A 57,671-nucleotide genomic window follows, 5' to 3' on the forward strand; every position below is an offset into this window, starting at 1 on the left:
CCCAGCACCCATTCCCGCGGGGTGGAGCAGCCCGGTAGCTCGTCAGGCTCATAACCTGAAGGCCGCAGGTTCAAATCCTGCCCCCGCAACCAAATACGAAACCCCCGCCCGCATTGCGCAGGCGGGGGTTTTGCTTTTTGGGCCCCGGGAGATTGGCCAGGAGGACCCCGGTTCGGTCCTTTGGCATGGCCAAGGCTGGCGGAACCCGACCGCCTTCCCTATGTTCTTCACGCCCACATCGCCAACCGGAGGGTCGTGCATGCACTTGAATTTGCTCGCAGTGGATATCCCCGCGCTGGATACCGTGGACCAGAAGACCCAGGCGTTCCTGGTCAGCCTCAACGCCCTCATTCCCTGGGTCGTGACCAACGGCGTCAACCTTCTGGCGGCCATCCTGATCCTGCTGATCGGCCTGTGGCTGTCGGGCAAGGTCAGCCGCATCGTCACGGCCGTCCTGGGCCGCACCCCGCAGTTCGACGCCATGCTGCGCGGTTTCTTCGCCAGCTTGGCGCGCTACGCTGTGCTGACGCTGACCGTGCTGGCGGTGCTGGCCCAATTCGGCATCCAGACGGCCAGTCTGGTCGCCGTCATTGGTGCCGCCGGCCTGGCCATCGGCCTGGCGCTGCAGGGTACCCTGTCCAGCTTGGCGGCCGGCGTCATGCTGCTGATCTTCCGGCCCTTCAAGATCGGCGACAAGGTGCAGGTCGGTGGTGCCACCGGGACCGTGCGCGACCTTTCGCTGTTCTGGACCGAACTGATCTCCGACGACCAGATCCAGATCATCATCCCCAACAACAGCGTGTGGGGCCAGGCGTTGCGCAACATGAGCGTCCACCCCACCCCGGCCCACGCTGGCGAGCTGCGCTTTCGCATTCCGGAAACCAGCGACCTGGATAGCGTGGCCGAGGCAGTGCGCCGTATCGTGGCCGCCGACCCGCGCATCCAGCCCAATCCCACCGTCCTATTCGACCGCACCGGTGACAGCCGTGCGCTGGATGTGGTGGTGGGCTTCTCCACCGCCGACGACATCGTGGCCGCCGTGAAGAGCGACCTTATCCGCGCCATCCACGCGACGGCGCTGTCCACGGAGCCGCCGGCCGTTCCGCTGTCTTCACCGCCGGCCACCTGACGCCGCCGCCCCTTCCCATGATGACAGCCGCCCGGTGGCGCCGCCGGGCGGCTGTCGCGTTATGGGCCAACGCGCCCTGGCATGGTCTTCGTGACTCGCATGGCGGCCGAGCGACTGACACCGTTGTCTATTATCTCGCAGGTGCCATATTTTAGTTCGCAGTTGCAGCATGCGCTGCCATCCGTCGTCATCCGAGGTCCGCCATGTCCCGCTCCATCGCCGCCCACTCCATCCTGTTTTCCGCCGTCGTCGCCGGGGCCGTGGGCCTGGCGACCATGGCCCGCTCCGAGACGCTGTCCGCCGACACGGCCCTGAAGGCCAAGTTCGACGCCGTCGACGTCAACCTTTACTACCATCCGACCCAGGCCGGGTATCAGGTGGTGGTGACCGCCGGAACTCAGGACCCGGCCAGCACCGTCCGTTTCGTGTCCACCCTCGCCCCGGACCAGGAGACCGTCGTGTCCGTGCCGCGCGGCGCCGGTCAGCAGGCCCTGGAACTGCGCCTGCGCCGGGTCGGCGACCAGCTGGAGCTGGTGCGTCCGGTGTCGTGATCCGGCCGGCGTGGGCCCATTCGCATCCATCAAAAGCCCGTGGCTCCGGCCACGGGCTTTTTTGTCGTGGGGGCGAGGGCCTATGCCCTCAGCATCTCGCGGACCTTGGTGCCCAGGGCTTCCAGCGTGAAGGGCTTGGCCAGGATGTCCATGCCGGGCTGCAGGAAGCCGGCGCGGGCCGTGGCGTTCTCGGCATAGCCGGTGATGAACAGCACCTTTAGCCGGGGGCGGAACTGTCGGGCGATTTCCGCCAACTGGCGGCCGTTCATGTTGGGCAGGCCCACATCGGTCACCAACAGGTCGATGGCGCGCCGGGATTCCAGGTGGGGGATGGCGCCCCGCGCGTCGGGCGCCTCGATATGGCGGTATCCCAGGTCCTCCAGCACGTCGATGACCAGCATGCGCACCGTACTGTCATCTTCCACCACCAGCACCGTCTCCCCCAGCCCGGGCGGGGCGGCGGGCTCGGGCGGCGCCGCCTGCGCCTCTTCCGGCGGGGCCCGGCGCAGGGTCAGGGTGACGGTGGTGCCCTGACCGACCTCGCTGTCGATATGGACATGACCACCGGACTGGCGGGCATAGCCGTAGATCATCGACAGACCCAGGCCCGTGCCCTGGCCGATGGGTTTGGTGGTGAAGAAGGGGTCGAAGGCCTTTTCCCGCACCGAGGGCACCATGCCCGTGCCCGTGTCCGACACCTGGACCACGACATAATCGCCGGCGGTGCGCTTCTCTGCCCCGTCGCTGCTCTCGCCCAGGGTCTGGTTGGCGGTGGTGATGGTCAGATGGCCCCCGCCCGGCATGGCGTCACGGGCATTCAGCGCTAAATTCAGCAGCGCGCTCTCGAACTGGTTGGCGTCGGTCAGGGCCGGCCACAGGCTGGGGGCCAACCGCGTTTCCAGGGTGATGTCCGCCCCCAATGTGCGACGCAACACGTCGGCGAAATTGACGACCAGGGCGTTCACGTCCTGGGGCCGGGTATCCAGCGACTGCCGCCGGGCGAAGGCCAGCAGGCGATGGGTCAGGGCTGCGGCCCGCTGCACCGCCGTTGACGCCGCGTCCAGATAGCGATCCAGTCCTTCAGAGCGCCCTGCGTGTACCCGCCGGCGAATCAGCTCTACGGCACCCGAGATGCCCATGAGCATGTTGTTGAAGTCATGGGCGATGCCCCCCGTCAGCTGACCCAGCGCCTCCATCTTCTGCGCTTGGCGCAGCTGTTCCTCGGCGGCATGACGGGCGGTCACATCCATGGCCTCCGGTACGATGGCAATGACTTTCCCCGCCCCGTCGAGCACCGGCCGCAATGAGAAGTCGAAGATGTGCCGGCCAGCGGGCAGGTTGATGATGACCTCCCGCCGCACAGTGCGTCCCGCCCGCACCAGGGGCAGGGCGGTGCGCACCAGGTCGGGCATGCCCGGCGTGGCGGTGAACCACGGCGTCTCCCAGAAGGGCTTGCCCACCACGTCCTCTCGCCGCGCCCGGATGCCGGCCAGCGAGGTGGGGTTGGCGTCGAGCACGATGCCCTCGGGCGACAGCAGGCCCTGATGCTGGTAGCTGGTGTTGAAGACGGAGCGTAGCCGCGCCTCTGACCGCTCCAGGGCTTGGGCCTGTTCCCGCTCTCGCGTCACATCGCGGCCGGCGGCGTAGATCAGCCCGCCCTCCGGTGCCGCCACCCAGCCGATCCAACGATAGCTGCCATCGCGATGGCGGCAGCGGGCCTCGACGTTGTTCAGCGCCTCCCTTGAGGCGTGGGCCAGGGCCCTGGCCTTCAATTCGCAGTCGTCGGGATGCGTCAGGTCCAGATAGTGCTTGCCGATCAGCTCCTCGGGCTCCCAGCCCAGGATGGTGCGCCAGGCGGGGTTGGCGGCGCGGAATATCCCCTCGGGACTGATGACCAGCAGCAGGTCCTGGGCATTGTTCCAGGCGCTGTCCCGCTCCCGCGTGCGCTCCGCCACCTGGCGTTCCAGGGTTTCGTTCATATGGGCCAGTGCCTCGGCGGCGGCCTTCTGGTCCTCGATATCGGTGGTGGTGCCCAGCCAGCGCAGGATGGCGCCACTATCGTCACGGATGGGGACGGCGCGCGCCAGATGCCAGCGATAGATGCCGTCGGCCCGGCGCAGGCGGAACTCCGCCGTGTAGGTCCCGCCCGCCTTTACGGCGGCGGCCCAGCCTCCGGCGGCCCCGGCCAGGTCATCCGGATGGGTCACCCATGTCCACGCCTGGCCGTCCAGGGCGCCGGTGGGAGCGCCGGTATAGGCATAGGCATGCGGGTTGAACCAGTCGAGGTTTCCCTCCGGTGTGGCGGTCCACACCAGCGCGGGCATGGCTTCCGCCAGGGTGCGGAACTGGGCCTCGCTGTCGCGCAGGCGCTGCAGGGCCATCACGCGGTCCGTCGTCTCATCCACGATGCAGACCACGCCCTCCACCTCCCCCGCCTCGTTGCGCGCGGGGGAGTAGGAGATGTCGAAATAGACGGTCTCGATATAGCCCTTGCGCTCAATGCGGAAGGGGCGGTCCTTGGCCACCACCGTTTCGCCATTGCGCGCCTGTCGCAGCAGCGGCTCCAGATCGTCCCACAACTCCGTCCAATACTCACGGGCGGGGCGACCCAGGGCGTGGGGGTGCTTGTTGCCAATGGTGGGGGCGTAGGCGGCGTTGTAGAGGGCCACGAACTCCGGCCCCCAGAACATGACGATCTGGGCCTGGGCCGGCAGGATCAGGCTGACGGCGCCCTTCAGGGTGATCGACCAGCCCGCCACCGGACCCAGCGGCGAGGTGGACCAGTCCATGGTGCGCATCCGCGCGCTGATGGCGCAGTCGCCGTCCGGGAACGGTATGCCGCTCCGGCCATCCACCTCGTCCCGCACCGCCGTTCCCTTCCTCGCCATCCAACCTCACCCGCAAATCCGGCCCGCCCGGACTTTGCTCAGGCAGCAATTGCTCAGGCAGCAAACTAGGCTGAACAGCCTTGTCTTACAGGGTGGCTCCGTCAATCGCGCCGCTGGTGGCGGGCGAGCCCGTCTTTCGTCCTACGACGACGGCGGCGGGCCTAGCCCTTCGGCTGGGCAGGCATCTGCCGGCTTGAGCGACGGGGGAATAAATGTGATTAATGGAACGTTACCGCTAACATTGCTTCTTCCGAGTCCTGGAAATCGTTTTCACCCGGAAGATTGACCATAAAAATGAACGATAGGGAGTGAATCCATGAAACGAGCGTTCCAGGCTGCCGCCTGCGCCGCCTTGCTCAGCCTGCCGCTGACCGCCCTGCTGGCGCCGCCCACGGCGGCGGCCAAGGCGGCCCCATCGACCTACCAGAACTTCCGGGTAGCGATCTACATTGCTGTCACCAGCACCCGTCAACTGGCGGACAAGGCCACTTTCGACCGCGAGTTCGAGCGGGCGATGCGCCAGACCCATTTCAACAAGGTCTACCTTGAGGTCTACCGCAACCACGTCTTCGCCACCGACGAGGAGGTGACCCGCGTCAAGAAGTGGTTCGAGGAAAAAGGCGTGCAGGTGTCCGGCGGCATCACCCTGGCCGCGGGCGGCGAGGGCGGGCAGTTTGGCACCTTCGACTATGAGAAGCCCGCCGACCGCGAGGAATGCGCCAAGGCGGCGGCGCTGGCCGCCAAGCACTTTGATGACGTGATCCTGGACGATTTCTTCTTCTATGCCAGCAAGAGCGACGCCGACATCGCCGCCAAGGGCAACCGCAGCTGGACCCAGTACCGGCTGGAAACCATGCGGCAGGTGGCGCGCGACCTGGTGCTGAAGCCGGCAAAGGCGGCCAACCCCAAGGTCCGCATGATCATCAAGTATCCCAACTGGTATGAGCACTTCCAGGGGGCGGGATACGACCTGGAGCAGGAGTCCCAGGACTTCGACGCCATCTACACCGGCACCGAGACGCGCGACCCGGTGATCACCGACCAGCTGCTGCAGCAGTACGAGAGCTATGAGATCTACCGGTACTACAGCAACATCCGGCCCACCGACGCGAAAGGAGGGGTGGGCAACGGCGGCGGCTGGGTTGACACCTATTCCACCCTCTACGTCGACCGCTATGCCGAGCAGCTGTGGGACACGCTGTTCGCCAAGGCGCCGGAGATCACCCTGTTCAACTGGCGCCCCATGTCGGAGGCGGAGGCGGTGCAGCCGGGTGACCGCCAGGCCTGGGCCGGCCTGCCCACCAGCTTCCGCTGGCAGGAGATGATCTCAGGTTATAAGCCCGGTCCCCAGGCCAACGACCCCGGCCCCGGTTGGGGCCGCGCCGCCGGTTATGCGCTGGAGACGGTGGACAAGGATCTGGGCAAGCTGGGCAAGCCCATCGGCATTGCCAGCTACAAGCCCTACCAATCCTCCGGCGAGGATTTCCTGCACAATTACCTGGGCACCATCGGTATCCCGATCGAACTGTCGCCCAAGTTCCCCATCAATGCCGACGTGGCCCTGCTGACCCAGGCGGCGGCGCAGGACCCCAAGATCGTGGATGAGATCAAGGGTAACCTGGTGGCGGGCAAGACGGTGGTCATCACCTCCGGCCTGCTGTCCGCGCTCCAGGGGAAAGGCATCGAGGACATCGCGGAGGTGTGGGACACGGGCCGCAAGGTGGCCATCCACGACTTCATCAACGGCTACGGCGCCGGCAACGGCGACAGCCTGAACGACCCGGCGCATGACAACCCTCCCGTGCTGTTCCCCGAGGTGCACTACTACACCAACGACAGCTGGCCCATCATCCGCGGCGTGGCCAACGCCAAGGGCTTCCCCATCCTGCTGATGAACCGGTATTCCAAGGGCGTCCTCTATGTCCTGACCATGCCCGACAACCCGGGCGACCTCTACAACCTGCCCCAGGGCCTGGTGACCGAGATCAAGAAGTACCTGCAGCAGGACTTCCCCGTGCGCCTGGACAGCCCGGACCATGTCAGCCTGTTCGCCTATGACAACGACACCTTCGTGGTGGAGTCCTTCCGCGACCAGCCGGTGTCGGTGACCCTGTCGCTGCTGGGCCAAGGCGTGCACCTGCGCAACCTGTCCACCAACGCCGATATCGCCGCCGCGCCGGCGGTGGCGCCCAAGGACGGCAAGTTCCGGCGGGACAACGTGGCGGCCCGCACCGATTTCGGCGTGACGGTGCAGCCGCATTCCTACCAGGTATTCAAGATCGAGAAGTGAAGCGGCATACGCTGATGTTCCGCATGTGCTCGTGAGGCCGGCGACCGCCGGCCTCAGGAGCGAGTACCGGAGGGCGCAGCGAGGATAGCCCAGGCCGCGGATGCGGCCGCCCGGCGCGTGAGGGAACAAATCAACTGTGATCTGTTCCCTTTCCGTTCATAGGTGATCTGCTAGGATGCCGGGGCCATGACCAGCCCCGGTATCCGCAAGATCATCCACGTCGACATGGACGCGTTCTATGCGTCGGTGGAACAGCGCGACAACCCGCATCTGCGCGGGCGGCCGGTGGCCGTGGGCTACGGCGCCAAGCGCGGCGTGGTGGCGGCGGCCAGCTATGAGGCGCGGGAATATGGCGTGCGCAGCGCCATGCCCTCCACCACCGCCTTGCGCAAATGCCCGCCGCTGATCTTCGTGCCGCCCCGGTTCGAGGTCTACCGCGCCATTTCCCGCCAGATCCGGGAAATCTTCGCCGATTACACCGACCTGATCGAACCCCTGTCTCTGGACGAGGCTTATCTGGACGTGACGGAAAACCGCCGGGGCCTGCCCACGGCGACAGCCACCGCCACGGAAATCCGCGCCCGCATCAAGGCGGAGACGGGGCTGAACGCCTCGGCCGGCATCTCCTACAACAAGTTCCTGGCCAAGCTGGCCTCCGACCACCGCAAGCCCAACGGCCAGTTCGTCGTGCCGCCCGGCCATGGCGAGGCCTTCGTGGAAAACCTGCCGGTGGCCAAGTTCCACGGCGTGGGCCCGGTGACGGCGGAGAAGATGAACAGCCTGGGCATCCATACCGGCGCCGACCTGCGCCGCCAGACCGTCAGCTTCCTGCAGACCCATTTCGGCAAGTCCGGCCCCTGGTACCACGCCATCGCCCATGGCGAGGACCACCGGCCCGTGGTTTCCGACCGGCCGCGCAAATCCTCCGGCTCCGAAACCACCTTCCTGGAGGATTTGACGGAGCCGGCGGCGGTGGAGCAGGGCGTGCTGTCCATGGCGGACGAGGTCTGGGCCTGGTGTGAGAAGGCCCAGGCCTTCGGCCGCACCGTGACTGTGAAGATCAAGTACGGCGATTTCCGCCAGGCCACCCGCAGCCGTACCCTGGCGGCGCCCGTGGTGTCGCAAGAGTCATTGCGCGCCGTCAGTGTGGAACTGGTGCGCACCGTCTATCCCCTGCCCACGGGCGTGCGCCTGCTGGGGGTGACCGTTTCCAGTTTCGAGGCGTCCGGCCCGCCGGCGCAGCTGGAATTCGGGTTCTGACACCCGGCCCCGCCGCCCCCAGGCCCACCCCGGTCCCACGCGACGGCCGCCGGGGTCATCCGGCCAGGCTTCCCACCGCCTCCATGATGACCTGGGCCACGGCCTCCGGCATCGACAGCAGGGACAGATGGCTGGCCTTCAGTTCGGTGGTGCGGGCGTTCATCTGGCCGGCCAGCTTGCGCTGCAACTCGACGCTGACGATCCGGTCGTCGCCGGAAACGATGTACCAGCTGGGGCGGCTGGACCAGGCGGCCTCAGTGATCGTGTCGGTGAAGGTGCGGGCCGCCAGGGGCGGCTGCAGCACCGCCAGCAGCCTGGCCTCATCCTCCGGCAGGTCTTGGCCCACGTCCTGCACCCAGCCCTCGGCGCTGAGGGTTAGGAATCCGGCGCCGTCGTCGATGATCTTGGCCAGCGCCGGCGGCGGGGCATGCGCACCGACCAGGTCGCCGGTGCTTTGGCCCACGCCCGGCGCAAAGGCCGCCACATAGACCAGCGCCTTCACCTTCGGATCGTTTCCGGCCTCGGTGATGACCGTGCCGCCCCAACTGTGCCCCACCAGCACGACCGGCCCGGGGATGGTGTTCAGCGCCCGTCGGGTCGCCGCCACGTCGTCGGCGAGGGAGGTGGTGGGGTTCTGGACGGCGACGACGCGCAAGCCCTTCTTCATCAGCAGGGGAATGACCTGGCGCCAGCTGGAGCCATCGGCCCAGGCGCCATGGACAAGCACGACGGTCGGGCTGGGGGAGGGCGGGGTGGATTCCATGGGCTTCAGCTCCTGAGTGAGACGGACCCGTCGGGGGACGGTGGTCACATCTTCAGGGGCGGGGGTTGGTGCCGTATTGGAGAATGCGCGAGGCTTTGGAGGTTTGGCGGCCATATTTCGCCCCCCGGAAGGCCATCCCCATTATTACCCCACGTGTAATAATGAAGTGCCGAGATCGATAATTCTCAGCAGGGGGCGATTGGGCGACCCTGCGTTCGCGGATCGGGAATGACCCCGGTCCTGAACATCGGGAACCGGATCATGAAGCTCTATCACCATCCCTTGTCGGGCCACTCCCACCGGGCGCGCCTGTTTCTCTCGCTGCTGGCCGTGCCGCACGACTTGGTCGAGGTCGACCTGGCGGCCGGCGCCCACAAGAAGCCGGAGTTCCTGGCCCTGAACCCCTTCGGCCAGGTACCGGTGCTGGACGACGACGGCGTCGTCGTGTCGGACTCCAACGCCATCCTGGTCTACCTCGCCCGCAAGCTGGGACGCGCCGACTGGCTGCCCGAGGACGCGCAGGGCACCGCCGCCGTGCAGCGCTGGCTGTCGGTGGCGGCGGGTGAGGTGGCGTACGGCCCGGCGGCGGCCCGCCTGGTCACGGTCTTCGGGTCCAAGCACAACCCGCAAGAGGTAATCGCCCGGGCGCACGGCCTGCTGAAGAACCTGGAGTCCCATCTGGTGGGCCGGGACTGGCTGGTGGGCGGGGCGCCGACCATCGCCGACGTGGCGCTCTACAGCTACGTGGCCCGCGCCCCGGAAGGAAACGTCGACCTGTCGGGCTATCCCGGCGTCATCGCCTTCCTGCGCCGGATCGAGGCGCTGCCGGGCTTCGTGCCCTTCGTCGAGACGCCGGTGGGCCTGTCCGCTACCGCTGCGTGATCCCGTGGCACGGGCGCGCCACCAGGTGCGCCCGCCGGCCCAGACCGAAAGAGGTGGGCCAGACCGAAGGAGGTGGAAATGAGCGACACCGCATTGGCCAAGCTGGCGGTCTGGCATGCCGGCGAGAAGACCATCCAGGAGAAGGTCGGTGTGGCCGAGCGGATGGCAAGCGTGGGGCAGCGGGTGATCCGCGACTACATGCCCGACCAGCACCGCGACTTCTACGCCCAGATCCCCTTCATCGTGGCGGGCAGTGTCGATCCCGCCGGCGATGCCTGGGCCACGCTGCTGGCGGGACGGCCGGGTTTCATCACCTCCCCCACGCCCCGGTCGCTGGCGATCGACGCGCGGCCCGACCCCACCGATCCGGCGGCACAGGGCATTGGGGAAGGTCAGGCCATCGGCTTGCTGGGCATCGAGCTGCACACCCGCCGGCGCAACCGGGTGAACGGTATCCTGCGGTCCGGCGCCGGTCCCTTCCTTTTCCAGGTCGATCAGAGCTTCGGCAACTGCCCGCAGTATATCCAGCTGCGCGATTACCGTCTGGCGCGCGACCCCGCCGAGGTGTTCACCGGCCCGGTGCTGGAAGGCACCGAACTGGATGCCGAGGCGCGACGCATGATCGCGGCGGCGGACACCTTCTTCGTGGCGTCATACGCCGACCGGGACGACCGCCGCCAGGTGGACGTGTCGCACCGCGGTGGCAAGGCCGGCTTCGTCCGGGTGGCCGCGGACGGCACGCTGACCATCCCCGACTTCGCCGGCAACCTGTTCTTCGCCACGCTGGGCAACATCCTGGTGAACGGCAAGGCAGGGCTGGTGTTCATCGATTTCGAGACCGGCGACATGCTGCAGCTGACGGGCGACGCCCAGGTCATCCTGGACAGCCCAGAGGTTGCCGCCTTCCAGGGGGCGGAGCGGCTGTGGACCTTCCGCGCCCGGCGGGTGGTGCGGCGCCCGGGCGCCTTCGCCCTGCGCTGGGATTTCCAGGAGGACGGATGGTCCCCCAATTCCCTGATGACGGGCGACTGGGCGCAAGCCGCCGATCGTCTGCGCGCGGCGGACCTGGCCACGCGCTGGCGGCCGTTCAAGGTGACACGGATCGTGGATGAAAGCGCCGCTATCCGTTCCTTCCACCTGATGCCGGACGACGGCGCCGGCCTGATCCCGCATGAGGCGGGGCAGCACCTGCCCATCCGCCTGGCCCTTCCCGGCACGGACAAGCCGGCCATCCGCACCTACACCCTGTCGGTGGCGCCGTCCGACGCCGTCTATCGTATCAGCGTCAAGCGCGACGGCCTGGTCTCCAGCCATCTGCACGACCATGTCCGCGTGGGTGACGTCATCGAGGCGCGGGCGCCGGCCGGGGGCTTCACCATCGACGCCCGGCAGAAGCGGCCGGCCGTGCTGCTGGGCGCCGGCGTGGGCATCACGCCCATGCTGGCCATGCTGCGCCACGTGGTTTACGAGGGCCTGCGGACCCGCGGCATCCGCCCCACCACCCTGTTCCATGCCGCCCGGACCAAGACGGACCGGCCCTTCGAGGCCGAGGTGGCGGAACTGGTGGCGGCGGCCAAGGGTGCCGTGCGGGTCGTGCGGGTGCTGAGCGACGCCACCGGCGCGGCGGAGGGGGCCGATTACGAGGCCGCCGGGCGCATCGACATGGCGCTGCTGGGCCGCTTCCTGGCATTCAACGACTATGACTTCTACCTGTGCGGTCCGGGGCCCTTCATGCAGGCGATCTACGATGGCTTGCGCGGCCTGAACGTCGCCGATGAGCGCATCCATGCCGAGGCTTTCGGCCCCTCTTCCCTGGTGCGGACAGCCGACAAGGCCGCCGTCGCGCCGCCGGTGCGTCAGCCGCCCGCCACCGGCCCCGTGCCGGTGGTGTTCACCACCGCGCTGAAGGAGGCGCGCTGGACGCCTGGGTCCGGCACGCTGCTGGAACTGGCGGAGGCCCGGGGCCTGAGTCCTGAGTTCAGCTGCCGCTCGGGCACCTGCGGCAGTTGCCGGACCAAGGTCCTGGCCGGGGCCGTGACTTACGTGAAGGAGCCAACCGCCCCGGTGGCCGAGGGCGAGGCGCTGATCTGCTGCGCCGTCCCGGCCGAGCAGCCCGAGGGCGCGGGCCCGCTGCAACTGGCCCTCTGATCCCGAACCGGAGATGACATCATGTTTTACCTGCTGATGCCGGAGGCCATGGACATGGCCGCCGAAGCCGCCCGGCTGACCCTCTGGCTATTGCACCGGCGGCTCGCCCGCCTCCGCTTCCTGCTTCGCGGCCCCGCCGCCGTCGGCGTCGACCTGCGGGGGACCCTGGCCAAGGGCGAGTTGCCGGCCACCTTGCGCGAGCGTATCGCGCTGGCCATCGCCGAAGGCCACGGCTGCGACTTTTGAAAGGGCATGGACCCATGACCGCCGACACGCTGGATGGGCGCGCGCGCCTGTCGATCGAACTGGCCCTGACCGCCGGCACCCCCGATCCCCGGCAGGACGCGGCTGCCCGCGCGCTGGGCATGTCGGGCGCGGAAATCGACGCCGCCCGCCAGGGCCGGAGCTTCGACGTGCGCACGTCCCTCGCCCTGGCGCTGGCGCTGGCGACGGAGGACCTGCGCCAGGACCGCCGCGCCAGGGCGCTCAAGGCCGGCATTCCCGAAGCGGCCTGTCGCGAAATCGAGGCCCTGGCGCGCCAGGCCGGTACCGGAGGAGGGCCTCGCCATGTGTGACGCCGACCAAGTGGATGACGGGGAAGAGAAGCCTCCGGCCCGTTGGGACGGGGCGCCGCCGCCGCCTGACTATTTTCGCGACATGATCATCCAGGATCCATGTACTTATGCGGAATTTCTGGCCCGGCTGATGTGAAGGCCGGGCGCGGGGGGAGGGTTTCATGGATCGCTGGCAGGCCATGCGCATCTTCGTGAAGGTGGCAGAGACGGAGAGCTTCGCCGAAGCGGCGCGCCATCTGCACCTGAGCGCGCCGGCGGTTACCCGCGCCATCGCGGCGCTGGAGGAAACCATCGGCGCCCGCCTGTTCGTGCGCACCACACGCTCGGTCAAGCTGACCGAGGCCGGCGGGCGCTATTTCGACGATTGCCGGCGCATCCTGGCCGACATCACAGAGGCGGAGGCCGCCGCCGCCGGGTCTTACGCCACGCCCTCGGGAATGCTGACCGTCACCGCGTCCTTGCTGTTCGGGCAGATGTACGTGCTGCCCATCGTGACGGACTATTTGGACGCCTATCCGGCCATGACGGCGCGCACCTTCTTCGTCGACCGCCCGGTAAACATTGTCGAGGAAGGGGTGGACGTGGCCGTCCGCATCGGTCGCCTGCCGGATTCAGGCTTCACGGCCATCAAGGTGGGAACGGTCCGCCGGGTAGTTTGTGGCGCGCCGGCCTATTTTGAGAAGCATGGCGTGCCCACCGCCCCGGCGGAGCTGAAGGATCACCGCATCGCCGTTTCCACCAGCGCCTGGGCCTCACCCGAATGGCGCTTCGCCGGCGATCAGCGGGTCGTCATCCATCCCACCCTGCACTGCAACACCAACGAGGCGGCGATCGCCACCGCCCAGGCCGGCTGGGGGCTGACGCGGGTGCTGCACTACCAGATCGGCCCGGCCTTGCTGGAGGGGCGCTTGCAGGTGGTGCTTAGCGAGTATGAGGAGCCGCCGCTGCCCATCCACGTGCTGTACGCCGAGGGGAGGCAGGCGCCGGCCAAGATCAGGGCCTTCGTCGATAGGGCGGTGGCCGCGTTGCGGGGCAATCGTTTACTGAACTGACGCCTCAAACGCCCGCGCGCCGGCGCAACTCGTCGCGCTTGGCCGCTACCTCGGCGCGGGCGCGCTGCACGGCCTCCATCTCCGTCGCCTCCAGCAGGCCTTCGATGACGCGGCCCAGATGGTCGCGCATGGCGGCGCGGGCGGCCTGAGGGTCGCGGGCGGCCAGGCTCTGCACGATGCGCTGATGTTCCTCCACCCGGGGGAGGTCGCCCGCGGTGCGGGCGCGTTCCAGCATGGCCATGCACAGCGGCGACTTGTAGCGCATGTCCCACAGCTGCTCGACCACGCCGACCAGGGCGGTGTTGCGACTGGCCCGTGCGATGGTCAGGTGGAAGCGGCGGTCGGCCTGTTCTCCCACCGCGTTGCGCTCGTTCTCCTCCCCGATCTCGCGCAGCAGGGCGGCCAAAACCGCCAGCTCCTCATCGGTGATCGTGGTGGCGGCCAGGGCGGCCACCTCGCCCTCCACCAGGCGGCGCGCCTCGGTCAGCTCAAAGGCGCCGATGTCCAGTTCCGCCGCCGCCTCGCCGGCGGGCAACTGCTCCGTCACATAGATGCCGGAGCCATGGCGCGCCTCCACCAGCCCCAGGATTTCCAGGGTGATCATGGCCTCGCGTACCGTGGGGCGGCTGACATCGAACGTTTCCGCCAGATCGCGTTCCGAGGGCAGGCGCTGGCCGGTGGCGTAGACGCCCCGGCGGATGTCGGCGGCGATGGCATCGGCCACCTGGCGGTACAGGCGCTGGCCATTGGCGGGAAGGGGCAGCATGCGAGTGCTCTGACCAGATGTGGGGCGGAGGATGTCCAGAATAGGGCAGGGGACGCCCTGTCCGCCACCCCAATATCGACTTCTTGACAGGCCTCTGAGCCTATGAAAGACATAAGTGGTAAGACCAATTTACGGGCATTCCCAGGCCGTCCCGCCGGGGCCGTCCGATCCAGAGTAAAGGTTCGACCGATGTTGAAGATCAAGGACGCCCGGGTGGTGGTAACCTGCCCCGGCCGCAATTTCGTGACGTTGCGCATCGAGACGGCGGACGGCCTGTACGGGCTGGGCGATGCCACCTTGAACGGCCGCGAACTGGCGGTGGTCAGCTATCTCGCCGACCACGTCATCCCCTGCCTGATCGGCCGGGACGCCCACCAGATCGAGGACATCTGGCAATACCTTTACAGGGGGGCCTATTGGCGCCGTGGGCCTGTCACCATGTCGGCCATCGCCGCCGTTGACATGGCCCTATGGGACATCAAGGCCAAGGCGGCCAACATGCCCCTCTATCAGTTGCTGGGTGGCGCTTGCCGCACTGGCGTCATGGTCTACGGTCATGCCAACGGCCAGACCATCGAGGAGACGGTGGACGAGGCGTTGAAGTACCAGGCCTTAGGCTATAAGGCCATCCGCCTGCAGTCCGGCGTGCCGGGCCTGCCCTCCACCTACGGCGTTTCCGGCGACAAGATGTTCTACGAGCCGGCGGACGGCGCCCTGCCGACGGAGAACGTGTGGTCCACGGCCAAGTACATGCGCACGGTGCCCAAGCTGTTCGAGGCGGCCCGCCTGGCGCTGGGCGACGATGTCCACCTGCTGCACGACGTGCATCATCGCCTGACCCCCATCGAGGCCGGGCGCCTGGGCAAGAGCCTGGAGCCCTACCGACCCTTCTGGCTGGAGGATGCCACACCGGCGGAGAATCAGGAGGCCTTCCGCCTGATCCGCCAGCACACCACGACGCCCCTGGCGGTGGGTGAGGTGTTCAACACCATCTGGGACTGCAAGGACCTGATCCAGAACCAGTTGATCGACTATATCCGCGCCACGGTGGTGCACGCCGGTGGCATCACCCACCTGCGCCGCATCGCCAACCTCGCGGACCTGTACCAGGTCCGCACCGGCTGCCACGGCGCCACCGACTTGTCGCCCGTGACCATGGCGGCGGCCCTGCATTTCGACCTGTCCATCCCCAACTTCGGCGTCCAGGAATACATGCGCCACACGGCGGAGACGGACGCCGTCTTCCCCCACGCCTACAGCTTCAAGGACGGCTACCTGCACCCCGGCGACGCCCCAGGCCTGGGTGTGGACCTGGATGAGGGCTTGGCCGCCAAATACCCCTACAGCCGCGCCTTCCTGCCGGTGAACCGCCTGGAAGACGGCACTATGTACAACTGGTAAGGGCGGGTTTGGCTGACCGCCTTAATTTAATCCTGGAGGCCATGGTCTGACCACGGCGCGGTCATCCGGTTGACAGGCGTCATGTGGTATGACCACTATCCCGCTCCCTCCTGTCCCACCCATCCGGCCACGCGGTTCCGCCAAGGTGCCGGACGGGTGGCTTCTTTCATTTGTCCCGTGTTCAGGTCACACCTTTCCACAGATCATGCGGCGGAAAGCCGGTAGCCTTGACCACGCTGGCCGGTCGTGAGAGCCCCGGGGTGGCAGTCCCCGTGTCCGGCTTATGCCTAAGAAACAATGCCTTGAAGGAAGGAACCCCATGCCGACCCATGCCGCGCGCCGTCCGAGCCGCAAGCGCTCCCACGCCACCCTGGCGGTGGCAGCCGTCGCCCTGATGGCCGCCCCGATGGCCCGTGGGGGGCATGCCGCCGAACGGCGCGACCTGCCGCTCAGCGCGGGCTGGCAGTTCCATCAGGGCGACGTGCCATCGGGAAAGCAGGGGGGCGCCGACGCCGCCGGCTTCAACGACAAGGGCTGGACCACCGTTTCCCTGCCCCACACCTGGAATCACCTGGGCGGCACGGCGGAGCGCGGGCCCGACTATAACGCCACGCGCGGCGCCGGCTGGTACCGCCTGCGCTTCACCCCGCCGGCCGACTACGCCGGGCGGAAGGTGTGGCTGCAGTTCGACGGCGCCAGCATCAATACCGAGGTCTGGCTGAACGGCGTGAAGCTGGGCGTGCACAAGGGGGCCTTCGGCCGCTTCCGCTTCGATGCCACCGCCGCCCTGAAGCAGGGCAAGGTCAACGTGCTGGCGGTTCGCACCGACAATTCCAGCCCGGCCGTGGCGGGATCGCCCACGGCGGAGGTCATCCCCATGTCGGGCGACTTCTTCCTGTTCGGCGGCCTCTACCGCCAGGTGTCGCTGATCGCCACCGACCCGGTGCACATCGACATGCTGGATTGGGGCGGGCCCGGCGTCTATGCCCATACCGCTGGCCTGGACGGTGCCGCGTCCATCGAGGTCAACAGCCGGGTGAAGAACGACGGCACCAAGGCCCAGCCGGTGGTGGTGAAGACCACCATCATCGACGCGACCGGCGCCACGGTGGCCAGCGACAGCCATCCCCTGACCGTTGCGCCCGGCGCGCTGGAGGAACCGGCGCAGACCTTGAGCGTACCGAACCCCCACCTGTGGGACGGCAAGGCCGACCCCTACCTCTATCACGTGGTGACGCGCATCGAGACGACCGACGGCCAGCTGCTGGACCAGGTGACCCAGCCGCTGGGCATCCGCACCTTCCGCTTCGATCCGGACCAGGGCTTCTTCCTGAACGGCAAGCATATCGCCCTGCACGGCGTGTCCCGCCATCAGGACCGGCCGGGCAAGGGCTGGGCCATCAGCCCCGCCGACCAGGCCCAGGACATGGACATCATGCTGGACCTGGGCATCAACACCCTGCGCCTGGCCCATTACCAGCACGACCAGGCCATCTACGACCTGGCGGATCGGGACGGCGTGGTCGTCTGGGCGGAAATCCCCCTGGTGAACCGCACCGCGCCGGAGACGCCGGACGGGGACAATGGCATCACCACCCCCGCCTTCGCCGCCAACGCCGACAGCCAGCTGCATGAACTGATCAAGCAGAACTATAACCACCCCAGCGTCGTCACCTGGTCCATCGGCAATGAGGTGAACCTGATGGCGGCCAGCGGCCACGGCGTCAGCAACGCCCGGCCGTTGCTGACCCAACTGAACAAGGCGGCGTATGAGCTGGACCACACCCGCCCCACCACCATGGCCGACTGCTGCGAGCCCTGGCCCGACGCGCCCAAGCCCGGCGTGGACGTGGTGGCGGAGATCACCGACCTGCTGGGCTACAACCGCTACCAGGGCTGGTACTACGACAAGCCGGAGGACCTGGGCCCTGTGCTGGACCGGCTGCACAAGCTGCATCCGCGCCTGCCGCTGTCGGTCAGCGAGTATGGCGGCGGCGGCGGCCTTACCCAGCATACCGATGAGGTGCAGACCGGCGTGGTCTACCCCAAGGGCCATTTCCATCCGGAGGAGCTGGAAAGCCGCCTGCACGAGATCTGGTGGGCGCAGCTGAAGGCGCGGCCTTACCTGTGGGGCACCTTCGTCTGGAACATGTTCGACTTCGCCAGCGACAGCCGGAGGGAGGGTGACATGGTCGACACCAACGACAAGGGCCTGGTGTCCTACGACCGCACGGTGAAGAAGGACGTGTTCTTCTTCTACAAGGCGGATTGGAGCGACCAGCCGGTGCTGCACCTGAACGGCCGCCGCTATGTCGACCGTGTCTATCCCGTCACCGACATCCAGGCCTACAGCAATGCCGCCGGCGTACGGCTGAGCCTGAACGGCCGCGACCTCGGCACGGTGTCTTGCCCCGACCATGTCTGCCGCTGGCCGGCCGTGCATTTGGACGCCGGCGACAACGTCCTGACCGCCACGGCCGACATCAAGGGCCAACCGGTGAGCGACAGCATCACCTGGCGCTTCGGCGGCAAGGCGGACGAGATCCGCATCCGCGCCGGCGCCTCGGCCGGCCTGACCAGTGCCGCCGGCGCCCGCTACGGCTCCGACGCCTTCGTCACCGGGGGCGAACCGCATGACCGCAACCCCGGCCCCGAGACCGGCAAGCCGGACAAGGTCATCGCCGCGGCCACCGGCACGCCGGATCCCAAGCTGTATGAGACCTACCGCGAGGGCACCTTCACCTACCGCGTGCCGGTGCCGGCCGGCCGCTACCAGGTCACCCTGCGCTTCGCCGAGCCGGCGCTGGCGGCCGGTGCCCGGGTCTTCGACGTGGCCGCCAACGACCAGATGGTGGTCAAGCACCTGGACGTGGCGGCGGAGGCGGGCAGCGCCCTCAAGGCGCTGGAGCGCACCGTGACCGTCGAGGTGAAGGGCAAGGATGGCCTGGCCCTGGACTTCCGCCCCGTCACCGGCCAGGCGGTGGTGTCGGCCATCGACGTGGTGGCGGCGCGGTGAGCGTGGCCGTGAAGGACGCGGTGGCGACCCCGGGGGTGATCCCCCAGCCCCGGGGCCGCTATCGCTGGCTGGTCTGTTTCCTGCTGTTCTCCGCCGTGGCGCTCAGCTACGTCGATCGGCAGGTGCTGGGGGTGCTGAAGCCGCTGCTACAGGACCGCTACGGCTGGACGGAAGTCGGCTACGGCACCATCGTCTTCTGGTTCCAGGCGGCCTACGCCAGCGGTTACCTGGTGTTCGGCCGGCTGGTGGACCGTATCGGCGCCCGTGCCGGCTACGCGCTGGCGGTGGGCATTTGGACCATCGCCCACATGGCCCATGCCGCCGCCGGTACGGTCGCCAGCTTCGCCATCGCCCGCATCCCCCTGGCGCTGGGCGAGTCCGGCGCCTTTCCGGCCAGCCTGGCGGCGGTGGCGGAATGGTTCCCGCAGCGGGAACGGGCGCTGGCCATCGGCCTCACCAACGCCGGGGCCAATGTCGGCGCCGTCCTGACGCCGCTGATCGTGCCGGCGGTCACCCTGGCCTGGGGCTGGCGCGCCGCCTTCCTGGTCACGGGCCTGTTCACCGTGGTGTGGCTGGCGGCATGGCTGGCCCTCTACCGCCGCCCGCGCGAGGTGGCGCGCCTGAGCCCGGGGGAACTGGCCTATATCGAGGCTGATCCCGTGCCGCCGCCGGTGCGCCTGCCGTGGCGGCGGGTGCTGGCGACACGCGAAACCTGGGCCTATATCCTGGGCCGTTTCGTGATCGATCCGATTTGGTGGACCTTCCTGTTCTGGCTGCCCGACTTCTTCGCCAAGCGCTATGGCCTGGATCTCAAGGGTTTCGGGCCGCCCTTGGTGCTGGTCTACATCCTGGCCGACATGGGCAGCGTGCTGGGCGGCTGGGGTTCGTCCCGCCTGCTGGCGCGGGGCATCGGGCTGAACCGGGCGCGCAAGACCGCCTTCCTCGTCTGCGCGCTGGTGGTGGCGCCGGTGGCGCTGGCCATGGATACAGGCAGCCTGTGGGGGGCGGCCATCCTGATCGGCCTGGCCTGCGCCGGGCACCAGGGCTTTTCCGTCAACCTCTACGCCCTGCCATCCGACCTGTTCCCCCGCTGGGCCGCCGGATCGGTCATCGGCCTGGGCGGGGCGGCGGGCGGCATCGGCAGCATGGCCATGGCCCAGGCCGCCGGCTGGATCCTGCAGACCACCGGCAGCTACCGCCCCATCTTCCTGATGGCGGCCAGCGCCTATTTCGTGGCCCTGGCCTTGATCCATTGGATGACGCCGCGCTACGCGCCGGCGCACATCACGCGGTGAGGGATTTGTACTGTGGCTGACGCCGATATCGAAAAACCCAAGGTGCGGCGGCGCAAGGCGCTTGCCGGCGACGGCCGGCTGGCGGCCCCGCCGGACGCTCCCCTGGCCATCCCCGCCTGGACTCTGGCCCGCGCCCCCACCATCAATGACGTGGCGCGCCTGGCCAAGGTGTCGAAGAAGACGGTGTCGCGGGTCATCAACCAGTCCCCTTACGTTCACGATGCCACCCGCGCCGTGGTAGACGCGGTGGTGGCCCGCATCGGTTATGTGCCCAGCCCCCAGGCGCGCGGCCTGGCCATCAACCGGTCCTTCCTGCTGGGCCTGATCTACGACAACCCCAACGCCCAATACATCGTGAACGTCCAGGGCGGCATCCTTGAGGCCTGCCATCGCGAGGGCTTTGAGCTGGTGGTCCATCCCTGCCGCCAGGTGGCGCCCGGTTTCCTGGCGGAGGTGAAGACCTTCGTGCAGCGCCAGAACCTGGATGGCGTGATCCTGGTCCCGCCTTTGTCTGAGGACGCGGCCCTGGTCGCCCTGCTGCGTACCATCGGCTGCCGCTACATGCGCCTGATGTCGGTGCCGTTGGACGAGCCCACGTCCATGGTGCTGCACACCGACCGCACCGGTGCCGCCGAGGTGGGTACCCACCTGGCCCAACTGGGTCATACCAGGGTGGCCCTGATCACCGGGCCCCAGCGCTACCGCTCCACCCACGAACGGCGGGAGGGCTTCATCGGCGCCCTGGCCGAGCATGGCGTGACCGTGCCGGATCACTGGATCGTGGAGGGGCTCTACACCTTTGAGACGGGGGAGACGCGGGGCATGGAGCTGCTGTCCCCGGCCGACCGTCCCACGGCCATCTTCGCCAGCAATGACGAAATGGCGGCCGGCGTCTACAAGGCGGCCTACCGCCTGGGCATCAGCATCCCGCGCGACCTCACCGTGGTGGGCTTCGATGACACGCCCCTGGCCTCACGTATGTGCCCGGCGCTGTCCACCGTGCGCCTGCCCATCCACGACATGGGCCGCCTGGCGGCCGACCGCCTGATCGGCCGCATCAACGACGGCGATGCGGGAAAGGCCCAGCCCATCACAGTGACCCCGCGCCTGGTGGTGCGGGAATCCTCCAGCGCGCCGGCACAGAGTGTGGTCGCTTCAGGTGGGATCAGCTGGAGCGTGGATCACACCACAAAACTCTAGAACTCGGCCCCCGGCAGGTCCACGGGCAGGTTGGCGGTGTCGGTCAGGGTGACGCGCAGGGCGCCGGACAGGGACGGGGCGGCCAGCGCCACCTCCTGCTGGCCCTCGGCCCGGGCGGCGGCCAGGGCTACCTGGTTGAAGCGGCGCACGCTGTCGCTGTCGGCGTCCACCCGGGCGCCATCCACCACCGGGCGGATATATTCCGCGCCCACCAGCACCTGCAACGCCTGGATCTGGTCGGCCGCCGCCCAGTCGTTCAGCGGCGGCACACCCACCAGATCGTCGAAGGTGGTGGCGCCAGCCGCCAGCCGGTCCAGTAGCGGGTTGAAGATGCCCTCGTGCAGGGCGACGTCGCCGAAGGACCGGGGCACCACCATGGGGCAGTCGGCCCGCCGGCGGGCCAGGGTGTAGCGTGTGGCGCGATGGGCGGCGATCAGGTCGTTGATGTTCAGGGGCGCCAGGTCGCAGGCATAGATGTCGCGGCGGAACTGACGGTTCAGGGCCATGTCGCGCACCCCCTCGCGCAGCAGCGCGTTCGGCATGGCCGCCATCAAGGCGCGCGGCTTCTCCGGCACGGCCAGCAGGGGGACGTTGTCGGCGTGGGTGCCGGACCCGATGAAGCCCGCGCCGTGGTTGGCCATGAAGGTCGCGATCTCCTTGTGATAGAAGACGCGCCAGTACTCGTTCAGGTACTCGTGCACGATATAGCTGGCGTCCAGCGTCTCGATGGCCTGCAACTGCTGTTCAATGGCGGGGTTGGATTCGAAGTACAGGGCGCCTGTGTCCGCCATCTGTCGCAGAAAGGCGCGCACCTTGCCCACCCGCTCCTCCACCGTGCCGGTGGTGACGGCGTAGGCGTCCACCATCAGGGCGCGGATGGGCATCTTGCCGGCCCAGCCCGGCTGGCAGTTATAGCTGGCGTAGACGATGCCGCCGGGCTTCAGCCGGCGGCGGATGACGGCCCCGATCTCTCGCCGCACCGTCTCGCTGACCCAGCTCATGATGCCGTGCATGACGATGAAGTCGCAGTCGGCGATGGGCCCATCCTCTTCCGTTGCCAGGTCCTGGAAACTGGCGGCGCTGAAGCTGGCGTTGGGGATTCCGGCGGCGCGGCGCAGGTTTTCAGCACTGGTGATGTGCACGGGATTGAAATCCACGCCCATGAACTGCCCCTGGGGGAACAGGCTGGCGAACAGCGTGGGGCTGTAGCCATGGCCGCAGCCCAGATCAAGGTAGCGGAAGGGGCGGTCCAGGCGCGGCGCCTGATAGCCGCACTGCAGGGCGGCGTAGGCGATCGAGGCCGGGTTCAGTTCCTGATAATAGCGGCGCAGGTAGGCGATGCCCGTCACATAGCGGTGAACGTCGTCCTGCACGATGCCTTCGGGCGTGCCGCCGCCGGGGATGGCCTTGTTGCCGCTCATCGACCCTGGTCCTTTGCACTTATGTCGGTCCTTGGCGCAGACCTTGGCCCCAGGCGGCCCCGCTGTCGAGAGTAAAAGGGGGGTCGTGATTCAGAATGCGGTTGAAACATGGCCGATGGGCGGATTCGCCGCATCACATCAAAGGGTAACAGAGCGCTTATAAGCTGCGACCTTCAAGGTTGAATTACTGCGCGCTCGATAGCATTTACGGTGAATTTTATGAATCTCGCCCTCCGCCCCAAGTTGTTGGCCGCGTTCGGTGGCCTGTTACTGCTGACCATCGCCATCAGCCTGCTGTCGTTGTGGCGGATCGGCACGATCAACAGCGCCGCCACGGAAATTCGCGATGTCTGGTTGCCCTCGGTGGACGCCGTGGGCGACATGAAGGCCTTCACCGCCCGCCAGCGCATCTCCGCCGGCCGGGTCGTGGCGGCGGGCGACGACAAGGCGCGGGACGAGGCCATCAAGCTGTATGGCAAGCAGACGGCCGATCTGAACGCGGCCGTGGCGCGGTTCGAGGCTGTGGGCCAGACGGGCGAGATGGCGGCCCTGTACGCCAAGTACCAGGCCCTGCGCGGCCCGTACGAGGCCAGCATGGCCTCCGTGTTCGAAACCGCCAAGCAGAACCACGAGCAGGCGGAAAAGGCCATGAACGGCGAGATCGTGACCGTCTTCCGCAAGGTGCAGGAATCGCTGGAGGCGCTCAGCGCCTATGATCGCGCCGGTGCCGCCAAGGCCAACGACGTGGTGCAGTCCGCCTACACCCACGCGCTGTGGAGCATATCCATCTTCGCGTTGGTGGCGGTGCTGGTGTCGGTGGGGGCCGTGCTGTGGCTGGATCGCGACGTGGTGCAGCACCTGGCGCGCCTGGCCGGCGTGATGCGCCGTCTGGCGCAGAAGGACTATGGCTTCACCCTGGACGCCACCAGCCGGCGGGACGAGGTGGGCGACATGGCGCGCGCCGTCGACGTGTTCCGCACCAGCATGCGCCAGGTGGATGAGCTGGCCGCTACCCAGGCGGCGGAGGCGGCGGCCAAGACCGAGCGGGCCAACCGGGTGGACGCGCTGGTCCAGACCTTCGACACCGATGTTGCCCACACCTTGCAATCGGTCACCCAGGCCTCCAGCGGCCTGCATGAGACGGCGGAGAACCTGACCCGCATCGCCGACACCGGCGCCCGCGACGCGGTGGCGGTGGCCGGCGCCTCCGAACAGGCGGCCGCCAACGTCCAGACCGTGGCCGTGGCGGCGGAGGAACTGGGCGCCAGCATCGGGGAGATCGGGCGCCAGGTTTCCGTTTCCGCCACCATCGCCGCCAAGGCGGTGGCGGAGGCGACGCGCACCAACGTCGCCGTGACCAGCCTGACGGAAGCCGCCCAGCAGATCGGCGCCGTCGTGGCACTGATCAGCGACATCGCCGGGCAAACCAACCTGCTGGCCCTGAACGCCACCATCGAGGCGGCGCGCGCGGGTGAGGCGGGCAAGGGCTTCGCCGTCGTGGCCAGCGAGGTCAAGGCCCTGGCCAACCAGACCGAACGGGCCACCAACGACATCCGCCAGCAGATCGAATCCATGCAGGCTGCGACCGGGGAGGCGGCCGGCGCCATCGCCGCCATCGGCCAGACCATCGCCGAGATCGACCACATCACCACCACCATCGCCGCGGCGGTGGAGGAACAGGGCGCCGCCACGCAGGAGATCGCCCGCAACGTGGCCGAGGCTGCGCGCGGCACCAGCGAGGTCAGCGCCGGTATGAACGGCGTGCGGCAGGTGGCGGGCGAGACCGGCACCGTGGCGGGGGAGGTCCTGATGGCCGCCGACGACCTGTCGTCCCAGGCCGATGGACTGCGCACCCGCGTCTCCACCTTCCTGGCGGCCCTGCGCGCCGCCTGATGGGTGCGGGCTGACCGAAAAGGGTCTCTTGCGGGATGGCCGGTCTGGGTGGAATGGTTGCGCCCACAGATAAAGGTCCCGTGCCGTCTTCGGATGGCACTGGGTTGGCGGCAGAAGGAACATCAATGAAAGCCTGGCTTTCCACCCTGGCCCTCACCGCGGCGCTGGCCCTGGCAGGCGTTGCCGGTGCCGCCGATGGCCCGCCCAGCTATCCCAACCAGATGGAAGGCGATGTGGTGGTCCGCGACTTCGCCCTGACGAATGGCGAGCATCTGGCCAACGCCCGCTTCCATTACACCACCTTGGGCACGCCGCAGCGCGACGCGTCGGGCGCCATCACCAACGGGGTGTTGCTGCTGCACGGCACCACCGGCAGCGGCCGCAACTTCCTGAACGCCAGCCTGGGCGGGGAGCTGTTCGGGCCCGGCCAGCCGCTGGACGCCACCAAGTATTTCATCATCCTGGCCGACGGCATCGGCCACGGCTCCTCCTCCAAGCCGTCGGACGGGCTGAAGGGCCATTTTCCCCACTACGGCTATGTCGACGCGGTGGAAGGCCAGTACCGCATCGTGACCCAGGGCCTGGGCATCAAGCGTCTGAAACTGGTCGCCGGCACCTCCATGGGCGGCATGCAGACCTGGATCTGGGGGGAACGCCATCCGGACCTGATGGACGCGCTGATGCCCATCGCCTCTCAGCCCGTGGCCATTTCCGGCCGCAACATGCTGTGGCGCCAACTGATCATCGAGGCCATCCGCAACGATCCGGACTGGAAGGGCGGCGACTACACGGCCCAGCCGACCGGCTACACCCGCGCACTGCCCATTTTCCAGATCATGGTCAACAACGCCGCGGTCCTGCAGCAGCAGGCCCCCAGCCGGGCGGCGGCCACCACCCTCTATGACCAGTGGGTGGCCGACTACGCCAAGATCGTGGACGCCAACGATTATCTCTACTGGTTTGAATCGTCCTATGACTACGACCCCAGCCCGGAGCTGGAGAAGATCAAGGCCAAGCTGGTGGCGGTGAACTTCGCTGACGACCTGCTGAACCCAGCCGAACTGGGCGTGATGGAGGCGGCCATGAAACGCATCACCAATGGCCGCTACATCCTGATCCCCGCCTCGGACCAGACGCGCGGCCACCAGACCCTGACCCAGGCCAAGGTTTGGAAGGGCGCGTTGGAGGAGTTGCTGAAGTAGGCGCTGCCCTTTCGCGGGTCCGCATGAAAAAAAAGAAGCCGGCCGAGGAAACGCCCCGGCCGGCTTTGTGCTGTGCGGGATCGCCGCCGTCAGGTGATGCGGGTGGGGATATAGCCCAGATCAGCGGCCGTGAAGCTGGTGGCGGTGGTGTTTTGCAGCGTCATCAACGTCGACCAGCTGTCGCCGCCGCCGTTGAGGTCGACCTGCAGCAGGGTGTCGCCGCCCGACTGTTTCAGTTGCAGATAGCCGCCGTCGAAGGGGTTGGTGGTGGTGCTCCAGCCTGTCAGCATGCCGGACAGGAAGTCCGTCAGGTTCAGATGGTCCGTGCCGGTCTGGAAGTCTGTGACGGTAATGGACGTACTTGCGCTGAAACCATCGAAGGACGATTTCACCACCAGGGTATCGGCACCCGATCCCAAGGTGATGGTGTTGTCGGAGGTGCCAGCCCCGGTGCCGAAAAACTTCGTCGGGGTGATAATAACGGTATCGTCGCCCGCACCGGCGTCGATGGTGGCGTGCGCCGCCGCCTCGACGCTGATGGTGTCGTTGCCCGTGCCCCCCACCATGGTGACGGTATCCAGGAAGCGGTCGCCGCTGCCCTTGAAGTAGATGAAGTCGTCGCCCGTGCCGCCATCCATCAGGACGGAGCTGGCCGCGCCGGAATACCGGGAGACAGACAGATAATCATTACCGTCCTGGCCATACAGCTGGTCGTTACCGCCGGCGGAGTCGGCGAGGGTGTCGTTGCCGGTATCGCCGCCGGTGTTGGCGGCGTTGTTGCCGTAGAGGATGTCGTCGCCCGCGCCGCCATCCAGGCTGTCCGAGCCGCTGCCCCCTTCCAGCGTGTCATTGCCCATCCCGCCACTCAGCACGTCGTCTCCGCCCAAGCCCTGGACAAGGTCGCTCCCGCCCCAGCCGGTCAATGTGTCGTTGCCGGCGGTGCCAGTCACGGTTTGATCGGAATTCGATCCGTCGGGTGAGAACTCCAAATCATGATAGGTGAAGGTGCTGGCAGTGGTGTTCTGGAAGGTGATGAGCGTGGTCCAGCCGCTGGCGGCACCGTTCCCGTCGGGATCGATCTGCAGCAGCGTGTCGTTGCCTGCCTGGACCAACTGCAGATAGCCGTTGCCGAAGGGGTTGGACGCGCCGTCCCAGCCGGTAAGAACGTAGGGCAGGTAATTATCCAATACCACCTTGTCGGTGCCGGGTTGGAAGTCGGTGACGGTCAGTGAAACATCGCTGTCCACGCTGGTGCCAGACTGGGTCAGAGCCACGGTGTCGGAGCCCGTCCCCAACGTCAGGGTGGTGGCGCCGACGCCGAAGCCCAGTATGATGGAAACAGTGTCGTTACCGGCGCCGGCATCCACCGTCTTCTGCCCTACCCCTTCCAAGGAGAGGGTATCATCGCCATCGCCGGCATCAATCGTGCCCTGGGCGAGGGCGTTCGCGCTGATGGCGTCGTTACCGCTCCCGCCCAAGATGGTGACGGTTTGACGACCGCTGCCATAGAAGCTGATGGTGTCGTTACCACTGCCGCCGTCCATGAGGATGGTTTCCGTGGCAGTGCTGGTGTACCGGGTCACGGTCAGCGTGTCGTTGCCGTCCTGGCCGTACAGCTGGTCGTTGCCGCCCTGGTCGTCGGTAAGGCGGTCGTCGCCGGTGTCGCCGCCGGTGTTCGCCGCGTTGTTGCCATAAAGGACGTCGTCGCCGCTGCCGCCGTTTAGGACGTCATAGCCGCTGCCACCCTCCAGCGTGTCGTTGCCGAAGCCGCCTGTCAGGATATCGTTGCCAGCCAGACCCTGGATGAGGTCATTTCCCTGGCCGCCTGTCAGGGTATCGCTGCCCGCCGTGCCAACGAGCGTCTGATTGGTCGGAGCCGAGCCGGTCGGGTCGTACATCAGGTCGCTGGTGGTGAAGGTGCTGGCGGTGGTGTTCTGGAAGGTGATCAGGTTGGACCAGCTGTCGCCGCCGCCGTCGAGATCGACCTGCAGCAGACTGTCGCTGCCCGATTGCACCAGCCGCAGGAAGCCGCCCGCGAAGGGATTAGTCGTCCCGTTCCAGCCCGTCAGCATGCCGGACAGGAAGTCCGTCAGGTTCAGATGGTCCGTGCCGGTCTGGAAGTCTGTGATGGTAATGGACGTACTTGCGCTGAAACCATCGAAGGACGATTTCAGCACCAGGGTATCGGCACCCGATCCCAAGGTGATGGTGTTATCGGAGGAGCCAGCCCCGGTGCCGAAATACTTCGTCGGGGTGATGATGACGGTATCGTCGCCGGCACCGGCGTCGATGGTGGCGTGCGCCGCCGCTTCGACGCTGATGGTGTCGTTGCCGGTGCCTCCTACCATGGTGACGGTATCCAGGAAGCGGTCGCCGCTGCCCTTGAAGTAGATGAAGTCGTCGCCCGTGCCGCCATCCATCAGGACGGAGCTGGCCGCGCCGGAATACCGGGAGACAGACAGATAATCATTACCGTCCTGGCCATACAGCTGGTCGTTACCGCCGGCGGAGTCGGCGAGGGTGTCGTTGCCGGTGTCGCCGCCAGCGTTGGCGGCGTTGTTGCCATAGAGGACGTCATTGCCCGCGCCACCCGTAAGGCTGTCTGAGCCGCCACCCCCTTCCAGTGTGTCGTTGCCGCCGCTGCCACCGCTCAGGGTATCGTTGCCGTTCAGACCCATGATCAGGTCGCTCTGGCTGGTGCCAAAAATAGTATCGGCGTTGGCCGTTCCGGCAATCCAAGGAGCAGGGGTGTAGCCTAGGTCTTGAGCGGTAAAGGTGCTGGCGGTGGTGTTCTGCAAGGTGACAAGTGTGGTCCAGCTGTCGGCGGCTCCGTCGACGTCGATCTGTAACAGGGTATCGTTGCCCGACTGCACCAATTGCAGGAACCCATCGGCGAAGGGGTTGGATACGCCGTCCCAGCCCTTCAGCGTCTGGCCCAGGAAGTGGCCCAGCTTCAGCTGATCGGTGCCCACGGTGAAATCGGTGACAGTGGCGTTCCTGCCGGCATAGTGCCCGTTTGCCTGGGCCAAGGTCAGGGTGTCTGAGCCGGCTCCCAGCGTCACAATGCTGTCCAAGCCCATGTCAACCGTCAGGTTGTCATTGCCAGCCGCGCCGATGGCGGCATTTATCGCGTTTAGAGTGTAGTTGCCGGTGGTCGCGGAGTCGCCCGCGTTGACAACAACGTAATAAGTTCCGGCCTGTGAGGCGGTGAAGGGCAGCACGACGGTGCCGGTGGTGGGGGAGGCCGTGGCGACTTGACGGCCACTGGCATCATAAATGGTCAGAACGCCGGTGCCAGGCGCCATCGTCAATTCCACCGCCAACTGCTGGCCAGTAGTCAGCGTCAACTGGTACCAATCGTGGTCGCCCGCAGTGTCGACGGCACCGGTGACCGCCAGACCCAAGCCGAACCCATGGCTTGTTTGCTCATGGCCGAACATTGCGCTGCCGTTGTCATTGCCCTGGGCGTAACCATGCTGAATCCACTGCGTGATTGCGCCTTCGACGCCTAGGCCCGCCAGAGAGGGATGGCTCAGCAGATAGGCGACCCCATCAAAGGTAACGGTGCGCCCCTCGGTGTGGCCGGTGGTGATGTAATGGGTGGCGCCGGCGTCGGCATTGGCGCCGAAGGCGGCGATGAGGTCGCCGTAGGACGCAATGTAGGCTAGGCCATCGAAGGTGACGGTGCGCCCCTCGATGTGGCCGGTGGTGATGTAATGGGTGGCGCCGGCGTCGGCATTGGCGCCGAAGGCGGCGATGAGGTCGCCGTAGGACGCAATGTAGGCTAGGCCATCGAAGGTGACGGTGCGCCCCTCGATGTGGCCGGTGGTGATGTAATGGGTGGCGCCGGCGTCGGCATTGGCGCCGAAGGCGGCGATGAGGTCGCCGTAGGACGCGATGTAGGCCAAGCCATTGAAGGTGACGGTGCGTCCCTCGATGTGGCCGGTGGTGATGTAATGGGTGATGCCGGCTTGGGTATTGGTGCCGAAAGCGGCGATGAGATCGGCGTAAGACGCAATGTAGGCCAGGCCATCGAAGGTGACGGCGCGTCCCTCCATATGGCCGGTGGTGATGTAATGGATGGCGCCGGCTTCGGCGTTGGCACCATATGCGGCTATAAGGTCGGGGTTGGACGCGATATAAGCCAAGGCGTCGAAGGTTACGGTGCGTCCTTCCACCTGCCCGGAGCTGTTGTAATGCGCTAGTCCGGCCTGGGGGTTCGCGCCAAATGCGGCAATGAGGTCCGAATACGAGGCAATATAGCTCAGCGCTTCAACGTCGCTCCAGGACGATGTCATCAAAACACCTTATGTTAATGTGTTTACTCTCTAGTTCCCGGCCATTTTAAGGTACGTTTGCAAAAATTGTAAGAATTTTACTTGTCGTCTTGCGAATAATTGCCTTGATCGACTCAATCGGAGGTGATCAAAGCCATTTTGCGTAGGTTTGGATAGCTGAGCAGGCGCGCCGCGGTTGATGTCGCGGATGGTATGGCGCAGGTCGGTGCAGGAACTTCAGCTGCGGGTTGGTCCACTTGTGCTGGTGGGTGGGCGTTGGCCTTGGGCCGGACGGTCGTGGCGGAAGACTTCCTCATCGCAGGAAAACTGGGAATGGTATTTTCAAATAGGCATAGTATTTATGTTTTCATATTAATGAATGGAAAGTGACGATGAGACAGAATACGATGGTATTTCTAAATTGTAGCTGATGGGCGTGCCATCTTCAAAAATTTTTTTTGATTAAATCAAATCTGGGAAGGACAATTTTTATTTTGACATAATTGATAAATTATAGCCGTAAGTTGATGCAATCTTTATTGATTGCGCCAGCTTTTGGAAATTGCAGCGAAAGTAGATGTTGCCGTCGATGGGGCTCTCGGTTCAGGCAACGGGTGAATTGGATTCTCATAGGCGCGCATGAAGTTTTGATGGAAAAGGTGCTGATTGAGTCACGTCAAAGGAGATGAATGAGGTTTATTGTCGCGAGGCGCTTTGCCGCATATGCCGATAGCGATTGGGCAACCGGTTACCTGAACCGGTGCGGCAAGACTGGGCTCACTATTGATGGAGGATTCCGATCATGCGGGGGCGTGACGTGGCATACTCACCGCCACGCTTGCCATGCGCTGGGAATGGCCACTCCCGAGTCGCCGCAGCCGCCGTGCCGCGCCGGGGGTCAGGCCTTCCCGGCGTAGCGGTCGGTGGCGCGGATCAGCTGGTCCAGGATGCCGGGTTCGGCGTGGGCGTGGCCGGCACCCTCGATCAGGTGGAAGTCCGCCTCCGGCCAGGCCTTGTGCAGGGCATAGGCGTAGCGAGCGGGGCAGGGCATGTCGTAGCGGCCGTGGACGATGGTGGCCGGGATGTGGCGGATGCGGCCCACGTCCCGCACCAGCTGGCCCTCGTCCAGCCAGGCGCCGTGCATGAAGTAGTGGTTCTCGATGCGGGCGAAGGCCAGGGCGAAGTGGCCATCCTTGAAGGGGGCGGAATATTCGGGATTGGGCAGCAGGGTGACCGTCTCCCCCTCCCAGATGGTCCAGGCCTTGGCCGCCTCCAGCTTGGCGGCCTCGTCAACGCCCGTCAGGCGCCGGTGATAGGCTGCCATCATGTCGTGGCGCTCCGCCTCCGGGATGGGGGCCTGGAAGCGCTCCCACTTGTCGGGGAACAGCTCCGACGCGCCGAACTGGTAGTACCAGAGCAGCTCCCCCTTGGTCAGGGTGTAGATGCCGCGCAGCACCAGCTCGCTCACCCGCTCCGAATGCGCCTCGGCATAAGCCAGCGCCAGGGTGGAGCCCCAGGAGCCGCCGAACACCTGCCACTTGTCCACACCCACCAGCTCGCGCAGGCGCTCGATATCCGCCACCAGGTGCCAGGTGGTGTTGGCTTCCAGGCAGGCGTGGGGCGTTGACTTGCCGCAGCCGCGCTGGTCGAACAGCAGAATGTCGTAAAGCGCCGGGTCGAACAGGCGGCGCTGGCCGGGGCTGGTGCCGCCGCCAGGGCCGCCGTGCAGGAAGACCACCGGCTTGGCCCCCCGCGTGCCGCAGCGCTCGTAATAAATCACGTGCCCGTCGCCGACATCCAGCATGCCGGTCTCATAGGGCTCGATGGCCGGGTAGAGGGTGCGCAGCGCGGTCGTCGGGGTGGGCATGGGGGCCGTGTCCTTATTGGGGCGCGTCGCCATCGGCGGCGGTGGCAGCCGGGGTCGATTCGGCCTCCGCCGGGATCCAGCCAGTCTTGGGGCCCGTCTGGGGGGCCGTGTCCGGCGGGGGCGTCTGGGGAGGCGGCGCCGGGTTGGCGTCGGCCTTGGGCGTCTCCACCGGGGTGTCCGCCCCGGGTTGGGTGACTGCGGGTTGGGTGACCGGGGGCTGGGTGACTGGGGGTAGGGTAGCGGGGGGCTGGGCAACCGGGGACTGGGCCGGGGCCGTATCCTGCGGGGCGGCGGCGGGCGCCGCGCTGGGCTGGCTCTGCGGTTGGGTCTGTGCCGGTTGGGGTGCCGGTTCGGGCTGCGGCGCCTTGGCGGCGGGGGCGAGTTCCGACGGGACAACGGTGGGCGGGGACGCTGGTGCCACCTCCGGCACCGGGGTCGCGGGCGCGACAGGCGCCGGCGCCACAGGGGCGGGGGCCGCGTGCTTGGCCGGTTTCTCCGGCTTCGCCTCGGCCTTGGGCTCCGGCTTGGGTTCCGGATCGATGTTGACGGTATAGTCGGGAACGATACGCGCCTGGTTGCCTGTGATGACCAGCACCTTCTGGCCCAGTGGAATGGGCGTGGGCTCGCGCTGGGTCACCGACAGCAGGTCGCCGTTGGGCTTGCGTACGATGTATTCCCAGCCGGTGGTGTCGCCGGTCATGTGTTCCGCGCTGGTGCCGACGATGGTGCCCACTACGGTGCCGCCCACGGCGCCCAGGGCGCTGTTGGGACCGATCTGCGAGCCCAGGATGCCGCCGGCGGCCCCGCCGGCCACGGCGCCCACGGCGCCGCTGGCGCTGATCGACACCTGGCGGAAGCCGATGATGACGCCCGGCTCGGCCTTGTTGGCCTGCTGTACGGCGGTGGCGTTGTAGGTGTTGGGTGAATAGTCGGCCGCGCAGCCCGCCAGGACGATGGGGGCGAGAAGGGCGACAGCGGCCGTCAGGCCGAACCGGATGGATCGCGACACGGGGGAGCCGTTCCCTGAAACGACCGGGGCGCGGATTACCCCGGATAGGCTGTATGAACAGCCCCGTGTCATAGGAGATCCGCCCCCAGGTGTCACTTGGCAATTTCATGGCGGCAATGTGGTCAACTTGCCATCATGGCGCGCACCGCCCCTGAATGCGTGGAACCGACGGCCCAGCCATGAAGCAGATCCGCCTCAACGCCTTCGACATGAATTGCGTCGGCCACATCCACCAGGGCCTGTGGCGGCACCCGCGCGACCGTTCGACGCAATACACCGATCTTGCCTATTGGATGGACCTGGCGCGCACGCTTGAGCGGGGCCTGTTCGACGGGTTGTTCCTGGCCGATGTGCTGGGCGTCTACGACGTCTACCAAGGTGGCCCGGACGCTGCGGTGCGCGAGGCGGTGCAGGTACCTGTGGGTGATCCCCTGCTGCTGATCCCGGCCATGGCGGCGGCGACCACCCACCTGGGCTTCGGCGTCACCGCCAACCTGAGCTACGAGCCGCCCTATACCTTCGCCCGGCGCATGAGCACGCTGGACCACCTGACCGGCGGGCGCGTGGGCTGGAACATCGTCACGGGATATCTCGACAGCGCCGCCCGCGCCCTGGGCCTGGACGGGCAGGCGGCGCATGACGACCGCTATGCCGTGGCCGAGGAATACATGGACGTGGTCTACCGCCTGTGGGAAGGCAGCTGGGCCGACGACGCCGTGCGCCGCGACCGCGAGGGCGGCACTTATGCCGACCCGGCCCGCGTCCGCGCCGTCCGCCACCACGGCCCGCACTTCCGGATGGAGGGCGCGCACCTGTGCGAGCCGTCGCCCCAGCGCACGCCCGTGCTGTTTCAGGCGGGGTCGTCCGAGCGGGGGCGCAAGTTCGCCGCCGCCCACGCTGAATGCGTCTTCGTCAACGGCGGGCCCAAGCCGCACGTCGCCCGCCTGGTGGCCGACCTGCGCGACCTGGCCCGCAGCCTGGGCCGTGATCCTTCAGACTTGAAGGTGTTCGTCGGCGCCACCGTCGTGGTGGCCGAGACCGATGCCCTGGCCCAGGCCAAGCGCGCGGACTATGAGCGCTACGCCAGTGTCGAGGGCGCCTTGGCCCATGCCTCCGCGTCCCTGGGTATCGACTTCGCCGCCAAGGAGTGGGATGAGCCCATTCACGCTGGTCAGAGCCAGGCAGTGACCTCGAACATCGAGAACCAGGCCGCCCGCCGGCCGGACAAGGTGCTGACCCGGCGCGGCCTGGTGGAGGGGTTGAAGCTGGGCGGGCGCCAGGTGCCCATCGTTGGCGGCCCGGCCACCGTGGCGGATGAGCTGACGGCCTGGGTGGAACAGGCAGACGTGGATGGTTTCATCCTGGCGCGCACGGTGACGCCGGAATGCTTCGGCGACTTCGTCGATCTGGTGGTGCCGGAGTTGCAGGGGCGTGGCGCTTACAAGACGGAGTATGCGCCCGGCACGCTGCGCGAAAAGCTGACGGGCCGACGTGCGCGCCTGCCCGCCGCCCACCCCGCCGCCAGTCGGCGCTGGCCGGATTAGCCCAGCGCATCCTTCAGGAACAACCCCGCGGCATGCTCTAGCCCGGCCAGGGCCTCACGCCCATGGGCCAGGTCGGGCTCGTCGCCCAGGGCGGCGGCGCCCTTCATCATTTGCAGCAGGGTCACGGCCATGGCGGCCGCCCGTTCCGGGGGCAGGGCGGGGGACTTGGCGCGCAGGATGGCGGCGATGCCCCGGCGCAGGCCGGCGCGCAAGGCGCCCTGCTGCGCCACCATGTCGGGCCGGGCGTCGATCAGGGCGAAGGCGGCGGCGCGCTCCACCTTCAGGCTGGGCAGCACGGCCAGCAGGTTGGCCGCCAGTTCGGCCGGCGACAGGGCGGCGGCGCGCGCCTCCACCGTCGCCAGCAGGGCCATCAGCGCCCCCGCGTATTGCGCCAGCAGGGCATCGGCCAGCACGGCCTTGGTGGGGAAGAACTGGTAGAGCGAGCCGATGGGCGCCCCCGCCCTGGCCGCGATCTCCGTCATCGTGGCGGCGTCATAGCCCTTCTCCGCGAACACGGCGCCGGCGGCGGCCAGCAGGGCGGCCACGCGGGCACGGCCCCGTTCGCGAGTCGGTTTCTTGGGGCCGGCGGGGGGCGTGCCTTCCGGGGATGCGGCAATAGGCGCGGGGCGGTCGGCTGTTGACTTTTGTGAGGGCATTCTCATAAATCTTTTCATGAGGATGCCCTCATATTCCCATTCCCGGCGCCCGCCGTCCATCCCCCGCTTCTGGAGGTTGCTATGAGCTTCAACCTGGATCCCAAGACCACCGCCCTGGTGCTGATCGACCTGCAGCACGGCATCGTCAACCTGCCCCTGGCGCCGCACACGGGGGCCGAGGTGCTGGCCCGGTCCAAGGCGCTGGCCGACCGTTTCCGCGCGGCCGGCGCGCCGGTGGTGCTGGTGCGCGTGGCTTTCGCGCCTGATTTCAGCGACGCGCCGCGTCAGCCCACGGACCAGGCCATGACCGTGCCGCCGGGCGGCTTCCCGGCCAATTGGGCCACGCTGGATGAGGATTTGGTGAAGGCGGGTGACATCATCGTCACCAAGCGGCAGTGGGGCGCCTTCTACGGCACCGATCTGGATCTGCAACTGCGCCGCCGGGGTATCACCACCATCGTGCTGGCCGGCATCGCCACGAATATTGGCGTGGAATCCACGGCGCGCGGCGCCTGGGAACACGGCTACGCCCTGGTGTTCCCGACCGACGCCATGAGCACCTTCACGGCCGAGATGCAGGATTTCGCGCTGAGCACCATCTTCCCGCGCCTGGGTCGCCGAACCACCAGCGACGCCATCACTCTGAGCTGAGGCTAGGCGGCGAAGAGGAAGGTGAAGAGGAGGGGGCAGGTCTCATGGACCAGGGCCCGGATCTCTCCCTCCGTCACGCGATCACGTTCCATCATCAGGCGCACGATGGGCTCGGCCAGCAACTCGTCCAGCGTCGCTTCCTCGATCTCCGGCATCGGCATGGCGGGTCCCCTTCCGTCTCGGTGGAAACTGTATGGGCACAGTAATGATATTGAGAATGATTCGCAAATAGCCTTTTTGCAGCCACCCCTCCGGCATACGCGGGAGGGGTGGGATTACCCTGGCACGAAGGGGCTTTGCGCCGCCGCAGGCAAGCGGTTGCGTGGGCTGTTTTTACGAATCCGCCGGAGTCTTTACCAGTCCGCCAAAGGGCGCCGCGCCTTGCGCCTAAGCCCTAGGCCGCGCCAGGCGGCGGCTACGCCTGGCCTATAAGACGCCTTGACTATCAGTCTCGGCGCCTGAGGAAAGCGACCTAAGCCGCCTCTTGCCCTTCCAGGAACACCACCAGTTCCTCCAGCGCGTGGGTCAGGTGGCCGCGCAGCACCTCCACCGCCTCATCCCCCTTGCCGTCGCGGCACAGGGCCACCAACTGCTCATGCTCATCCATGGAGCGATCGTGGATGGCGGGGGTCATGGACAGGTGCAGCCGGACGTAACGGTCCAGGCTGTCGTGGATGCGCTTCACCATGTCCAGCATCACCGGGCGCTGGGCCGGCTCGTACAATGCCTCATGCAGCTGCCAGTTCAACGCCCCCCAGCGGCTGGCCTCGGCGGCGTGCATCTCCTTCAGCACGGCTTCGGCCTTTTTGATCTGCTTCGCGCTCAGCTGCGGAATGGCGCGGCGCAGCAGGTCGATTTCCAGCAGCAGCCGCACCTCGTAGTATTCGCGCACCTGGGTGGGCGACAGCTGGGCCACGACCGACCCCTTATAGGGGATCGTGGCCACCAGGCCCTCCGCCTCCAGCTGCTGCAGCGCCTCGCGCACGGGGATGCGGCTGACCCCCAGCTTCTGCGCAATCTCATCCTGGCGCAGCTGGGCGCCCAGCGCGTATTCCCCGGACAGGATCATCTGCCGCAGGGCGTCAACCACCTGGGCCGACAGGGACTTCCGTTCGATCTTGGCGCGTGCGATCATTTGGTGGCTTCTTGACGGGGTGCGGATTGAAAAAGGCGGCCCTGTGATTTGCCTCTGAACATCCTGATATCGGATGTAAAAGCAATTGATTTTCTAAAATACGCTAGACGGTTCGGGGGTGGCGCGCCATGGGCAGTTGGTGCATGGCCCGGTCTAGTTCCCGTTCAGCCTCAAGCGATAGCATTCCCCGCCGTCCGTCCGGATGCCAGAATGGGTGCCGGTGGCGCTATGCTTGACAGTTTGGATATCGTATCCGATACGCTATCGCCCCACCAGGGTGACCCATGGGCATGATACCCTGGCGCATCCATTCGACGATAACGGGGACGGGCAGGGCATGGCGGTGATGGCGGGGGCGGACAGCCCGGTAAGCGGCCCGGCGGTGGCGCCTGAACACCATGATGGCGGCCATCCTCCCGGCCTCTACCTGCTGTTCGCGGTCGAGTTCTGGGAGCGGTTCTCCTATTACGGCCTGCAATCCATCCTGATCTTCTTCCTGCTGTGGCACCTGTCCATGGACAAGGTGTCGGCCTATGCCGAGCTGGGGGCCTTCGGCGTCCTGGTCTATATGTGCCCGGTGGTCGGCGGCTTCATGGCCGACCGCTGGGTGGGTGCCCGCCACGCCGTGCGGGCCGGTGCCGTGCTGCTGATGCTGGGCCACGGCCTGATGGCCTGGCAGCCGGCGCAGACGGTGGAACGGCTGGTGACGCCTGAGGCCACCTACGACCTGAAACGCCCCATCCTTTATCCCGCGGAGGGGGAGGACGGCGCCCGCCAGGTGGTGGTGAACGGCACCGCCCAGGTCATCACCAGCCTGGGCAGCGTCCAGGGCGGTGACTCGGACGCCCGGGTCCTGACCTATGTCGGCCCCGACGGCGCCGCCGTCACCCTGCGGGGACGCCTGGAAAAGACACCGGACGCCGGCGGGCTGAAGCTTTTCTATCTGTCGCTGGCCCTGATCGCCGCCGGCGTGGGCATGCTGAAGCCCAACATTTCCGCCCTGGTCGGCCGGCTGTACGGCCAGCGCCACGCCGCGCGCGACCGCGGCTTCCTGATCTTCTACCTGGGCATCAACGCCGGCGGCCTGATGGGCAGCATCGTCTGCGGCTGGCTGGGCGCCGCGCTGGGCTGGGAATGGGGCTTCGGCGCCGCCGGCATCGGCATGGCCGTGGCGCTGGCCACCTTCTCCCTGGGCCGCCGCCTGTTGCCGCCCGAACTCCCTGCGGCCGAGGGCGGTCCCCGTGCCGCCAGCGGTGGGCCGGGTGGCCTGCTGGCCCTGGCCGGCGGCTTGGCGGTGGCGCTGGGGGCCTGGCTGATCGTCGATCATCCGACGGTGGTGGGCCATGTGCTGGACCTCGCCGCCGTGGCCGGCCTGGCCGCCGTCTTCTGGTTCGCCCGCCGCTGCGATGCGCGCCAGCGCCGCCACCTGGCGCTGCTGCTGCTGCTCATGCTGGTGTCGGTGCTGTACTGGACCCTGTTCTACCAGGGCCCCGCCTCGCTGAACGTCTTCGCCGCCGAATGGACGGACAGGTATATCGGCCCGGTGCTGGTGCCGGCCCCGGTGCTGCAGTTCCCGGACAAGGCCTTCGTCATCCTGCTGGCCCTGCCGCTGGCGGCCCTGTGGCGCTGGCTGGACGGCCATCGCCGCGACCCCGGCCCGGTGACCAAGTTCGGCTTGGGTGTGCTGTTCGTCGGCCTGGGCTTCCTGGCGCTGGCCTTCGGCATCGAGGTGACGCCGGCGGGTCTGCGCGTGGGCGTGGCCTGGTTGCTGTCGCTCTATCTGCTGCAGGAGGTGGGGGAGCTGTGCCTGTCCCCCATCGGCCTGTCCTCCATCACCCGCCTGTCGCCGCCGGCCATCACCAGCCTGCTGGTGGGCCTGTGGTTCCTGTCCACGGCCTATGGTCAGCGCTTGAGCGCGCTGGTGGCCCAGGCCACGGTGGTGGACGGCAGCCTGCCGGCGGCGGTGCAGCTGGCCTCATACCAGGCGGTGTACCTCAAGGCCGGCCTGTGGTCCTGCGCCGCAGCCGTGCTGCTGCTGTTGCTGGTGGTGCCGCTGCGCCGCCTGAATGATTAGTGTATGATCCCAGAGAAGCGGGTTTGAGACCATGACCAAGGGTATTGGGGGGCTGTCGGCCCCGGCGGTGCTGTCGACCTTGAAGTCCCGGCGGGCGGCGGTGCAGCCCATCACGGCGGAGGAATACCGCGCCCGCATCGAGGCGGTGCGGGCCCATATGGCGGCGCGCAAGGTGGACGCCCTGCTGCTGCCGGCGTCCAGCAACCTCCTCTACTTCACCGGCCTGGACTGGCACCCCAGCGAGCGGCTGACAGCGGCCGTGATCCTGAAGGACGGCGACCCCGTTTACGTCTGTCCGGCATTCGAGGAGCCCAAGCTGCGCGGCCATATCACCGTGGGTGATGAAGTGCGCACCTGGCAGGAGGATGAGAGCGCCTACGCCCTGGTGGCGGACCTGGTGCGCGGCCAGTCCGGCGGCAGCGCCACGGTGGCGGTGGACGCCCTGGGCTATGCCGGCGTGTTCTTCGACCTGGCGGCGACACTGCCTCAGGCTACCCTGGTGGACGCCCGCCCCCTGACGGAGGCCTGCCGCCGGGTGAAGTCGGCGCATGAGATCGCCCTGCTGTCCCATGCCAAGGCCCTGACGCTGGAGGTCCACCGCCTGGCCGCCGGCATCCTGCGCCCCGGCATTACCCCGGCGGAGGTGGTGGCCTTCATCGGCCAGGCCCACCGCGCGCTGGGGGCCGACGGCGGCAACACCTTCTGCGCCGTGCAGTTCGGCGAGGCCACGGCCTATCCCCACGGTGCCCCCGGCGACTGGTTCCTGAAGGAGGGCGATCCCGTCCTGATCGACACCGGCTGCGCCATCGAGGGCTACAAGTCCGACATCACCCGCTGCTACACCTTCGGCCACGCCACCCCCGAATACCGCCGGGTGTGGGAGGATGAGCGCGACGCCCAGATGGCGGCCTTCAACGCCGCCCACATCGGCGTCCCGTGCGAGGCGGTGGACATCGCCGCTCGCAGCTTCCTGGAGTCCCGCGGCTACGGCCCCGGCTACCAGGTGCCGGGCTGCCCCCACCGCACCGGCCACGGCGTGGGCCTGGACCTGCATGAGCCCGCCTACATCGTCGGCGGCAACAAGCAGCCGCTGGAGGCCGGCCTGTGCTTCAGCGTGGAGCCCATGCTGTGCCTCTACGGCAAGTTCGGCGTGCGCTTCGAGGACCACGTCTACATGACCGAGGACGGCCCCCGCTGGTTCACCATTCCGCCGACAGACGTCGACAATCCCTTCGGTTTGCATCATTAGGCCGCGCCCTCAGGCGGCGGACGCCGGCAACCGCCAGCTTGCGTTGTCCTCGATTCAGGGGCCCTGGTCCCAAAATCTCCGGCGACCGCAGTCGCGGCCTACGGCATGAGCCTCATCGGCTCATGCCGCTGGGGTGGGGCGTAAAATTGAAGCGCATAAAAGAAGGGCCGATCCGCGAGGACCGGCCCTTGAGGATGTGCCTTGGGAGGAAACCCAGGTCTGACCTCTTAGACCTGGAAGCCACGCCAGAACGGATCCTGGGTGGGGTCGACGTAAATGGTGTTGAGCCCGGTCTGCACCGCCCAGCCCTTGATGGACGGGCGGATGCTGGCGTAATCGCCCAGCGTGCCGGCGCTTTCCACGCGGCCTTCGAACAGGCTGCCGATGATGCTCTCGTGCACGAAGCTCTGGCCGACGCTGAGCTTGCCCTGCGCCGCCAGATGGGCCATGCGGGCCGAGGTGCCCGTGCCGCAAGGGGACCGGTCGATGGCGCGGTCGCCGTAGAAGACGGCGTTGCGGCCGTGGGCGTCCTTGTGCTTGGGCTTGTCCACCCACATCACATGGCTCAGGCCCCGGATGGTGCTGTCCAGCGGATGGACGGGGGTGATCTTCTCCCGCACCAGCTGCCGCACCAGGCCGCTGAAATGGATGATCTTCTGGCTGCCCAGGTCATCGATGCCGGTGTAGGCCCCTTGCGGCTCGATGATGCCGTAGAAGTTGCCGCCGTAGCTGATGTCCAGGGTGAGGGGGCCCAGCTCGGGCACTTCGATGGTGATGCCTCGGCTGTGGAGGAAGCTGTCGATGTTGAACAGCCGCACCCAGGTCACCTTGCCGGCCGTCCTCTCATACTCGACGCCGATCTGGCCGGCGGGCACGTCCAGCACCAGCTTGCCTGGCGTGCGCGGGCGGATCAGGCCGTGTTCCAGCGCGAAGGTCACCATGCCGATGGTGCCGTGGCCGCACATGGGCAGGCAGCCCGAGGTCTCGATGAACAGGATGGAGGCGTCGGCCTCCGGGCTGCAGGGCGGGTAGACGAAGCCGCCCGACATCATGTCGTGGCCACGCGGCTCGAAGCACAGCGCCGTACGGATCCAATCGAAGCGCGACAGGAAGTCCTGGCGCTTCTCGCTCATGGTGGCGCCCACCAGGGGCGGGTGGCCGCCCATGACCAGGCGCACCGGGTTGCCGCAGGTGTGCCCGTCGATGCAGGCGAAGGTCTGGCGGCCCGTGGGCAGAACGGGATCGCCGGTCGGAACGCTGGGGGCGGTGGTCATGGCATCAGGCCTTAAGGCAGAGGACTACTGGGGATACCGACGAAGTTGGAACTGGTTCCCCAGTTCCAACTTCGTTAGCCCGCGACGGCGGGCGCCGGAGCGAGCACCGCAGGGCGCAGCGAGGAAGCCAAGCCAGCGGATGCTGGCGCCGGCGCTTGAGGAAAACGAACAAGCCCCGCCGGCGTTTGAGGGAACTGCTTACAGAACAGGACGGGTCGCCGCCGCCTTCTCGACCATGGCGATCACGTCGGCGCGGGTCTTGCCTTCCAGGATATAGCGCGGCGGGCGCACGCGCTCGGAACCGCGGCCCATGACCTGCTCGGCCAACTTGATGCTCTGCACCAGGTCGTGGCGGGCGTCCAGGTGCAGCAGCGGCAGGAACCAGCGGTAGATGGCGCGGGCCTTGGCCAGGTCGCCGGCGACGACGGCGTCGTACAGCGCCACCGACTCCTTGGGGAAGGCGTTGGTCAGGCCGGAGATCCAGCCCCGGGCACCCAGCAGCAGGCCTTCCAGGGCCACGTCGTCCAATCCTGCCATCAGCATCATCTTCGTCTCATCGATGGCATTGGCCAGATCGGTGAAACGACGGGTGTCGGGGGCCGATTCCTTCAGCGCCACGATGGTCGGGATCTCCGCCAGGCGCTGCAGCAGCGGCACGCTGATGTCCACGCGATAGGCCGGCGGGTTGTTGTACAGCATGATGGGCAGGGCCGAGGCGCCGGCGACGGCGGCGAAGTGGCGGAACAGCTCTTCCTCGGTGGGCACGTACACCATCGCCGGCAGCAGCATCAGGCCGTCGGCACCGATCTTCTCCGCGTCCTTGGCGTAGGCGACGGCGCGCGGCGTCGTCAGTTCCGACACGCCGGTGATCACGGGCACGCGGCCGGCGGTCACTTCCTTGGCGGCAGCCAGCACCTGGCGCTTCTCTTCCGGTTCCAGAGAGTTGTTTTCGCCCACGGTGCCCATGATGATCAGGCCGTGCACGCCGTCGCGGATCAGGCCGTCGATCACCCGCTGGGTTTCCGCCAGGTTGATGCTGAGGTCTTCGTTGAACTGCGTGGTCACCGCGGGGAACACACCGCGCCAGTTGGGCAGGGACATCTCTTAAAACCTTTCACGTTTCCGCCATACGCGCTTGTCGGGAAGCGCCGTGACGGATAGTATAATGGGATATTGTATCCAATCAAGGGACTCTGCACATGCCTGTCGCCGATGCCAGCAACCCACCCATGCCGTTCCGGCGAGGATCCGGCACCATCGCGGTGGTGGGCGCCGGCGTGGTGGGCACCGCCACGGCGCTGGCCCTGGTACGTGATGGGCATGAGGTCATCCTGATCGACCGGGATGAGCCAGGGCGTGGATGTTCCTACGGTAACGCTGGCCACATCGCCACGGAACAGTTGTTGCCCCTGGCCTCTTTCGCCACCTTGCGGCGCGTGCCGGGCCTGTTGCTGAAGTCTGGGGGGCCCTTGGGCATCCGAAAGGGAGCCCTGCCCATCCTGGCGCGCGGCTGGGCCAGGGATTTCCTGGGCGCCTGCCTGCCCCGGGCCCACGCCCACGGCACGGCCGTTTTGTCCGGCCTGATCGAAACCGTCATCCAGGACTGGCGCACCCTGCTGGTGGGAACGGGGGCCGAGGGCCGCTTCCAGACGCGCGGCCATCACAGCGTCTGGGAAAGCACGGCGCCCGAGGCCGCCATCGCCGCGTCCGTCGCCGCCGCCCGGGGCCTGGGCGTGCCCGTCACCCCCTGGGGTCCCAGCCCGGGCGATTGGCCCGACCTGCCCCTTGCCCTGCGGCAGCGTGTCACAGGGGGCATGACCTATACCGGCACCGGCCATGTCAACGACCCCTTCGGCCTGACCCAGGATTTGGCCGCCGCCTTCGTCGCGCGCGGCGGGCGTATCGAGAAGGCTGACATCCAGGGGCTGGAAAGCGGCCAAGGGGGCCAAGGGGGGAATAATAATGTCGGCTGGCGCCTGCGCCATGCCGGTGGTGTCATCGGCGCCGATGCCGTGCTGGTGGCGCTGGGCGTGGACTCCGGATCGCTGCTGGAACCGCTGGGCTATCGCGTGCCCATGATCGCGGAGCGCGGATACCATGTGGTGGTGCCGGGCGACTCGGGCCCCAACACGCCCATCTTGGACCGTCCGGTGGTGTTCGAGAACCGCACCGTCATCGTGACGCCCATGGCCATGGGCCTGCGCGCCACCAGCTTCACCGATTTCAGCGGGCCGGATGATGCGCCCGATCCCCGCCGCCCGGCGCTGCTGCGCCACCATCTGCGCGAGGTCGGCCTGATGGCACCGGGGGCGGAAAGTTCGGAATGGACCGGCTGCCGCCCCAGCCTGCCCGACTACCTGCCCATGCTGGACGCCAGCCGCCGCCATCCCGGCCTCTATGCCGCCTGCGGCCACCAGCATCTGGGCCTGACCCTTGCGGCCGTGAGCGCGCGGCGCATGGCCGACATCGTCGCCGGCCGGGCGCTGCCCGATCCGGCCATGGCCCTGGACCGCTTTTCCTGAAGGCCGTCCCTTTGGCGGGGCCTACTTCCGTCCTAAGACCGGAGGCGTAGTTCTCTATGATGCAGTATCGTATACAGTATCCCAAAATAGCTTGGCAGTTGGGTCCCTTTGCTCCGCTGGCGTCCTCGCCAGCGATTCGGCGCGTTTGCGTACGGACCCAAGACATAACAATCAAGAACACGGGGGCTTAAGGTATGGCGCGCGATCTGGGAGACAGCCCCATGGCAACCTTCAGCGCCCCCTCCGGGCAAACGGTGTCCCGGCGCACAATCCTGCGCGGTGCGGCCTCGGCCGCGGCCCTGATGGCCGTGCCGGCGGTGGCCGCCCCCTTGGTGCCGGCGCTCAACACCGGCACCGCCGAACCCTTCCCCCTGTCGGCCGTGCGCCTGAAGCCATCGCCCTTCAAGGCGGCGGTGGATGCCAACCTGGCCTATCTGCACAGCCTGGAGGCCGACCGCCTGCTGCATAATTTCCGCAGCGGCGCCGGCCTGCAGCCCAAGGGCGCCGCCTATGGTGGCTGGGAAGGCGACACCATCGCCGGCCACACCTTGGGCCATTATTTGAGCGCCCTGTCCCTGATGCACGCCCAAACCGGCGATGCCGAATGCAAGCAGCGGGTGGACTACATCGTGGCCGAGCTGGCGGACTGCCAGAAGGCCCAGGGCGACGGTTATGTCGCCGGCTTCACCCGCAAGCGCGGCGACATCGTCGAGGACGGCAAGGTCGTGTTCGATGAGCTGCGGCGCGGGGAGATCCGCTCCGCTGGCTTCGACCTCAACGGCTGCTGGGTGCCGCTGTACAACTGGCACAAGCTTTACACCGGCCTGTTCGACGCCCAGACCCTGTGCGGCAACACCCAGGCCCTGGATGTGGGCGTCAAGCTGGGTGGCTACATCGATGAGGTGTTCAGCCACCTGAATGACGAGCAGGTCCAGAAGGTGCTGGACTGCGAGCATGGCGGCATCAACGAGAGCTTCGCCGAGCTGTACGCCCGCACGGGCGACCGGCGCTGGCTGCTGCTGGCCGAGCGTCTCTACCATGCCAAGGTGCTGGTGCCCCTGTCGGAAGGCCGGGATGAGCTGGCCAACATCCACGCCAACACGCAGATCCCCAAGCTGATCGGGCTGGCCCGCCTGGCGGAGCTGACGGGGTCGGAGCGCCACGCCAAGGCCTCCGCCTTCTTCTGGCAGACGGTCACCACCAACCATTCCTACGTCATCGGCGGCAACGCGGACCGGGAGTATTTCCAGGAACCGCGCAGCATCTCCCGCCACATCACCGAACAGACCTGCGAGGGCTGCAACAGCTACAACATGCTGAAGCTGACCCGCCTGCTGTATGCCCGCCAGGCCGACGCGCACTACTTCGATTTCTATGAGCGCGCGCACCTGAACCATGTGCTGGCGCAGCAGAATCCGGCCACCGGCATGTTCACCTACATGACGCCGCTGATGTCCGGCTCGGCGCGCGAGTTCTCCACCCCCACGGAAGATTTCTGGTGCTGTGTGGGCACCGGCATGGAAAGCCACGCCAAGCATGGCGAGAGCGTCTACTGGAGGCGCGGTGCGGAGGATTTGGCCGTCAACCTCTACATTCCCTCCACCCTCACCTGGGCGGAGCGGGGGGCGGTGATCGACCTCGACACCCGCTATCCGGAAGCTGAGACGGTGCTGCTGACGCTGAAGGCGTTGAAGCGTCCCGCCACCTTCGCGGTCAGCTTCCGCATCCCGGCCTGGTGCACCGGCGCCACCCTGGCGGTGAACGGCAAGCCGCAGGACCTGCAATTGCAGAACGGCTACGCCGTCGTGCGGCGGGAATGGAAGGCCGGCGACGCCGTCGCCCTGCGCCTACCCATGGCCCTGCGCCTGGAATCCACCAACGACGATGCCGACACCGTGGCCTTCCTGCACGGTCCCCTGGTGCTGGCCGCCGACCTGGGCGTCGCGCCCAAGAGCGAGGCGCCCACCGGCTCGCCCCAGCCCACGCCCGTCTCCGACGCCTTCCAGGGCCCGGCGCCGGCGCTGGTCTCAGCCTCCGTCCTGGACGGCTTCCAGCGGGCGGCGCCTGACGCCCTGGTGTGGCGCACCACCGGTATCGGCCGGCCGGGCGACATGGAGTTCAAGCCCTTCTACCAGCAGTACACCCGGCGCACGGCCGTTTACTTCAAGCGCTACACCGAGGCGCAGTGGAAGACGGCAGAGGCGGCCCTGGCGCAGGAGGCGGCCCGCCAGCGCGACATCCAGGCGCGTTCCGTCGACGTCATGCACCTGGGTGAGATGCAGCCGGAACGCGACCATGGGCTGGAGGCCAAAATCTCCTACCCCGTGACCTACCGCGGCCGGAACGGGCGCGACGCCCGCACCGGCGGCTTCTTTGAGTTCAAGGCCAAGGTTCGCGGCGGCGCCATGGTGCTGCAGGCGACATATTGGGGTGATGAGCGCAAGCGCCTGTTCCACATCCTGGTCGACGGCACCCGCATCGCCACGCAAAAGCTGGACGCGGAGCGGCCGGGTGAGTTCTTTGACGTGGAATACCCCATCCCCGCCAACCTGACGGCGGGCAAGTCCAGCGTCGTTGTCCGTTTCGAGCCGGAGACCGGCTATTCCGCGGGGCCCGTCTTCGGCTGCCGCGTCGTTGCAGCTTCAGCCTCTCAGGGAGCGCCCATTTGATGAATCGCCTGCCTTTAGAACGTCTGGCCGCCCGCCTGCTGGTCGGCACCGCCCTGTTCACCGGTGTCCTGACCTTGGGCCAAATCACCGCGACCCCCGTCGTCGGTATGGCCCATGCCGCGACCGCCACGGCCGGCAAGGCCGACGCCCAATTCAAGGCGATCTACACCAAGGAATGGAAGTGGCGTCAGGAGGAATTCAAGGGCGAGGATGACGAGGACAGCACGGACACCGTTGCCGGCCACCTGCCCAAGGTGGACGCCGCCACCCAGGAAAAGCGGCAGAAGGTCTGGGAAGGCGTCCTGAAGGAACTGGCGGCCATCCCCCAAACCGACCTGTCGCCCGAGGCGCAGGTGGATTTCAGCATCTACCGCGACCAGGTGACGGTCCTGCTGAACAGCCAGAAGTTCAAGGATTATGAGAAGCCGCTGAACGCCGACAGCTCGTTCTGGTCCAACATGGCCGGCGGCGCGCGCAAGCCCTTCCACACGGTCGCGGAATACAAGGCCTTCATTGGCCAGTTGAACGATATGCCGCGCTATTTCGGTGAGCAGATCGTGAACATGCGCGCCGGCCTGAAGCGGGGCTTCACCCCGCCCAAGGTGACGCTGACCGGCCGCGACAGCGGCATCGTGAACGTGGTCGAGGCCAAGACGCCGGAAGACAACGTCTACTACACGCCGTTCAAGAAGATGCCGGACACCATCCCGGCCGCGACCCAGGCGGAACTGCGCGCCGCCGCCGTGGCCGCCATCACCAAGTCGGTGGTGCCGGCCCACCAGACCCTGCTGAAGTTCATGCGCGAGGAATACATCCCCGGCGCCCGCACGGACCTGGCGGCGGAATCCCTGCCCGACGGCAAGGCCTACTACCAGTCCAAGATCAAGGAGTTCGCCACCGTCGACCTGACGGCGGACCAGATCCACACGATCGGCCTGGAAGAGGTGGCGAAGATCCACGCCCAGATGCTGGACGTGATGAAGCAGGCCAACTTCCAGGGTGATTTCCCCGCCTTCCTGAAGTTCCTGCGCACCGACCCCCAATTCTACGCCAAGACCCCGGAAGAGTTGCTGATGCGGGCGGCCTGGATCGCCAAGAAGTTCGACGGCAAGGCAGACCAGTACTTCGGCTACCTGCCGCGCTCGCGCTTCGCCATCATCCCGGTGCCGGCGGACATCGCACCCTTCTACACCTCCGGCCGGGGGGGACCGGGCGTGTACCTGGTCAACACTTACGACCTGCCGTCGCGCGGCCTGTACGCTCTGCCGGCCCTGACGCTGCATGAATCGGCCCCCGGCCACGCCTTCCAAATGCCCATCGCCGCGGAACAGAAGGACCAGCCGGAGTTCCGACAGAAGGTTTACATCTCCGCCTTCGGCGAAGGCTGGGCGCTCTACTGCGAGAAGCTGGGCGAGGAGATGGGCATGTACGAGACGCCCTATGAGCGCTTCGGCATGCTGAGCTACCAGATGTGGCGCGCCGCCCGTCTCGTGGTCGACACCGGCATCCATGCCAAGGGCTGGACGCGCGAGCAGGCGCAACAGTACCTGCACGACAATACCGCCCTGGCCGATCACGAGATCGAGACCGAGGTCGACCGCTATATCGCGTGGCCTGGTCAGGCCTTGTCCTACTACCTGGGTGAGATGGCCATCCTGAAGGCCCGCGCCAAGGCGGAGAAGGCGTTGGGTCCGAAGTTCGACCTGCGCAACTTCCACGACACGGTGCTGAAGCTGGGTGGCGTGCCGCTGCCGGTGCTGGAGGCCCGCATCGACCGCTTCATCGCCGAGGGCGGCAAGAGCCCCTACCCGGCGCAATAGGCAACCGCCGAAGCCTGAGTGACCAGGGGCGGGCAGAGGGACTGTCCGCCCTTTTTCTTTTGTCCTTGTTTTGTTCCTTTTGGGGGCTTTCGCTCTAGGGACTGTGGGTGTATCAAACCCACACCCCATCTTCTTGAGCAGGACGCCGTCCCATGTCCCTCGATCTCGCCTCATTGGCCCTTGGTTTCGTCGCGGCGCTGGTCGTGGCCTTGGTCGCCGCCCGGGTGGCGGGGGCGGGCGCCCGCGCGGCGCAGGCCGAGCGGCTGGCGATGCTGGAGGCCGATCTGGCCGACCTGCGCGCGGCCAAGGCCGAGGCCGACCGCCGCCTGGCGGTGGAGGGCGAACGGGCCTCGCGCGTGCCCCTGCTGGAGCGTGACCTGGCCACGGTGCGGGAAGAGGGCGCCCGCCTCAGCCAGGCGCTGGCGGCGTCCAAGGAGGCGCTGGCGCGCGAGCTGCGGCAGGCGGAAGAGAAGATGGCCCTGCTGATCCAGGCGCGCGAGACCATGGCCAAGGAGTTCAAGGTCCTGGCCGACGAGGTCATGACCCGGCACGGCGAGACCTTCGCCAAGCAAAACCGCACCCAGCTGGACGGCCTGCTGGCGCCCTTGCGCGACCGCATGGTGGAGTTCCAGCAGGGCCTGCAACTGGCCCATACGGAAAGCGCCAAGGACCGCGCGGCGCTGGCGCAGCAGATCCGCCAGCTGACCGACACCAGCGCCCGCATGACCAGCGAGACGCACAACCTGACCCAGGCGCTGAAGGGCAAGGCCCAGACCCAGGGAGCCTGGGGCGAAATGATCCTGTCCACCATCCTGGAACGCTCCGGCCTGCGCGAGGGTGAGGAGTATGTGACGCAGGAAAGCCGCACGGACGCCGATGGCAGCCGCCTGCGCCCCGATGTGGTGGTGAACCTGCCGGGCGGTCAGCGGGTGGTGATCGACGCCAAGGTGTCGCTGACCGCGTTCGAGGCGCATGTGAACGCGGAGGATGAGGTGGCGCGCATGGCGGCGCTGGCGCGCCACGTCGTTTCCCTGCGCACCCACATCAAGACCCTGGGCTCCAAGGACTATACCGGCGCCGTGGGCAGCGGCCTGGACTATGTCCTGATGTTCGTGCCCATCGAGGGCGCCCTGGCGGTGGCGGTGCAGGAGGACCCGGCGCTGACGGCCTACGCCGCGGACATGAACGTGGCCATCGCCACCCCCACGACCTTGATGGTGGCGCTGCGCACCGTGGCCAACGTCTGGCAGGTGGAACGCCGCAACCGCAACGCCGAGGCCATCGCCGACCGGGCCGGCAAGCTGTACGACAAGTTCGTCGGCTTCCTGGAGGACATGCGCAGCCTGGGCACCCAGCTGGACCGCGTGCAGAAAAGCTACAGCGGCGCCATGACCAAGCTCAGCACCGGCACCGGCAACCTGGTGCGCCAGGTGGAACAGCTGAAGGATATGGGCGCCAAGACGTCCAAGGCCATTCCCGTCGACCTGCGCGAGGATGGGCTGGAGGACAAGGCGGCGGCGCTGGAGACGGTCGGCACCCTTTCCCTGACCTGACAAAACCTGTCCTGCGGCGGCGGCACGGTGCCGTTTGCAGCCTGCTGCGCAAGGCTTGACAGCGTTGTCTCAATCGATGATTATCTAATCAATCGACCAGGGGTTGTAGCGTGGCGCCTGCCTTTGGCGAAAAGAAGCAGGGATTGGGATCGCGCCTATGGCATCGGGACGACACCACACGCTTCTATCCGGCCACTGACAGGGTGGCAGGCGCCCCCGCGATTGCGGAGGGTGCCATGATGGGGGTGTGGTCCCGGGCCCAAGGGAAGGGGGTGGTTCTCCCAGAGCCCCCCGGCAGGCGGCCGCGCTGGCCTTGGGGATTCAGTCTGGGCACCCCACGGCGGCGCGGCCGTCTTTTTTCAGCGGCGCGTGGTTTTTAAAGCGCAGGGTTGCGGCAAGCCGCCCGTATCAGCACTGCCGGTACTTTCTCCGGCATCGCCGGGGACCCGCCCATGACCAGCCTTGTCACCAGCCTGATGCGTCGTCTGAACGACCGGGGCCTTGACTTGGCGGTACTGGTGGTGGTGTCCGCCTTCCTGACCCTGGTGGTGCTGAGCGCGGCACCCGATGCGGCGGTGGACGAGGCCCAGGCCACGCCCGTCGTCCCCGCCCAACTGGCCGACGGCCAGGCCGGGCACTGATCCCCCCGCAAGAGCGATCCGCCTTACAAGGCGTGATGGGCCCTTAAAGGTACGCCTTCCCGAAGAAATACAGCGTCATGGCCACGCCCGTGACGATGACGAAACGGCGGACGTATTCGCCGGGTAGCCGCCGGGCCACGGCGGCGCCCAGATAGCCGCCAGCGATGGCGGAGACCATCATGATCAGGGCCGGGGCCCAGACCACGCGGCCGCTGAGGGCGAAGGTCACCGTGGCGATGGCGTTCAGGCTGCCGCTCAGCAGGGTCTTCCACGCGTTCATCGCGTGCATGTCGCGCAGGCCGAACAGGGTCATGGCCGCCATGGACAGGATGCCGACGCCGCCGCCGTAATAGCCGCCATAAATGGCGATGACGAACTGGCAGCACAGCAGGGCCGTGGGCGTCAGGCGCACGCTGTCCTGCAGCAGGCCGGCCAGGCGGCGGCCGAAGGCGAAGACCAAGGTGGCCATCAGCAGCAGCCAGGGCACCAGGGCCACGAACACGCTCTCGGGCGTCCACAGCAGCAGCAGGGCGCCGGCGACACTGCCCACCAGGCTGACAGCCACCATGGGCAACATGCCCACGCCCTGGATGGGCTGGAACTCCCGCCGGTAGGCGTAGACGCTGGCGAACGATCCGGGAAAAAGGGCCACGGTGTTGGTGGCGTTTGCCGTCACCGGCGGCAGGCCGGCAAACACCAGGGCGGGGAAGCCCAGGAAACTGCCGCCGCCGGCGACGGCGTTCAGGACGCCGGCCACGAAGGCGGCGCCGATCAGCAAGGCCCAGGTCCAGGGATCCATCGGATGTCCGGTGCGGTTGGTGGCGGGCGCCCCGCGCCGCCGCCCCGTTCCCGGGCGGTCTCGTCAGGGGGCGGGGGCCGGCATCGCGTCGTGCAATACGCGATAAAGCTGGAACCCCTTGCCCTCATGAACCAGGTCGGCCAGGCCCGTCAACTCCCGATGTCCAGCCTCGGTGTTCAGGACGATGACGTAGTCATAGTCCCGCTGCCAGTCCTGCCAGAAATAGGTGCCGGGGGGCAGGGGATTGGTCACGGCCTTCACCATCTCGCCCGTGCTGGGCGGGTCGCCGTCCTCACGGTCCACGCGCTCGGTATAGGCGGGCTTCACGGTTAGGATCTGCTTGCCGGCCACGCTGAAGGCGGTGCTGACCAGGCTTTGGCGGTCGATAATCGCCAGGCAGGGCGCATGGCTGAAGGCGGCGTTGAAGTTGACGTCGCCCGTGGGCACCGTCGCCTCCGCCACCAGGATGGTGGACCCGGGCTCCACCGCCGCCATGGACGCGCGCATATCCTTGTAGACCTGGCTCAGGGGCAGCCAGTCGCCGATCATGACCACGCTGCGGGCCACGATGATGGCCAGGATGGCGGCCAGGGCGGTCATGCGGCCCAGGCGGCTGCGGAAGTCGAACCGCACGAAGCCCAGGCCTAGGAACAGCAGAGCCACCGGCAGCCGCTCGTCGGCGTAGGCCGAGCCGAACAGGATGGTGGGCATGGCGATGTAGGTCACGGCGCCGGTGGCCAGCAGCATCCAGCCTGCGGCGTGCAGGTGCATGCGCCGGGTGGCCAGCAGGACGGCGACCACGCCCAGGCCCGCCAGGCCCAGCGGCACCTCCCAATTCTCATGGAAGGTGGTGACCAGGAAGCGCAGGCCCTCGCCCTTGCCCACCCAGCTCCATACCACCTGGTCGGCCAGGCCCATCGTCGGGCTGGCCGCCAGCAGGGGCAGAACCACCAGGAAGGGCAGGCCCATCAGGCCCAGGTGGCGCAACGCCTGACGCCACGGCCGGCGCAGCAGGCCCGGCGCCTCCAGGCAGAAGATGGCCATGCCATAGAGGCCGACGGCGAACAGATGGCAAACGAACAGCACCAGCACCGTGGCGGTGGAGGCCGCCAGGCGTTGCAGGTGCGACCGGTGGCGCAGCGACAGCCGGATGGCCGTGCCCCACAGCGCTAGGCCGATGCCGAACAGGAAGTTGGTGAAGCCCAGCAGGAAGATGCCGTTGTACATGAAGGCCATGGCCAGCAGCGCGTTGGCGCCGCCAGGGCCATGCTCCGCCCGGTGCAGGGCCCGGTGCAGGGCCCAGGTGCCGGTGACGATGCTGACGATGATGGCGGCGATGAATAGCTTGCCGGCGATGAACACGCCCACGACCTTGACCATGGGGGGCGTCACCAGGTCCATGGCCAGATTGGGAATGACCTGCCAGTCGATGGCGTAGAAGCGCTGCAGCAGGGGCTCCTGCCCCAGGTGCGCGATGATGTCCATGCGGGCCAAGTGGTTGGCGTAGTCCGTCAGCGGCGGCACCAGCACGAAGAACAGGGGGGCCAGGACCACCGCCAAGGCGAGAAGACCCAGCACCGTCGCCACGGGCAGGTCCAAGCTACGGTGGCGGGCATTGCTGCGCGCGTCGGCATCAAGGGCAACCATCATCCCCGCCAATTAACAGGGCGCTCCCGCAGCGCACAAGACAATCAAAAGGCACACGGCCAGCGAAAGGGGAATATGGGATCCCCCGTTTATGCTGGCGCTACACTTTGCCTCAGTCCGCACTGTCCCGGAACCGCGGTGGCGTCGCCTGTCCTTCTTGGACGGCAAGGGCGGCGCGGGTTTGCCGCAGGTACGCCGGCTTGGGCGCCTCCCGCTTAAATTTTTTGATGCGCTGTCGTTTTGTGATTCCCGGCTTGTGTCCCGGGCGCGATTCCCCTAACGAAGCAGGCTGACAACGGCGCCGGTCCCCGGTGGGGTGCGGCGACCATGATGGACAACAGGTGGGCATATCCGCCGCGACGGCTTTGGGGGCCGACGGCGAAAGGGCAGCGCGGGCGTGAATGGGCAAGGCCGCCGCATCCCGGTTGCGGGATGTCCGGGCGTACCCTTTCCGCAGGGGGCCGCGGGATAGGCACCAATTTTCCAAGGATTTGGGCATGCAGGCACAGGTCACGGCACGCGTTCGGCATCCGGTGGGTTTCTGGTTCGTCTTCTGGGGTGAGTTGGCCGAGCGCGCCTGCTACTACGGCATGCGGACATTGCTGGCGCTCTACATCACCTCGCAGCTGGGCTTCTCGGACAGCGACGCCGCCACGGTCATCCAGATTTTCATGGCGTCCTGTTACGCCTTGCCCCTCATCGGCGGCGTCATCGCCGACCGTTGGCTGGGCCGGTACCCCACCATCATCTTTTTCTCGTTTCCCTACATCTTCGGGCAGGTGGTCCTAGGCTTCGCCAGCAGCCCGTGGATGCTGTACGCCAGCCTGGCGATGCTGGCCATGGGTGCCGGCGCCATCAAACCCAACGTCAGCCCCATGATGGCCCGCATGTACCAGGAGCAGGGCAAGGAAGCCCTGATGGACAAGGCCTTCAGCTATTTCTACGTGGCCATCAACATCGGCGGCTTCGTCACCTCCTACGCGCTGCCCTGGGTGCGCGACAAGGCGGGCTATCAGGTGGCGCTGATGCTGCCGGCGGCCCTGATGACGGTGGCCCTGGTGGTCTTCGCCGCCGGCAAGCGCTTCTACCCGCAGGAAAGCGCCGCCGCCCGCGCCGCCGCCCGTGCCAAGACCGACCAGACCGCCGCCGGCATGACGCCGGAGGAACGCGCGCGCCTGGTGCGCATGCTGCTGGGCTTCCCCATGATCCTGGTGTTCTGGATGGCCTATGACCAGACCGCCACGACCTGGGTGTTCTTCGCCCGCGACTACATCGACCTGAACCTGTGGCCCTTCGGCTTCGACCTGACACCGGACCAGCTGCAGGCGGTCAACCCGCTGATGATCATCCTGCTGACCCCCATCTTCAACGCCTTCTGGGGGTGGGTGGACCGCCGCCGGGGCACGCTGACCCCGGCGCGGACTAAGGTGTTCGTGGGCTTTGGCATCACGGCCCTGTCCATCGCCATCATGGCGCTGGCCGGGTTGCTGGCCACCAAGGACCATCCGGTCAGCATCTGGTTCATGCTGGTGTCCAACATCGTGCTGGGCTTCGGTGAGCTGTGCATCAGCATGATCGGCCTGCAGTGGGCCTATATGGAGGCACCGGCCCGGCTGAAGTCGTCCATCACGGCCGTGTTCTATTTCACGGTTTTCGCCGGCGACATGGTGGGGGGACTGTACGTCCAGCTTTATGACCGCCTGTCGCCCTTCGCCTATTTTGGCGGCCAGGTGGCGCTGCTGGTGCTGGCGGCGGCCGTTTTCTACGGCGTCGCGTTGCGGCGCCAGCGGGTGCTGGCGGTGGCGTAAGCCGGGGCCGCAGCATGCCAAAAGAAAAGGCCGCCGTCCCCTGCCTGGGACAGCGGCCTTTTTCTTGGTCCCGCCGATTGGCCCGCTTGAAATCGCGTGGGCTTCAGGGGGGCTGGCGATGCGCCCCCGATAGTTTCCAAGGTCCGGTCGGATTCCAGCGAGCGTGTCACCCCTGGTCCGGTGGTTCCTTTCAGGCAGCGCCCGCCGTGGGGGTCGCTTCCGTAAGGCCATTGTTCAGCGCCCAGATAGCGGCCTGGGTGCGGTTGTTGCAGTTGATCTTGCGCAGCAGGCTCTTCAGGTGAACTTTCACCGTCGCCTCGGTGATGTGCAGGCCGTTGGCGATCACCTTGTTGCTCTCACCCTTGACCAGGGCCCGCAGGATCTGCGTTTCCCGCATCGACAGGCCCTTGTGCGGGCTGCCGGCGCCGACGCTGCCGGTATGGTTCTGCTGGGTCAGCAGCAGGGCCAAGTCGGACGGGAAGACCTTCTCGCCCAGCATGACCAAGTGCAGCGACTGGATCAGCGCGTTGGAGGAGCGATCCTTGGTCAGGTAGCCGTCGATCCCGGCCTCCAGCGCCATGCGCAGACGCGGCGCGTCGAAGCCGTTGGTCAGGTAGACCAGGCGGGCCTCGGGGAACAGGCTGTGCAGCTGATTGGCCGCCGCCCGGAATTCCCCCGCGTCCGTCACATCGAACAGGACCAGGGCGACGCTACGGCCGGACGGCTTAGCGCCGGATATATCATTTGGTGTGGGGGCGGACAGCTCCGCTCGCGCCGCCTCGACATCGCGCGCTTCGGAAACCACGCGAAAATCCTGCGGCAGCAGTTGTCTTAAGCCCTGACGGAACAGGGTACTCGGGTCTATCACCAGAACATCATGGGTGGCCATGATCCAAACCTCCGACGCAGATGCAACTAGATCGGAGTGTTTAATATTGGCTCTTTCGGACCATAAGACAACCCTCACTTGTGTCCGGTCGCTTTAGCCCTTTCGCGTATCCAACCCGCGTTAGCTAGCCAGGAATAGCCGAAACAACGCTCAAAAGGGATAGGTGGGTCAGCGGCGGTAGCGCTTTTCCTGCATAATCTCCAGTTGCAGCTGCTGAATTTCGGTGAGCCGCTTCCACTGCCGCTGGATAAGATAATCAATTTTTTCGTGCAGGTGCCTGATCTCCAGCTCCGCCTTGAGGTTGACGCGGTAGTCGTTCTCGGACCGCAGGCGGTCCTTGGCCTCCTGCCGCTTCTGGCTCATCATGATGATGGGCGCCTGGATGGCGGCCAGGCAGGAGAGGATGAGGTTAAGCAGGATGAAGGGGTAGGGATCGAAAGACTTATCCCCTTGGAAGCTGCTGATGATCATCCAGATGATCAGGAAGCCCGCGAAGGTGAGGATGAAGGTCCAGCTGCCGCCGAAGCTGGCCAGATGGTCCGACATGCGCTCGCCCAGGGTACGCTCCTCGGCGTAGCCTTCTTCGATGTTCTCCGCCAGGGTCTCATGGGTGGCGATGCTTTCGGCCACCTGGCGATCCAGTTCCGTCAGCTCGCCCTTTTCCTGCTGCAGCAGTTCCTCGACATACAGGGAACGGTAGCGGGCGACGACGCCGCGGCTGACCAGGGCATCGGGCGGCAGGCCTGGGTGGTCGCGGCGGATGCGCACGGCCAGGCTGGGGCGCAGGGTGTCCAGGCTGATCAGGTCGCGCTTGGGGCGCAGCTTGCCGGTGACGCCGCAGGCCACGCGCTTGCCACTGGCGGGCGCCGTGCCATCCGACGGCGGGGCGCCGTCCAGTCCGGGCTCTTCCTCCACGCCATCGAGGCCGTCATCGTCGCCGCCCTCGTCGCCCAGGTCGATGTCGGCCAGCTCTTCCGCCTCGGCCGCCAGCTCGGCGGCGATGGCGGCGTCCTGCTGCGCATCCCGCGCCGGCTGCGCCGCGTTCTCATCCTGCGGGTTCATGCCGCCACGCCCCTCATCCATCGCACTCGTCCTCTCAATCCGGCATTACGCCTCAGGCCGTTTTGGCCCAGCATCCGCCGGGGCGCAACCTAAACGCTGACAGGTGTTTCTATAACCGAACTATGACAATTTTCCGCGATCGCCAGAGGGGAAGGTGTGTTCCATCCCGCCGGCCCCCCGTGGACAAGTGTCGCAGGTAAAGAAAAACCCCGCCAGCGGACCGGCGGGGTTTCCCTTGTACAGGATATCTCCCCGAAGGGGACAAACCTTGGAACGTGAACTGGCCTTAGAACGTGAACTGGACGCGGCCGCCCAGGGACTGCCAGTTGTCGCCCACCTGGGTGTTGTTGGTGGCCGACGAGTACTTCTTCAGGTCGATGAACTGGTAGTCCAGCATGAAGCGGACGTTGCTGGTCATGTACCAGTTCAGGCCCAGGGTCCACACTTCCTGCTGGCCGCCGCGCACGCGGTTGGCGGTGTTGGTGGCCCAGGTGTCGGAGTTCAAGTTCAGGAAGCTGTAGCGCGCCACGGCTTCCCAGGTGCCCCACTGGCCGGCACCGGGGTTCAGGGGCTTGTCCACCGTCGGGGCGCTGAAGGCGCCCTGGTTGGCGACGTAATTGCGCTTCTGGCCGGTCAGGACCCAGCCGGCTTCGGCGTAGTAGCCGAAGAAGCTCGGGTCGTTGGTGGCCGTGGACAGCACCTTACGACGCGTCACGTCGATCTGGTAGCCTTCGCCCTGGGCCCAGAAGCTGTCGTAACGGACAGCGGCTTCACCGCCGTAGATGGCGACGCT

The 57,671-nt window shown here is 67.1% G+C and carries 43 protein-coding genes and 1 tRNA gene (1 of these 44 running past the window's edge); 27 read left to right on the plus strand and 17 right to left on the minus strand.

What is annotated here, in order from left to right:
• The first annotated feature begins 15 nt into the window (after positions 1-15).
• From FBZ87_RS15150 to FBZ87_RS15160, 3 genes are all read left to right on the plus strand, one after another.
• Positions 16-92: transfer RNA gene (locus FBZ87_RS15150), tRNA-Met, on the plus strand.
• 167 nt (positions 93-259) lie between these two features.
• Positions 260-1,129, plus strand: a complete 870-nt coding sequence (locus FBZ87_RS15155) for a mechanosensitive ion channel family protein (protein WP_186454775.1) — start codon at positions 260-262, stop codon at positions 1,127-1,129.
• 203 nt (positions 1,130-1,332) lie between these two features.
• Entirely contained in the window at positions 1,333-1,680 is a 348-nt protein-coding gene (locus tag FBZ87_RS15160) for a hypothetical protein (protein ID WP_145611169.1), read from the plus strand.
• 80 nt (positions 1,681-1,760) lie between these two features.
• On the opposite strand, the gene FBZ87_RS15165 is transcribed toward FBZ87_RS15160, so the two are convergent.
• Positions 1,761-4,568, minus strand: coding sequence for a hybrid sensor histidine kinase/response regulator (locus FBZ87_RS15165; RefSeq protein ID WP_145611170.1), 2,808 nt, complete (start codon positions 4,566-4,568; stop codon positions 1,761-1,763).
• Positions 4,569-4,884: 316 nt separating this feature from the next.
• Between FBZ87_RS15165 and FBZ87_RS15170 the strand changes: the two genes are divergently transcribed.
• Together FBZ87_RS15170 and dinB are read left to right on the plus strand one after the other, a co-directional pair.
• Positions 4,885-6,858 carry a hypothetical protein gene (locus tag FBZ87_RS15170; protein ID WP_145611171.1) on the plus strand — a complete coding sequence of 658 codons (1,974 nt, stop codon included), beginning with the start codon at positions 4,885-4,887 and terminating at the stop codon, positions 6,856-6,858.
• 186 nt (positions 6,859-7,044) lie between these two features.
• Entirely contained in the window at positions 7,045-8,118 is a 1,074-nt protein-coding gene (gene dinB / locus FBZ87_RS15175) for a DNA polymerase IV (protein ID WP_145611172.1), read from the plus strand.
• A gap of 55 nt (positions 8,119-8,173) precedes the next feature.
• On the opposite strand, the gene FBZ87_RS15180 is transcribed toward dinB, so the two are convergent.
• Entirely contained in the window at positions 8,174-8,881 is a 708-nt protein-coding gene (locus FBZ87_RS15180; protein WP_145611173.1) for an alpha/beta fold hydrolase, read from the minus strand.
• A 261-nt stretch (positions 8,882-9,142) separates the two neighbouring features.
• On the opposite strand from FBZ87_RS15180, the gene FBZ87_RS15185 reads away from it, so the two are divergent.
• The 6 genes from FBZ87_RS15185 to FBZ87_RS15205 all read left to right on the plus strand — a co-directional run bounded on the left by FBZ87_RS15185 (position 9,143) and on the right by FBZ87_RS15205 (position 13,538).
• Positions 9,143-9,763 carry a glutathione S-transferase family protein gene (locus FBZ87_RS15185; protein WP_145611174.1) on the plus strand — a complete coding sequence of 207 codons (621 nt, stop codon included), beginning with the start codon at positions 9,143-9,145 and terminating at the stop codon, positions 9,761-9,763.
• 78 nt (positions 9,764-9,841) lie between these two features.
• Positions 9,842-11,911 carry a 2Fe-2S iron-sulfur cluster-binding protein gene (locus FBZ87_RS15190; RefSeq protein ID WP_145611175.1) on the plus strand — a complete coding sequence of 690 codons (2,070 nt, stop codon included), beginning with the start codon at positions 9,842-9,844 and terminating at the stop codon, positions 11,909-11,911.
• Positions 11,912-11,932: 21 nt separating this feature from the next.
• Complete coding sequence (locus FBZ87_RS15195) at positions 11,933-12,157, plus strand: hypothetical protein (RefSeq protein WP_145611176.1); 225 nt, start codon at positions 11,933-11,935, stop codon at positions 12,155-12,157.
• A 14-nt stretch (positions 12,158-12,171) separates the two neighbouring features.
• Entirely contained in the window at positions 12,172-12,486 is a 315-nt protein-coding gene (locus tag FBZ87_RS15200; protein ID WP_211106959.1) for a hypothetical protein, read from the plus strand.
• Complete coding sequence (locus tag FBZ87_RS29205; RefSeq protein ID WP_186454776.1) at positions 12,479-12,622, plus strand: hypothetical protein; 144 nt, start codon at positions 12,479-12,481, stop codon at positions 12,620-12,622. The genes FBZ87_RS15200 and FBZ87_RS29205 overlap by 8 nt, the downstream gene beginning before the upstream one ends.
• Positions 12,623-12,647: 25 nt before the next feature.
• Positions 12,648-13,538 carry a LysR family transcriptional regulator gene (locus FBZ87_RS15205; protein WP_145611177.1) on the plus strand — a complete coding sequence of 297 codons (891 nt, stop codon included), beginning with the start codon at positions 12,648-12,650 and terminating at the stop codon, positions 13,536-13,538.
• Positions 13,539-13,542: 4 nt separating this feature from the next.
• On the opposite strand, the gene FBZ87_RS15210 is transcribed toward FBZ87_RS15205, so the two are convergent.
• Positions 13,543-14,304 carry a FadR/GntR family transcriptional regulator gene (locus FBZ87_RS15210; protein ID WP_145611178.1) on the minus strand — a complete coding sequence of 254 codons (762 nt, stop codon included), beginning with the start codon at positions 14,302-14,304 and terminating at the stop codon, positions 13,543-13,545.
• Between the two features lie 189 nt (positions 14,305-14,493).
• Here FBZ87_RS15210 and manD point away from each other — a divergent pair, with 189 nt between their 5' ends.
• The 4 genes from manD to FBZ87_RS15230 all read left to right on the plus strand — a co-directional run bounded on the left by manD (position 14,494) and on the right by FBZ87_RS15230 (position 21,216).
• Positions 14,494-15,705, plus strand: coding sequence for a D-mannonate dehydratase ManD (gene manD / locus FBZ87_RS15215; RefSeq protein WP_145611179.1), 1,212 nt, complete (start codon positions 14,494-14,496; stop codon positions 15,703-15,705).
• 319 nt (positions 15,706-16,024) lie between these two features.
• Entirely contained in the window at positions 16,025-18,721 is a 2,697-nt protein-coding gene (locus FBZ87_RS15220) for a glycoside hydrolase family 2 TIM barrel-domain containing protein (protein WP_145611180.1), read from the plus strand.
• Positions 18,718-20,016, plus strand: a complete 1,299-nt coding sequence (locus FBZ87_RS15225) for an MFS transporter (RefSeq protein WP_246134417.1) — start codon at positions 18,718-18,720, stop codon at positions 20,014-20,016. The genes FBZ87_RS15220 and FBZ87_RS15225 overlap by 4 nt, the downstream gene beginning before the upstream one ends.
• 12 nt (positions 20,017-20,028) lie before the next feature.
• Positions 20,029-21,216, plus strand: coding sequence for a LacI family DNA-binding transcriptional regulator (locus FBZ87_RS15230; protein WP_246134418.1), 1,188 nt, complete (start codon positions 20,029-20,031; stop codon positions 21,214-21,216).
• Here the strand turns inward: FBZ87_RS15230 and FBZ87_RS15235 are convergent.
• Complete coding sequence (locus FBZ87_RS15235; RefSeq protein ID WP_145611181.1) at positions 21,213-22,637, minus strand: class I SAM-dependent methyltransferase; 1,425 nt, start codon at positions 22,635-22,637, stop codon at positions 21,213-21,215. The genes FBZ87_RS15230 and FBZ87_RS15235 overlap by 4 nt on opposite strands.
• Before the next feature lie 219 nt (positions 22,638-22,856).
• On the opposite strand from FBZ87_RS15235, the gene FBZ87_RS15240 reads away from it, so the two are divergent.
• Both FBZ87_RS15240 and FBZ87_RS15245 read left to right on the plus strand, forming a co-directional pair.
• Positions 22,857-24,530, plus strand: a complete 1,674-nt coding sequence (locus FBZ87_RS15240; protein ID WP_145611182.1) for a methyl-accepting chemotaxis protein — start codon at positions 22,857-22,859, stop codon at positions 24,528-24,530.
• Between the two features lie 125 nt (positions 24,531-24,655).
• Positions 24,656-25,732 (plus strand): alpha/beta fold hydrolase, encoded by a 1,077-nt coding sequence (locus tag FBZ87_RS15245; RefSeq protein WP_145611183.1) that lies wholly within the window; start codon positions 24,656-24,658, stop codon positions 25,730-25,732.
• Positions 25,733-25,821: 89 nt separating this feature from the next.
• Here the strand turns inward: FBZ87_RS15245 and FBZ87_RS30065 are convergent, their stop codons facing one another.
• From FBZ87_RS30065 to FBZ87_RS29215, 3 genes are all read right to left on the minus strand, one after another.
• On the minus strand, positions 25,822-30,030 hold the full coding sequence (locus FBZ87_RS30065; RefSeq protein WP_186454777.1) for a beta strand repeat-containing protein: 4,209 nt from the start codon (positions 30,028-30,030) through the stop codon (positions 25,822-25,824).
• An 877-nt stretch (positions 30,031-30,907) separates the two neighbouring features.
• The gene (gene pip / locus FBZ87_RS15285; protein WP_145611184.1) at positions 30,908-31,876 is read right to left on the minus strand and encodes a prolyl aminopeptidase; all 969 of its coding nucleotides are present in this window, start codon (positions 31,874-31,876) and stop codon (positions 30,908-30,910) included.
• 13 nt (positions 31,877-31,889) lie between these two features.
• Positions 31,890-32,885 carry an outer membrane lipoprotein gene (locus FBZ87_RS29215; protein WP_186454778.1) on the minus strand — a complete coding sequence of 332 codons (996 nt, stop codon included), beginning with the start codon at positions 32,883-32,885 and terminating at the stop codon, positions 31,890-31,892.
• A 179-nt stretch (positions 32,886-33,064) separates the two neighbouring features.
• Here FBZ87_RS29215 and FBZ87_RS15295 point away from each other — a divergent pair, with 179 nt between their 5' ends.
• Positions 33,065-34,429 (plus strand): LLM class flavin-dependent oxidoreductase, encoded by a 1,365-nt coding sequence (locus FBZ87_RS15295; RefSeq protein ID WP_211106960.1) that lies wholly within the window; start codon positions 33,065-33,067, stop codon positions 34,427-34,429.
• Here FBZ87_RS15295 and FBZ87_RS15300 read toward each other — a convergent pair.
• Positions 34,426-34,974 (minus strand): TetR/AcrR family transcriptional regulator, encoded by a 549-nt coding sequence (locus tag FBZ87_RS15300; RefSeq protein ID WP_186454779.1) that lies wholly within the window; start codon positions 34,972-34,974, stop codon positions 34,426-34,428. The genes FBZ87_RS15295 and FBZ87_RS15300 overlap by 4 nt on opposite strands.
• Before the next feature lie 192 nt (positions 34,975-35,166).
• On the opposite strand from FBZ87_RS15300, the gene FBZ87_RS15305 reads away from it, so the two are divergent.
• A complete protein-coding gene (locus FBZ87_RS15305; protein ID WP_145611187.1) occupies positions 35,167-35,736 on the plus strand; it encodes a hydrolase in 570 nt (189 codons plus the stop codon).
• Positions 35,737-35,738: 2 nt separating this feature from the next.
• On the opposite strand, the gene FBZ87_RS29220 is transcribed toward FBZ87_RS15305, so the two are convergent.
• Both FBZ87_RS29220 and FBZ87_RS15310 read right to left on the minus strand, forming a co-directional pair.
• Positions 35,739-35,897 (minus strand): hypothetical protein, encoded by a 159-nt coding sequence (locus FBZ87_RS29220; RefSeq protein ID WP_186454780.1) that lies wholly within the window; start codon positions 35,895-35,897, stop codon positions 35,739-35,741.
• A gap of 311 nt (positions 35,898-36,208) precedes the next feature.
• A complete protein-coding gene (locus FBZ87_RS15310) occupies positions 36,209-36,871 on the minus strand; it encodes a GntR family transcriptional regulator (protein ID WP_145611188.1) in 663 nt (220 codons plus the stop codon).
• 337 nt (positions 36,872-37,208) lie between these two features.
• Between FBZ87_RS15310 and FBZ87_RS15315 the strand changes: the two genes are divergently transcribed.
• Entirely contained in the window at positions 37,209-38,945 is a 1,737-nt protein-coding gene (locus tag FBZ87_RS15315) for a peptide MFS transporter (protein ID WP_186454781.1), read from the plus strand.
• 31 nt (positions 38,946-38,976) lie between these two features.
• Positions 38,977-40,194 carry a M24 family metallopeptidase gene (locus FBZ87_RS15320; RefSeq protein ID WP_145611190.1) on the plus strand — a complete coding sequence of 406 codons (1,218 nt, stop codon included), beginning with the start codon at positions 38,977-38,979 and terminating at the stop codon, positions 40,192-40,194.
• Between the two features lie 227 nt (positions 40,195-40,421).
• Here FBZ87_RS15320 and FBZ87_RS15325 read toward each other — a convergent pair whose 3' ends face one another.
• Entirely contained in the window at positions 40,422-41,468 is a 1,047-nt protein-coding gene (locus FBZ87_RS15325; RefSeq protein WP_145611191.1) for a 4-hydroxyproline epimerase, read from the minus strand.
• 198 nt (positions 41,469-41,666) lie between these two features.
• The gene (locus tag FBZ87_RS15330; RefSeq protein ID WP_145611192.1) at positions 41,667-42,569 is read right to left on the minus strand and encodes a dihydrodipicolinate synthase family protein; all 903 of its coding nucleotides are present in this window, start codon (positions 42,567-42,569) and stop codon (positions 41,667-41,669) included.
• Positions 42,570-42,667: 98 nt separating this feature from the next.
• On the opposite strand from FBZ87_RS15330, the gene FBZ87_RS15335 reads away from it, so the two are divergent.
• From FBZ87_RS15335 to FBZ87_RS15355, 5 genes are all read left to right on the plus strand, one after another.
• Positions 42,668-43,990, plus strand: coding sequence for an NAD(P)/FAD-dependent oxidoreductase (locus tag FBZ87_RS15335; RefSeq protein WP_145611193.1), 1,323 nt, complete (start codon positions 42,668-42,670; stop codon positions 43,988-43,990).
• Positions 43,991-44,211: 221 nt separating this feature from the next.
• Positions 44,212-46,659, plus strand: a complete 2,448-nt coding sequence (locus FBZ87_RS15340; protein WP_246134419.1) for a glycoside hydrolase family 127 protein — start codon at positions 44,212-44,214, stop codon at positions 46,657-46,659.
• On the plus strand, positions 46,659-48,479 hold the full coding sequence (locus FBZ87_RS15345) for a DUF885 domain-containing protein (protein ID WP_246134420.1): 1,821 nt from the start codon (positions 46,659-46,661) through the stop codon (positions 48,477-48,479). Before FBZ87_RS15340 ends, FBZ87_RS15345 begins: the two co-directional genes overlap by 1 nt.
• Before the next feature lie 152 nt (positions 48,480-48,631).
• Complete coding sequence (locus FBZ87_RS15350; RefSeq protein WP_145611194.1) at positions 48,632-50,032, plus strand: DNA recombination protein RmuC; 1,401 nt, start codon at positions 48,632-48,634, stop codon at positions 50,030-50,032.
• Between the two features lie 452 nt (positions 50,033-50,484).
• The gene (locus FBZ87_RS15355) at positions 50,485-50,673 is read left to right on the plus strand and encodes a hypothetical protein (protein WP_145611195.1); all 189 of its coding nucleotides are present in this window, start codon (positions 50,485-50,487) and stop codon (positions 50,671-50,673) included.
• A 43-nt stretch (positions 50,674-50,716) separates the two neighbouring features.
• Here the strand turns inward: FBZ87_RS15355 and FBZ87_RS15360 are convergent, their stop codons facing one another.
• Together FBZ87_RS15360 and FBZ87_RS15365 are read right to left on the minus strand one after the other, a co-directional pair.
• A complete protein-coding gene (locus FBZ87_RS15360) occupies positions 50,717-51,472 on the minus strand; it encodes a sulfite exporter TauE/SafE family protein (RefSeq protein ID WP_145611196.1) in 756 nt (251 codons plus the stop codon).
• Between the two features lie 63 nt (positions 51,473-51,535).
• Complete coding sequence (locus FBZ87_RS15365) at positions 51,536-53,122, minus strand: hypothetical protein (protein WP_145611197.1); 1,587 nt, start codon at positions 53,120-53,122, stop codon at positions 51,536-51,538.
• 494 nt (positions 53,123-53,616) lie between these two features.
• Here FBZ87_RS15365 and FBZ87_RS15370 point away from each other — a divergent pair, with 494 nt between their 5' ends.
• On the plus strand, positions 53,617-54,927 hold the full coding sequence (locus tag FBZ87_RS15370) for a peptide MFS transporter (RefSeq protein ID WP_186454782.1): 1,311 nt from the start codon (positions 53,617-53,619) through the stop codon (positions 54,925-54,927).
• A 190-nt stretch (positions 54,928-55,117) separates the two neighbouring features.
• Here the strand turns inward: FBZ87_RS15370 and FBZ87_RS15375 are convergent, their stop codons facing one another.
• The 3 genes from FBZ87_RS15375 to FBZ87_RS15385 form a co-directional block, all read right to left on the minus strand.
• Positions 55,118-55,816, minus strand: coding sequence for a LuxR C-terminal-related transcriptional regulator (locus tag FBZ87_RS15375; protein ID WP_145611199.1), 699 nt, complete (start codon positions 55,814-55,816; stop codon positions 55,118-55,120).
• Positions 55,817-55,984: 168 nt separating this feature from the next.
• Positions 55,985-56,899, minus strand: a complete 915-nt coding sequence (locus FBZ87_RS15380) for a DUF1003 domain-containing protein (RefSeq protein ID WP_246134421.1) — start codon at positions 56,897-56,899, stop codon at positions 55,985-55,987.
• Positions 56,900-57,164: 265 nt separating this feature from the next.
• Positions 57,165-57,671, minus strand: partial view of an OprO/OprP family phosphate-selective porin gene (locus tag FBZ87_RS15385; protein WP_145611200.1) — the 3' end only. It continues 1,107 nt past the right edge of the window; 507 of the gene's 1,614 nt are visible here — the last part of the coding sequence; its start codon lies off the right edge, out of view; the stop codon is at positions 57,165-57,167.

The organism is Nitrospirillum amazonense, assembly GCF_007828035.1.
Lineage (GTDB): Bacteria > Pseudomonadota > Alphaproteobacteria > Azospirillales > Azospirillaceae > Nitrospirillum > Nitrospirillum amazonense.

Excerpts from the sequence above, each read along its gene's own strand:
- FBZ87_RS15155 (WP_186454775.1), top strand. The coding sequence starts at position 260 with ATGCACTTGAATTTGCTCGCAGTGGATATCCCCGCGCTGGATACCGTG.
- FBZ87_RS15160 (WP_145611169.1), top strand. The coding sequence starts at position 1,333 with ATGTCCCGCTCCATCGCCGCCCACTCCATCCTGTTTTCCGCCGTCGTC.
- FBZ87_RS15165 (WP_145611170.1), bottom strand. The coding sequence starts at position 4,568 with ATGGCGAGGAAGGGAACGGCGGTGCGGGACGAGGTGGATGGCCGGAGC.
- FBZ87_RS15170 (WP_145611171.1), top strand. The coding sequence starts at position 4,885 with ATGAAACGAGCGTTCCAGGCTGCCGCCTGCGCCGCCTTGCTCAGCCTG.
- dinB (WP_145611172.1), top strand. The coding sequence starts at position 7,045 with ATGACCAGCCCCGGTATCCGCAAGATCATCCACGTCGACATGGACGCG.
- FBZ87_RS15180 (WP_145611173.1), bottom strand. The coding sequence starts at position 8,881 with ATGGAATCCACCCCGCCCTCCCCCAGCCCGACCGTCGTGCTTGTCCAT.
- FBZ87_RS15185 (WP_145611174.1), top strand. The coding sequence starts at position 9,143 with ATGAAGCTCTATCACCATCCCTTGTCGGGCCACTCCCACCGGGCGCGC.
- FBZ87_RS15190 (WP_145611175.1), top strand. The coding sequence starts at position 9,842 with ATGAGCGACACCGCATTGGCCAAGCTGGCGGTCTGGCATGCCGGCGAG.
- FBZ87_RS15195 (WP_145611176.1), top strand. The coding sequence starts at position 11,933 with ATGTTTTACCTGCTGATGCCGGAGGCCATGGACATGGCCGCCGAAGCC.
- FBZ87_RS15200 (WP_211106959.1), top strand. The coding sequence starts at position 12,172 with ATGACCGCCGACACGCTGGATGGGCGCGCGCGCCTGTCGATCGAACTG.
- FBZ87_RS29205 (WP_186454776.1), top strand. The coding sequence starts at position 12,479 with ATGTGTGACGCCGACCAAGTGGATGACGGGGAAGAGAAGCCTCCGGCC.
- FBZ87_RS15205 (WP_145611177.1), top strand. The coding sequence starts at position 12,648 with ATGGATCGCTGGCAGGCCATGCGCATCTTCGTGAAGGTGGCAGAGACG.
- FBZ87_RS15210 (WP_145611178.1), bottom strand. The coding sequence starts at position 14,304 with ATGCTGCCCCTTCCCGCCAATGGCCAGCGCCTGTACCGCCAGGTGGCC.
- manD (WP_145611179.1), top strand. The coding sequence starts at position 14,494 with ATGTTGAAGATCAAGGACGCCCGGGTGGTGGTAACCTGCCCCGGCCGC.
- FBZ87_RS15220 (WP_145611180.1), top strand. The coding sequence starts at position 16,025 with ATGCCGACCCATGCCGCGCGCCGTCCGAGCCGCAAGCGCTCCCACGCC.
- FBZ87_RS15235 (WP_145611181.1), bottom strand. The coding sequence starts at position 22,637 with ATGAGCGGCAACAAGGCCATCCCCGGCGGCGGCACGCCCGAAGGCATC.
- FBZ87_RS15240 (WP_145611182.1), top strand. The coding sequence starts at position 22,857 with ATGAATCTCGCCCTCCGCCCCAAGTTGTTGGCCGCGTTCGGTGGCCTG.
- FBZ87_RS15245 (WP_145611183.1), top strand. The coding sequence starts at position 24,656 with ATGAAAGCCTGGCTTTCCACCCTGGCCCTCACCGCGGCGCTGGCCCTG.
- FBZ87_RS30065 (WP_186454777.1), bottom strand. The coding sequence starts at position 30,030 with ATGACATCGTCCTGGAGCGACGTTGAAGCGCTGAGCTATATTGCCTCG.
- pip (WP_145611184.1), bottom strand. The coding sequence starts at position 31,876 with ATGCCCACCCCGACGACCGCGCTGCGCACCCTCTACCCGGCCATCGAG.
- FBZ87_RS15295 (WP_211106960.1), top strand. The coding sequence starts at position 33,065 with ATGAAGCAGATCCGCCTCAACGCCTTCGACATGAATTGCGTCGGCCAC.
- FBZ87_RS15305 (WP_145611187.1), top strand. The coding sequence starts at position 35,167 with ATGAGCTTCAACCTGGATCCCAAGACCACCGCCCTGGTGCTGATCGAC.
- FBZ87_RS29220 (WP_186454780.1), bottom strand. The coding sequence starts at position 35,897 with ATGCCGATGCCGGAGATCGAGGAAGCGACGCTGGACGAGTTGCTGGCC.
- FBZ87_RS15310 (WP_145611188.1), bottom strand. The coding sequence starts at position 36,871 with ATGATCGCACGCGCCAAGATCGAACGGAAGTCCCTGTCGGCCCAGGTG.
- FBZ87_RS15315 (WP_186454781.1), top strand. The coding sequence starts at position 37,209 with ATGGCGGTGATGGCGGGGGCGGACAGCCCGGTAAGCGGCCCGGCGGTG.
- FBZ87_RS15320 (WP_145611190.1), top strand. The coding sequence starts at position 38,977 with ATGACCAAGGGTATTGGGGGGCTGTCGGCCCCGGCGGTGCTGTCGACC.
- FBZ87_RS15325 (WP_145611191.1), bottom strand. The coding sequence starts at position 41,468 with ATGACCACCGCCCCCAGCGTTCCGACCGGCGATCCCGTTCTGCCCACG.
- FBZ87_RS15330 (WP_145611192.1), bottom strand. The coding sequence starts at position 42,569 with ATGTCCCTGCCCAACTGGCGCGGTGTGTTCCCCGCGGTGACCACGCAG.
- FBZ87_RS15335 (WP_145611193.1), top strand. The coding sequence starts at position 42,668 with ATGCCTGTCGCCGATGCCAGCAACCCACCCATGCCGTTCCGGCGAGGA.
- FBZ87_RS15340 (WP_246134419.1), top strand. The coding sequence starts at position 44,212 with ATGGCAACCTTCAGCGCCCCCTCCGGGCAAACGGTGTCCCGGCGCACA.
- FBZ87_RS15345 (WP_246134420.1), top strand. The coding sequence starts at position 46,659 with ATGAATCGCCTGCCTTTAGAACGTCTGGCCGCCCGCCTGCTGGTCGGC.
- FBZ87_RS15350 (WP_145611194.1), top strand. The coding sequence starts at position 48,632 with ATGTCCCTCGATCTCGCCTCATTGGCCCTTGGTTTCGTCGCGGCGCTG.
- FBZ87_RS15355 (WP_145611195.1), top strand. The coding sequence starts at position 50,485 with ATGACCAGCCTTGTCACCAGCCTGATGCGTCGTCTGAACGACCGGGGC.
- FBZ87_RS15360 (WP_145611196.1), bottom strand. The coding sequence starts at position 51,472 with ATGGATCCCTGGACCTGGGCCTTGCTGATCGGCGCCGCCTTCGTGGCC.
- FBZ87_RS15365 (WP_145611197.1), bottom strand. The coding sequence starts at position 53,122 with ATGATGGTTGCCCTTGATGCCGACGCGCGCAGCAATGCCCGCCACCGT.
- FBZ87_RS15370 (WP_186454782.1), top strand. The coding sequence starts at position 53,617 with ATGCAGGCACAGGTCACGGCACGCGTTCGGCATCCGGTGGGTTTCTGG.
- FBZ87_RS15375 (WP_145611199.1), bottom strand. The coding sequence starts at position 55,816 with ATGGCCACCCATGATGTTCTGGTGATAGACCCGAGTACCCTGTTCCGT.
- FBZ87_RS15380 (WP_246134421.1), bottom strand. The coding sequence starts at position 56,899 with ATGGATGAGGGGCGTGGCGGCATGAACCCGCAGGATGAGAACGCGGCG.